General features: G+C 51.6%; 47 protein-coding genes, 1 other RNA gene and 2 pseudogenes. 21 read left to right on the top strand and 29 right to left on the bottom strand.

Translation table 11 applies throughout. The annotated features are described in order from the left end of the window. Window positions 1-730 precede the first annotated feature (730 nt). Entirely contained in the window at window positions 731-904 is a 174-nt protein-coding gene (locus ACCI49_RS14135; RefSeq protein ID WP_371839672.1) for a transposase domain-containing protein, read from the bottom strand. Window positions 905-1,097: 193 nt separating this feature from the next. On the opposite strand from ACCI49_RS14135, the pseudogene ACCI49_RS14140 reads away from it, so the two are divergent. Then, window positions 1,098-1,313, top strand: a pseudogene (locus ACCI49_RS14140) (IS256 family transposase); the annotation flags it as partial. A 253-nt stretch (window positions 1,314-1,566) separates the two neighbouring features. On the opposite strand, the gene ACCI49_RS14145 reads toward ACCI49_RS14140, so the two are convergent. Further along, complete coding sequence (locus tag ACCI49_RS14145) at window positions 1,567-2,820, bottom strand: phosphoinositide-specific phospholipase C-related protein (protein WP_371839673.1); 1,254 nt, start codon at window positions 2,818-2,820, stop codon at window positions 1,567-1,569. A 1,157-nt stretch (window positions 2,821-3,977) separates the two neighbouring features. Here ACCI49_RS14145 and ACCI49_RS14150 point away from each other — a divergent pair. Beyond that, window positions 3,978-4,145, top strand: coding sequence for a hypothetical protein (locus ACCI49_RS14150; protein ID WP_371839674.1), 168 nt, complete (start codon window positions 3,978-3,980; stop codon window positions 4,143-4,145). A gap of 99 nt (window positions 4,146-4,244) precedes the next feature. Beyond that, window positions 4,245-4,595: a hypothetical protein gene (locus ACCI49_RS14155; protein WP_371839675.1), complete on the top strand. Its 351-nt coding sequence runs from the start codon at window positions 4,245-4,247 to the stop codon at window positions 4,593-4,595. Between the two features lie 55 nt (window positions 4,596-4,650). On the opposite strand, the gene ACCI49_RS14160 is transcribed toward ACCI49_RS14155, so the two are convergent. Continuing rightward, window positions 4,651-4,785 carry a hypothetical protein gene (locus ACCI49_RS14160; protein WP_371839676.1) on the bottom strand — a complete coding sequence of 45 codons (135 nt, stop codon included), beginning with the start codon at window positions 4,783-4,785 and terminating at the stop codon, window positions 4,651-4,653. 895 nt (window positions 4,786-5,680) lie between these two features. Here ACCI49_RS14160 and csrA point away from each other — a divergent pair. Further along, on the top strand, window positions 5,681-5,869 hold the full coding sequence (csrA, locus tag ACCI49_RS14165; protein ID WP_371839677.1) for a carbon storage regulator CsrA: 189 nt from the start codon (window positions 5,681-5,683) through the stop codon (window positions 5,867-5,869). 156 nt (window positions 5,870-6,025) lie between these two features. Here the strand turns inward: csrA and ACCI49_RS14170 are convergent, their stop codons facing one another. Then, complete coding sequence (locus ACCI49_RS14170; RefSeq protein WP_371839678.1) at window positions 6,026-6,676, bottom strand: hypothetical protein; 651 nt, start codon at window positions 6,674-6,676, stop codon at window positions 6,026-6,028. 320 nt (window positions 6,677-6,996) lie between these two features. On the opposite strand from ACCI49_RS14170, the gene ACCI49_RS14175 reads away from it, so the two are divergent. The 3 genes and pseudogenes from ACCI49_RS14175 to ACCI49_RS14185 form a co-directional block, all read left to right on the top strand. Further along, complete coding sequence (locus ACCI49_RS14175) at window positions 6,997-7,179, top strand: hypothetical protein (protein WP_371839679.1); 183 nt, start codon at window positions 6,997-6,999, stop codon at window positions 7,177-7,179. 169 nt (window positions 7,180-7,348) lie between these two features. Further along, window positions 7,349-7,762 carry a metallophosphoesterase gene (locus ACCI49_RS14180; RefSeq protein ID WP_371839680.1) on the top strand — a complete coding sequence of 138 codons (414 nt, stop codon included), beginning with the start codon at window positions 7,349-7,351 and terminating at the stop codon, window positions 7,760-7,762. 364 nt (window positions 7,763-8,126) lie between these two features. Then, window positions 8,127-8,356, top strand: a pseudogene (locus tag ACCI49_RS14185) (transposase); the annotation flags it as partial. 83 nt (window positions 8,357-8,439) lie between these two features. Here ACCI49_RS14185 and ACCI49_RS14190 read toward each other — a convergent pair. After that, the gene (locus ACCI49_RS14190; protein ID WP_371839682.1) at window positions 8,440-9,648 is read right to left on the bottom strand and encodes a BaiN/RdsA family NAD(P)/FAD-dependent oxidoreductase; all 1,209 of its coding nucleotides are present in this window, start codon (window positions 9,646-9,648) and stop codon (window positions 8,440-8,442) included. A 39-nt stretch (window positions 9,649-9,687) separates the two neighbouring features. After that, complete coding sequence (gene dcd / locus ACCI49_RS14195) at window positions 9,688-10,257, bottom strand: dCTP deaminase (RefSeq protein WP_371839683.1); 570 nt, start codon at window positions 10,255-10,257, stop codon at window positions 9,688-9,690. A 207-nt stretch (window positions 10,258-10,464) separates the two neighbouring features. Between dcd and imuA the strand changes: the two genes are divergently transcribed. The 4 genes from imuA (at window position 10,465) to ACCI49_RS14215 (ending at window position 17,234) form a co-directional block, all read left to right on the top strand. Next, window positions 10,465-11,172 (top strand): translesion DNA synthesis-associated protein ImuA, encoded by a 708-nt coding sequence (imuA, locus tag ACCI49_RS14200; RefSeq protein ID WP_371839685.1) that lies wholly within the window; start codon window positions 10,465-10,467, stop codon window positions 11,170-11,172. A gap of 23 nt (window positions 11,173-11,195) precedes the next feature. Then, on the top strand, window positions 11,196-12,707 hold the full coding sequence (locus ACCI49_RS14205; protein ID WP_371839686.1) for a Y-family DNA polymerase: 1,512 nt from the start codon (window positions 11,196-11,198) through the stop codon (window positions 12,705-12,707). A 118-nt stretch (window positions 12,708-12,825) separates the two neighbouring features. Continuing rightward, window positions 12,826-15,933 (top strand): error-prone DNA polymerase, encoded by a 3,108-nt coding sequence (locus ACCI49_RS14210; RefSeq protein WP_371839687.1) that lies wholly within the window; start codon window positions 12,826-12,828, stop codon window positions 15,931-15,933. 929 nt (window positions 15,934-16,862) lie between these two features. Further along, complete coding sequence (locus tag ACCI49_RS14215) at window positions 16,863-17,234, top strand: hypothetical protein (protein ID WP_371839688.1); 372 nt, start codon at window positions 16,863-16,865, stop codon at window positions 17,232-17,234. Between the two features lie 187 nt (window positions 17,235-17,421). On the opposite strand, the gene ACCI49_RS14220 is transcribed toward ACCI49_RS14215, so the two are convergent. Then, window positions 17,422-17,880 (bottom strand): pilin, encoded by a 459-nt coding sequence (locus tag ACCI49_RS14220; RefSeq protein ID WP_371839689.1) that lies wholly within the window; start codon window positions 17,878-17,880, stop codon window positions 17,422-17,424. A gap of 389 nt (window positions 17,881-18,269) precedes the next feature. Here ACCI49_RS14220 and pilB point away from each other — a divergent pair, with 389 nt between their 5' ends. The 5 genes from pilB to yacG all read left to right on the top strand — a co-directional run bounded on the left by pilB (window position 18,270) and on the right by yacG (window position 23,217). Continuing rightward, window positions 18,270-19,982, top strand: a complete 1,713-nt coding sequence (gene pilB, locus ACCI49_RS14225; protein WP_371839690.1) for a type IV-A pilus assembly ATPase PilB — start codon at window positions 18,270-18,272, stop codon at window positions 19,980-19,982. Between the two features lie 107 nt (window positions 19,983-20,089). Beyond that, complete coding sequence (locus tag ACCI49_RS14230) at window positions 20,090-21,304, top strand: type II secretion system F family protein (protein ID WP_371839691.1); 1,215 nt, start codon at window positions 20,090-20,092, stop codon at window positions 21,302-21,304. Between the two features lie 12 nt (window positions 21,305-21,316). Next, window positions 21,317-22,201: a prepilin peptidase gene (locus ACCI49_RS14235; protein WP_371839692.1), complete on the top strand. Its 885-nt coding sequence runs from the start codon at window positions 21,317-21,319 to the stop codon at window positions 22,199-22,201. Window positions 22,202-22,314: 113 nt separating this feature from the next. Continuing rightward, a complete protein-coding gene (coaE, locus tag ACCI49_RS14240; protein ID WP_371839693.1) occupies window positions 22,315-22,935 on the top strand; it encodes a dephospho-CoA kinase in 621 nt (206 codons plus the stop codon). 63 nt (window positions 22,936-22,998) lie between these two features. After that, window positions 22,999-23,217: a DNA gyrase inhibitor YacG gene (gene yacG / locus ACCI49_RS14245; RefSeq protein WP_371839694.1), complete on the top strand. Its 219-nt coding sequence runs from the start codon at window positions 22,999-23,001 to the stop codon at window positions 23,215-23,217. A gap of 2 nt (window positions 23,218-23,219) precedes the next feature. Here the strand turns inward: yacG and mutT are convergent, their stop codons facing one another. The 21 genes from mutT to rsmI form a co-directional block, all read right to left on the bottom strand. Next, window positions 23,220-23,624, bottom strand: coding sequence for an 8-oxo-dGTP diphosphatase MutT (gene mutT / locus ACCI49_RS14250; RefSeq protein WP_371839695.1), 405 nt, complete (start codon window positions 23,622-23,624; stop codon window positions 23,220-23,222). Window positions 23,625-23,633: 9 nt separating this feature from the next. Next, on the bottom strand, window positions 23,634-24,836 hold the full coding sequence (argJ, locus tag ACCI49_RS14255) for a bifunctional glutamate N-acetyltransferase/amino-acid acetyltransferase ArgJ (RefSeq protein ID WP_371839697.1): 1,203 nt from the start codon (window positions 24,834-24,836) through the stop codon (window positions 23,634-23,636). Window positions 24,837-25,076: 240 nt separating this feature from the next. Then, window positions 25,077-27,821 (bottom strand): preprotein translocase subunit SecA, encoded by a 2,745-nt coding sequence (secA, locus tag ACCI49_RS14260; protein WP_371839698.1) that lies wholly within the window; start codon window positions 27,819-27,821, stop codon window positions 25,077-25,079. A 163-nt stretch (window positions 27,822-27,984) separates the two neighbouring features. After that, complete coding sequence (locus ACCI49_RS14265; RefSeq protein WP_371839699.1) at window positions 27,985-28,920, bottom strand: M23 family metallopeptidase; 936 nt, start codon at window positions 28,918-28,920, stop codon at window positions 27,985-27,987. A 191-nt stretch (window positions 28,921-29,111) separates the two neighbouring features. After that, on the bottom strand, window positions 29,112-30,023 hold the full coding sequence (gene lpxC, locus ACCI49_RS14270) for a UDP-3-O-acyl-N-acetylglucosamine deacetylase (protein WP_371839700.1): 912 nt from the start codon (window positions 30,021-30,023) through the stop codon (window positions 29,112-29,114). A gap of 397 nt (window positions 30,024-30,420) precedes the next feature. Continuing rightward, window positions 30,421-31,650: a cell division protein FtsZ gene (gene ftsZ / locus ACCI49_RS14275; protein ID WP_371839701.1), complete on the bottom strand. Its 1,230-nt coding sequence runs from the start codon at window positions 31,648-31,650 to the stop codon at window positions 30,421-30,423. An 88-nt stretch (window positions 31,651-31,738) separates the two neighbouring features. Next, window positions 31,739-32,974, bottom strand: a complete 1,236-nt coding sequence (gene ftsA, locus ACCI49_RS14280; protein WP_371839702.1) for a cell division protein FtsA — start codon at window positions 32,972-32,974, stop codon at window positions 31,739-31,741. Between the two features lie 112 nt (window positions 32,975-33,086). After that, the gene (locus ACCI49_RS14285) at window positions 33,087-33,896 is read right to left on the bottom strand and encodes a cell division protein FtsQ/DivIB (protein ID WP_371839704.1); all 810 of its coding nucleotides are present in this window, start codon (window positions 33,894-33,896) and stop codon (window positions 33,087-33,089) included. A gap of 6 nt (window positions 33,897-33,902) precedes the next feature. Beyond that, window positions 33,903-35,366 (bottom strand): UDP-N-acetylmuramate--L-alanine ligase, encoded by a 1,464-nt coding sequence (murC, locus tag ACCI49_RS14290; RefSeq protein WP_371839705.1) that lies wholly within the window; start codon window positions 35,364-35,366, stop codon window positions 33,903-33,905. A gap of 29 nt (window positions 35,367-35,395) precedes the next feature. Then, a complete protein-coding gene (gene murG, locus ACCI49_RS14295; RefSeq protein WP_371839706.1) occupies window positions 35,396-36,493 on the bottom strand; it encodes an undecaprenyldiphospho-muramoylpentapeptide beta-N-acetylglucosaminyltransferase in 1,098 nt (365 codons plus the stop codon). Next, a complete protein-coding gene (gene ftsW, locus ACCI49_RS14300) occupies window positions 36,493-37,716 on the bottom strand; it encodes a putative lipid II flippase FtsW (RefSeq protein ID WP_371839707.1) in 1,224 nt (407 codons plus the stop codon). Before ftsW ends, murG begins: the two co-directional genes overlap by 1 nt. Beyond that, window positions 37,713-39,095, bottom strand: coding sequence for a UDP-N-acetylmuramoyl-L-alanine--D-glutamate ligase (gene murD / locus ACCI49_RS14305; RefSeq protein WP_371839708.1), 1,383 nt, complete (start codon window positions 39,093-39,095; stop codon window positions 37,713-37,715). Before murD ends, ftsW begins: the two co-directional genes overlap by 4 nt. 3 nt (window positions 39,096-39,098) lie before the next feature. Beyond that, window positions 39,099-40,184, bottom strand: coding sequence for a phospho-N-acetylmuramoyl-pentapeptide-transferase (mraY, locus tag ACCI49_RS14310; RefSeq protein WP_371839709.1), 1,086 nt, complete (start codon window positions 40,182-40,184; stop codon window positions 39,099-39,101). Next, window positions 40,184-41,563, bottom strand: coding sequence for a UDP-N-acetylmuramoyl-tripeptide--D-alanyl-D-alanine ligase (locus tag ACCI49_RS14315; protein ID WP_371839710.1), 1,380 nt, complete (start codon window positions 41,561-41,563; stop codon window positions 40,184-40,186). Before ACCI49_RS14315 ends, mraY begins: the two co-directional genes overlap by 1 nt. Continuing rightward, window positions 41,560-43,089 (bottom strand): UDP-N-acetylmuramoyl-L-alanyl-D-glutamate--2,6-diaminopimelate ligase, encoded by a 1,530-nt coding sequence (locus tag ACCI49_RS14320; protein WP_371839711.1) that lies wholly within the window; start codon window positions 43,087-43,089, stop codon window positions 41,560-41,562. The genes ACCI49_RS14315 and ACCI49_RS14320 overlap by 4 nt, the downstream gene beginning before the upstream one ends. Beyond that, on the bottom strand, window positions 43,086-44,846 hold the full coding sequence (locus ACCI49_RS14325) for a peptidoglycan D,D-transpeptidase FtsI family protein (protein WP_371839712.1): 1,761 nt from the start codon (window positions 44,844-44,846) through the stop codon (window positions 43,086-43,088). The genes ACCI49_RS14320 and ACCI49_RS14325 overlap by 4 nt, the downstream gene beginning before the upstream one ends. A gap of 173 nt (window positions 44,847-45,019) precedes the next feature. Further along, entirely contained in the window at window positions 45,020-45,295 is a 276-nt protein-coding gene (gene ftsL, locus ACCI49_RS14330; protein ID WP_371839714.1) for a cell division protein FtsL, read from the bottom strand. A gap of 3 nt (window positions 45,296-45,298) precedes the next feature. Continuing rightward, window positions 45,299-46,231 (bottom strand): 16S rRNA (cytosine(1402)-N(4))-methyltransferase RsmH, encoded by a 933-nt coding sequence (rsmH, locus tag ACCI49_RS14335; RefSeq protein WP_371839715.1) that lies wholly within the window; start codon window positions 46,229-46,231, stop codon window positions 45,299-45,301. A gap of 12 nt (window positions 46,232-46,243) precedes the next feature. Then, the gene (gene mraZ, locus ACCI49_RS14340) at window positions 46,244-46,687 is read right to left on the bottom strand and encodes a division/cell wall cluster transcriptional repressor MraZ (protein ID WP_371839725.1); all 444 of its coding nucleotides are present in this window, start codon (window positions 46,685-46,687) and stop codon (window positions 46,244-46,246) included. A 468-nt stretch (window positions 46,688-47,155) separates the two neighbouring features. After that, window positions 47,156-47,509, bottom strand: an RNA gene (gene rnpB / locus ACCI49_RS14345) — RNase P RNA component class A. Between the two features lie 70 nt (window positions 47,510-47,579). Next, a complete protein-coding gene (rsmI, locus tag ACCI49_RS14350; RefSeq protein ID WP_371839716.1) occupies window positions 47,580-48,422 on the bottom strand; it encodes a 16S rRNA (cytidine(1402)-2'-O)-methyltransferase in 843 nt (280 codons plus the stop codon). Between the two features lie 39 nt (window positions 48,423-48,461). On the opposite strand from rsmI, the gene ACCI49_RS14355 reads away from it, so the two are divergent. The 4 genes from ACCI49_RS14355 to ACCI49_RS14370 all read left to right on the top strand — a co-directional run bounded on the left by ACCI49_RS14355 (window position 48,462) and on the right by ACCI49_RS14370 (window position 51,973). Next, complete coding sequence (locus ACCI49_RS14355; protein WP_371839717.1) at window positions 48,462-50,369, top strand: penicillin-binding protein activator; 1,908 nt, start codon at window positions 48,462-48,464, stop codon at window positions 50,367-50,369. Continuing rightward, entirely contained in the window at window positions 50,356-50,718 is a 363-nt protein-coding gene (locus tag ACCI49_RS14360; protein WP_371839718.1) for a YraN family protein, read from the top strand. Before ACCI49_RS14355 ends, ACCI49_RS14360 begins: the two co-directional genes overlap by 14 nt. Window positions 50,719-50,782: 64 nt before the next feature. Continuing rightward, entirely contained in the window at window positions 50,783-51,373 is a 591-nt protein-coding gene (locus ACCI49_RS14365; protein ID WP_371839719.1) for an SIS domain-containing protein, read from the top strand. A gap of 3 nt (window positions 51,374-51,376) precedes the next feature. After that, window positions 51,377-51,973 (top strand): BON domain-containing protein, encoded by a 597-nt coding sequence (locus ACCI49_RS14370; protein ID WP_371839721.1) that lies wholly within the window; start codon window positions 51,377-51,379, stop codon window positions 51,971-51,973. A 105-nt stretch (window positions 51,974-52,078) separates the two neighbouring features. Here ACCI49_RS14370 and ACCI49_RS14375 read toward each other — a convergent pair whose 3' ends face one another. Beyond that, on the bottom strand, window positions 52,079-53,269 hold the full coding sequence (locus ACCI49_RS14375; protein WP_371839722.1) for an acetyl-CoA C-acyltransferase: 1,191 nt from the start codon (window positions 53,267-53,269) through the stop codon (window positions 52,079-52,081). A gap of 136 nt (window positions 53,270-53,405) precedes the next feature. Here ACCI49_RS14375 and ACCI49_RS14380 point away from each other — a divergent pair, with 136 nt between their 5' ends. Continuing rightward, complete coding sequence (locus tag ACCI49_RS14380) at window positions 53,406-53,891, top strand: LemA family protein (protein ID WP_371839723.1); 486 nt, start codon at window positions 53,406-53,408, stop codon at window positions 53,889-53,891. Window positions 53,892-54,303: the final 412 nt, after the last annotated feature.

Genomic DNA, 54,303 nt, shown 5'->3' on the forward strand with positions numbered 1-54,303 from the left:
GGTGGCTTTGTTGTTGAAGTTCATGTAGATAGCCATGGGGATTCCCTCTTGTTTGGCTTTTGAAGTTGGTGGTCAGTCCTTTACCACGGCGATGAAGCTAGCTCAGGTAACGTCGCAGTGGCAACTGGGGCGATTTAAACAGAGAGAGAAGTAAAAAAAAACACTAATTTTCTGTTATTTAATCGACTCTGACACCAATTTAATACCTAGGTGATTGTCGGAAAAGTTCCTTCACGGCAAATCAAAGTGGATAATTTCGCAGCGACTTTGGTGTGCCTCACTCAAATAGAACACGTTGACTGTACTAATGCTGCTAAATTGGATATTTTTCCGCCCGAGTTCTCCCTAGGTCATGAGCTATCCATCACTGTTCATCGCTCAAAAGACTACTGCAACCACCATCAATAAACACTTACTATCGGAATTAATTCCACCAAATGGCTCACCCAAAAAATAAAGGGTAAGTCATCACTGGGAGCTTATAGCGGATTAAATTCGATTAATGAGAGAGCTGGCACCTCAAAAAATAAGGTACATATAATTTCGAAAAGTGTATCAATCTACACAAATAATTCGCCCAATATAAATTACGAAGTTTTACTCTAATCTATTCAATCGTGCATTAGATTCAATGAAAAGAAAAATATGAAATCACAAATTGGCAGTCACAAAATTAAAACTTAACAATGAAAAAAATAATATACATAAAGGCTAGTATAGCATTAAAACGTCACATCAATAATTCGTGCCTTTTTGTTTGAAAAAGCTGGATATTCCAGGGTAGAAGTGCCTCATAATCCTCAACTGGTTGGCAGTAAGAAATTGCTTCAAGTACCTTTACGTAGTACCTGTAGGGGTAAGGCCGTGAAGATTGGCAGTGCGAATCAAACTGAAGTGCAGCCACAATGCTTTAGCGTCATTGACCGAAGATGCAAACATTAAGTACTTACTTTCTATGAATACTGTGGTTCATGTATCACTTATGTTTCTAGAACATCAAGGATTGTTATTACCAATTATCATTAAAATCGGAAAATACCCGGTAGTGTTCAGGACTATGTGTCAATTCTTTATCATTAACAAAAAAGAGATGACCCATGACCAAACCCACTTTCGATATGGATGCCGCCATCAAGGCCTTGCGTGAAGGCAAAGACCTCAGTGGCAAAGATGGCATTCTAACTCCTTTGATCAAGCAACTCACCGAAGCCGCCATGAAGGCGGAGCTGGAAGAGCATCTCGTCAGCGAGGACAAGCCCAACCGCAAGAATGGCACTACCTCAAAAACCATGAAAAGCCCCGCTGGCAGTTTCTAGCTGCAGACGCCGCGGGACCGTGCCGGGACCTTTGAACCTCAAGTGGTCATGAAGGGTGCTTATAGCTTTTTTATCTCATTAGGAAATTTTATATTGTAGAGTTTTCAAGCTTTAATAATGGATCTACTTAGCCATTCTTTTAGTCGTAATTCGAGTAATAATCTCAGTGGTTTTTAGACGGCTGGATGGTCAAAACTATCCAGCCGGGCTCTCAGATCAGCTCTCAATATCTAGTAATAGGTTCTTTGGGTTATGGGTGACTTGCCTCCCACTTTCCTTCCTCAGCAATATCAGAGTAATGCAACCAGACTTGATCCACTGATACAGCTTCCTTTGCTTGCATTAACTTTGCATTTTTATAAGGGCTGGTGGGTACAGAGAATTGATATACGCCATTGGTTTCTGCGTGACAGATGGTCATACCTTCACTCCAGACTCCCTGCGAGCTAGTGATATACCAGTCACCTTCGGCATTTTCACAAGCAAAGGATTTTATGTGAGTGCAATTCAAATCGTTGAAGCGGCCGCTGGCTCTGGATAGTGCGCAGTCTTCATTGCTTGTACTGCCAGCATTGTTCGGCTCATTGACATCCCAGCTCCATACAGCCGCTGCAATTCTGTCCGAATTTGTATAGCCCAACATATCCAGTCCAGTAGAATTTAGGCCACACTCCATGAGTATCAGTAATTCGCTGGCATTAGTGGTCTTCTCATCACTGCCCCCGGATAAATTTGTCCGATCCTCTGAAACTGACATTATGCCACTCTCTGGGTTTTCCGGGCAGACACCATTGAGCACCTCATTGCGATCGTAAGAAAGCCCACCTTCGTGGTTCTTAAACACCAGGCTTTGATAATTATCATCACTACAGGCGGAATTCCCAGTAAAATAAACTTGTTTGCCTGCATTTAAAATATCTCTATCGGTAAGGTCTGCTGGCACCTTACTGCAGCCCCCGCTTGGGCGATAGACCAGCTGTCCCATGGACTCCTCCACTCGTGTTATAAATTCATTGTGCTCTCCATCCATTTCATCTTGAATTTTTATCTCAATGACTTGATCTGGGTTTTTGTCAAGCCAACTTTTCACTTCATTGAGCCCTTGAATTAACCGGCGATCAAATGAACTGCATCCCCAATGATTGGATGTGCCATGGCAAAGCAGGAGCTCAGTTTTCCAGGTGCTGAAGCTAAAAAATTCATGCACATCGAAGTTGATTCTGCGAACGCCCGCTTCTAGCTGATCGTTCAAGGACAGCTTTTGATTTGGATCTACATAGCGGAATGCATTGGCATACTCCGCAGCGTTAAAGGAGTTGTGTGTTCCCAGTCTGAAACCTTCTCTTAGCGGTACATCAAGATCTATATCGTTTTGAATCTTAAGCGCACGGATACGCCAATCGTTAGAATCAAGCGTGAACTCTCCCGCGGAAACAGATAGAGAAACAATAATGTTAGTCAACAATAAGGTAGAAAAGGTGATTTTTTTGAATAACTTATTCATCGATTAATCCAAATTTATTCTAATAATTGGTGGGTGTGTGAGTTGAAAGGTGTGGAAAGATATTTAGAATATTCAGCAGGTTTTCTATATTTCAAATTGAAAATAGCCTAGCTGATTTATCCATTTTCCGAGAAAACATCCACAACTGTTAATGTAAGTTTTTTATGATTTCGTTATTTTTAAAGTTGATCGATGTCGTAATAAATCTACAGATCCATTTTTGATGTCAAGTTCAAGTAAACATCTTTGGCAGTATAAAATGTTTCTTGATTTTATGTTATTGGCTTTAAGGGTTGCTGTATCCTTTATTGAAAGAATTATTCATTTTTGTGGGCTTGTTGGCGTTATGAAAATACAGTAGGCGACAATTAACTTTAAGAATCTAGCATGTCTTTATTTAACGCAATTGAGCAGGCTTTTAAGGCCTTTACTGACTTTGTTTGAGGGCCTCCATTACTTGTCTTATTGGTTGATGGAGGGCTGGCTCTGTTGTGTTATTCCCGTGCCCGCCCTTATCGTCATCTGGGGCACAGTATCGGATTGTTGAGTGGTCGTTATGATGATCCCAATGATCCGAGCAGGTGAACCACAATCAAGCATTGTCTACGGCTCTTTCGAGTATATTGGGGTTGAGCAATGTTGCCAGTGTGGCTATTGCCATTACTGGTAAGCGATCTTACTAATTTGTAGGTGAGGGTTGTATTTAGAGTGCAGGGATAGCGCCGCTGAACGCCAAGTCATAGAAGGCTTAAAGGGTTGTCTCATCAACAGACAAATAAGGCTGCATTCAACAGACATCCGCCTTCTTGCGGGCAGTACCGTATATCATGCAACTTCGGCCATCCCAACTCTCTCAATCAGGATATTTCAGCACCGATTTTGTGATTTTGTGGATGTGTGATTTTGTGGAAACCCAATGATTAGAAGAAGCGTAAAGCGCTACCCCTATTGACGCAATGCTATAACTCTGCGCAACACTGGTTATTCATCCAGTTAAACCGATAGACAAATGAGACTACCGCGCAGCTCTCAAATATCTCTTGATACAACTCTCTATTACCACTGTATGTCCCGTTGTGTGCGTCGAGCTTTCTGTGCGGCAGAGATCAATCAGCTGGCAAGGACTATGAACACCGACGTCAGTGGATTGAAAGCAAATGCAAGAATTGGCCGAAGTGTTTGCATTGGATGTCGCGACTTATGCAGTGATGAGTAATCACTACCATATCGTGCTTTATATCGATGCAGAGACAGAAAGCGTCAGGTCTACTGCCGAGTTCATTGTATGCTGGCAGCGGCTTTTTAAGGGCTCTGCACTGGCCTAGCGTTATCTTCAGGACAACGAGCTTGATGCAGCCGAAACAGAAAAACTCGAAGAGCTGATTGCCCTTTGGCGAGCGCATTTATCCGATATCAGCTGGTTTATGCGCTGCCTGAACGAGTCTATCGCTCGTCAGGCCAATAAAGAAGATGGCTGTACAGGCCGCTTCTGGGAGGGGCGGTTTAAGTCCCAAGCTTTACTCGATGAAAAAGCCCTGGCGGCCTGCTTGGTTTATGTAGATCTCAATCCGGTTCGCGCAAATATCGCCAATACCCCGGAAGTGTCAGATCACACCTCGATTCAACAGTGCATTCGTACCGCAGTTTTCGGCAGGCAGCCCAATAATCTGTTGCCATTTGTGGGAGGGGAGCAAAAGAATAGGCCGCTTGCCTTTCCAGCTGGAGCACTATCTGGAACTGGTAGATTGGAGCGGCCGACACCTACATCCCAATAAACGGGGAGCCATTGCGGAGGATACGCCTCCGATTTTGCAGCGATTGGGCATCTCATCAAAACACTGGCTCTACCTCAACTGCAATTTCGAAAGCCGCTTTAAACGCCTGCTCGGTGCGACAGAGGCCGTTCGAGAGATCTGCGCCCAACAAAACAAACGCTGGGCGCACGGACTGCGCGATTGCAAACATTTCCTCTCGCCGGCCACCTAAGCCTATTCCCCGTGAAACTTATCATTGATACCGGCCATTCTATGCTTAATCCATACCCACCCAATTAACTTAGCGTCAGACTAGTCAAAATTTTTATCTATTTAACCTCGAAACCCAGAGTATGATCACTTGTTGGGGTTATTGCCGTTCCATTTCCTTTTAATGGCTGTCCAGAATTGTCGCCCCCTTCACATTCCAACCAGCCAAACCTTAGAAATTAACTTCTCAGAAGAAAGAAATTAAACACTACTGGACACCCACCAAACTAACCTCAAGCCCTGAAATGTAAAACAATGTTACTTACTCTGAGGCTTTTAATCGGCAATTGAATTTTTTTGAAGCGAGCACCCACAAAAATATAGGCACAAAAATGATCTTAATAGATTTTATTAAGTTTATTTTAGTGTCAAATCTGCGTAAAATTGGTAGATATTTATCGAGGTTTAAGGCCTATTTGAGCGAAACTCTATAGGCCAATAACCCAGAAATTTAAGAAAGGCTCAAGAGAGACAAAAGTCTCAAGAGTTCTGCAAAAGACTCACCCCTTCAAAGGAGAACGCTAGAGCAATATAAGAATAAGTAAAAGGCGCTGACCCAAGGTGCTACCAACACCAGGGGCCAGCTAACCAAATTGATAATGACAGTATCAAAGTGGCTACATGCATAGTACGCTAGAACCCCTCTTGTCTTCAATAAAGTGGAGTACATTCAGCAGCTTGGAGTGCGCCCTCAAGCTCTGGAAGCGTTGCGCCCGCCTTTTCTTCTTCTATGCCTATCGTTCTCGCGCCCCACCTCTCACTGTCTTCACCCATTACTTTTTAAGCTCTCCTTCCAAGAAGGCCTACCCATGGTTTGAATTCAGCCGGAAATCAATATGTTAATTTTAAATCGCCGCATTGGTGAAAACCTCAGAATTGGAACAAAAGTCTCTGTCACAGTACTGGAAATTAAGGGGGATCAGGTAAAGGTAGGAGTGGACGCCCCAAAATCCTTATCCGTTCACCGTGAAGAAGTTTATCTGCGCATCAAGAAGGATCAGATCATGAAAACCAAAAATCGCTGAGTAGTAACTGGTTTTTGCAGCGCCTAAATAAGGCTATCGCTCGCCAAGCTATTGCCTGACGATAAGTGCATTTGACGTTATACTAATTTTTACATTGTGCAATTAATTGCAAACCAAAAAGGAGGCCCGAAGGCCCCCTCGCTATCGCAACCTAACTTATTCCGGCGCTACCCGAGTAATGTACTCGCCAGTATTGTAGTGTCCGTAGTTAAACTTGATACTCCTATTGACTAACCAAGAGCCAGTCATATCGCTAAAGTTAGCCGTTTTAACTGTGCCATCAGGGAACACCCCGGTCACTTGTACAGACTGCAAGTACCTCGTGTTGTCATGATCAGCGTATTGATTAGCGTTAAAGCCGGTTATATTCAGCTTGTAGTACACATGTTTGGCAAACCGAAGGTAGGTTTGCCCCCAGGAATTTGTGTACTTGTCAAAGAGCACAGAATCAAAACTGCAATCTTTGGAAAGCTGTATATCATCAACATCTTCAAATGTAACCCTAAACTCCGTTCGACTCACTGGGTCTATGTATTTGGATTCAGCCCAAGTGCTCCCCCCTCCCGAGCCAATGTTATCGTACTGGATAACCGTATTATTAATGTTCCCGTTTTTGCTGTAGTAGATACTCGCACGAGTTTCAAATTGGCAATTTTCATCAACCAGCGCCGGGAACTCCTGGGCACGCATGGATAGCAATGTCAGCTCCATATCTAAGAATTGATTTTCGGCAACGGCAGCGGTAACAGTTAAAGGAGAGAGAAATCCAACTGAGGCCAGTAGCAGGCCAGATAAACAACTTTTCATAAAATCCAACTTCCTGAAAGTTATAGTCCATTATTAAAAGCGGAAAGACATTTGTGTGTAGGTAGCACCTCCTTGGCTATTTATCCTTATTTTTGAGGGGAAACTTCAGATTTATATGTCAGCTTCCAACGCTTTTCTGGCGCGATCCAGCTAGTTAGTTTATACACCATCTAAAAGATATTATCACTCATCAAAACAATAACAAAGATAAATACTGTGGCCGCTGTTTGGAAGGGCGTTTCAAATCTCAGGCTTTACTGGATGAAAAAGTCCTTCCAGCCTGTAGGGTCTATATAGTTCTCAATCCTATCCGAGCCAATATGACCACGACGCCGGAGATGTCTGACTTTACTTCTATCCAACAGCGCATTAATGCCGCAGCCAGCGGCCGGCCGCCAAAAGGTTTACTGCCGATGGTGGGTGGAGAACGACTGGACATGCCTAAGAGGCTGCCTTTTCGGTTGGAGCATTATTTGCAACTGGTAGACTGGAGCGGCCGTTAATTTAATCCACAAAAGCGCGGGGCGATTGATGAAAATATACCTTCGATCCTCGAACGGTTGGGTATCTCGACCAAGCACTTATAGACAAGATCCTCGGCCGGCTGCCAAACAATCCTTGGGAACTGCTTCGCTTGGCTGTTAATAGAAAAGGGTTCACTGATGAGCAATAATGAGTACGTTTTGGAAGCTTGATCGCAACATCAAAGGGCGAGACTTCATCGTCGGAGACGCTCACGGCAGACTACGCCAGTTACAAGTTCAGCTGGAAATACTTAGGTTTGAAGCTGGTACTGATCGCTTATTCTTTCTTGGAGATATTATTGATCGTGGCCCGGATAGCACCAAGCTGATTGAGATGGTCAATCAACGCACCTACATTAGCATCCTTGGTAACCATGAAGCGATGATGATTGCAGGGTTCGAAGATCTCACCTCTATCCAACTACATCGTACAAATGGTGAATCTTGGCTTTTTGAGCTACCCCCCCCAAGAACAGCAAAAGGTTATTACATAGGCCAGAAGTTGGCCTTGGGATATACAATTAGGCGGGGGCAATACCCAGACTGGACTTATTCATGCTGATACTCCTCAAAGCAGCTGGAAGCAGCTGGCAGCTTGTAAAAAAACTACTTGAAAGTATCAGTGGCGCTTAGTCGCAAGGAGCCTCATTAGCAGAAGCTGAGATCACAGAGGCAGCTCAGCTCCTGTTGTGCAAAGGTCGCTAGCTACTCGCCCATACCAGGACGTATTGGAGCTTGGGGATAGAAAAAGAACAATCTCGAAATACAAAAGTGCTTTTCTAGATCGGATAGCAAAACTAAAGAATGTGGAACCCTCATTGACTTGCTTGTTCATAATTAAGGGCATCGATTCTGAGGCTGTAATTTAAATTGTGTAACTGCACATGCCCCCATACTCTACACCGGAGCAATCCATGAGTAGAGCAATGCACGATAAAGACCTCAAACAGCAACTCAATGCCCACGTCACAGAACTCGCGAAGAGCGTTAAAGCTGAAGCAGACCTCAACAGTTTCACAGAAGCTTATCAAGATGACGGTCGAAGCAGCCCTGGGACTTAGCTGGGCGAGGTTCTGGCAACAGCCGCAACGGTACTAGTTCCAAGCGTCTTAAGGGCCAGCACGGAGAAGTCGAGATCCGCGTTCCCCGCGATCGAATGTGCAGACTTTATTATTCCAAGCTTAGCTAGTGTGTAAACTTTTTCTACAGTGTGCGAACTTTATTGCTCCAAAACAATAATCAGGCAACTTCCCCTGCAGCATGTCCTGAAGCCCAAGCCCATTGAAAATTAAAACCACCCAGCCAGCCGGTGACATCGAGCACCTCTCCTACAAAGTAGAGCCCTGCTTGGGTTTTACACTCCATAGTGCGCGAAGAAATCTGTTCGGTATCCACGCCACCCAAGGTTACCTCGGCGGTGCGATAGCCCTCGGTTCCAGAGGGAACCAATTTCCAGTTCTGTAAGCGGCCACCCATATCTCGCAGCTCGCTATTATCAAATTGTTTGAGGGGGCGACTATCGATTTTTTCCCGCAGTAAAAAAAACTGTACTAGTTTTTTACTCCAAAGCTCCGCTAATACACTGTGCAAATGGCTATCCGGATTCTGCTGGCGCCGCTGCAGCAACCAATCGGCTAGGTCGCGGCCGGGGGATAGATCAAAGGTGACCTCCTCACCCTCACGCCAGTGACTGGAAACCTGTAAAACCGCCGGGCCACTCAGGCCACGGTGAGTAAACAGCATTTGCTCGTGGAAACTACCCTTGCCGCAGGTGGCAGTAACCTCAAGGGAGGCCCCCGGTAAGCTACTTTGCCTTTCCAACTGGCGCTTGTGCTGGGTAAACGGCACCAGGGCCGCGCGAGTAGGCACTATGTCCAGACCGAACTGACTGGCAATCTCATAACCGAAACCGGTAGCGCCCATAGTGGGAATTGATAAACCACCGGTCGCCACTACCAGAGATTCACAGGAGACCGCCCCCATACTGGTTTCCACCCGGTAACCACCGCCCGCTGCCTTTACTCTGGAAATAGTACAGCGGGTACGAACCTGAGCTTTGGCAGTACGGCATTCCGCCAACAGTAAATCAACAATATCCTTGGATTTATTGTTGCAAAATAGTTGCCCGAGAGTTTTCTCGTTGTAGGGAATCCCGTGCTTTTCTACCAGCGCAATAAAATCCCATTGGCTATAACGTGCCAGGGCCGATTTGCAGAAATGTGGGTTGCGACTGTAGAAATTTTCTGCACTGGTATAGAGGTTGGTGAAATTGCAGCGGCCGCCGCCAGACATCAGTATTTTTTTACCGACTTTATTGGCATGGTCCAGCACCAGCACACTACGGCCGCGTTGACCAGCAGTAGCCGCACACATCAATCCCGCCGCCCCAGCGCCGATAATTAAGACATCGACGCGCTCAGGCAGCTGGCTTTTGGATACTTCGTTCATGGAGAATAGATAGCTGCGCAGCTCAACCGCCGCTGGCGATCACGTGCGCGGCAGGGTCACGCCACGCTGGCCCTGGTACTTGCCACCGCGATCAGCGTAGGACACATCGCAAACCTCGTCCGACTCGAAGAACAGCATCTGCGCTACCCCTTCGTTGGCGTAGATCTTCGCCGGCAGATTGGTGGTGTTTGAGAACTCAAGAGTCACATGCCCTTCCCACTCCGGCTCCAGCGGCGTCACATTAACGATAATACCGCAACGGGCATAAGTGGATTTGCCCAGGCAAACGGTTAAAACAGAGCGCGGAATCCGGAAATACTCCACAGTGCGTGCCAGGGCAAAAGAGTTCGGCGGGATAATACAGTGGTCACCTTCCACATCCACAAAGCTGTTTTCATCGAAGGTCTTCGGGTCAACAGTGGCTGAGTGCACATTGGTAAAAATCTTAAACTCTCGGGCGCAGCGCACATCGTAGCCATAGCTGGAGGTGCCATAGGAGATGAGTCGATCGCCATCATCGTTATGACGCACCTGGCCTGCCTCAAAAGGCTCAATCATGCCGTGCTGCTCGGCCATCCGGCGGATCCACTTGTCGGACTTGATACTCACTCCGTCCCCCTAAAAAAGAATTATCAGTGCTCGAATTAAGAGGCGGAATCATAGCGGGTTTGCGCTGTGCAAAAAAGTGCCAATACGCCCTTCTCTCTCTTGTTGCCTACAGATGATTACTGTATAAATTAACAGTATCACTGTACAAGCATACAGCCCACCTTCAGTACTGCACTGGGGACAGGGGCCCAATCGATTGGTGAAGTCGTGAGCAGCGCAGAAAACTTCTTTGAAAACAACCAGTTAGAGACTCAATCCAAACACCGCAAGCTGGAACACCTGCTTGCCAGAGCGGACATATGGCAAGCGGCCAACGAGCAACGGCGCTCGGGTACAGGTATCGCAAGTGGCTTTAGGAGCCTGGATGCCCTACTCAGTGGTCACGGCTGGCCCCGAGGAGCCACCACTGAGTTACTTATGGATCAAACCGGTGTTGGCGAACTGGCCCTATTGCTACCCAGCCTCGCCCGGCTTACCCAGGCGGAGCAAATGGTAATACTGGTCACCCCCCCCTTCATACCCTATGCGCCGGCCCTGGCCAGCAGTGGCGTGCACCTGGAGAAATTACTGCTGTTACACCCTCGTGGACAAAAGGATACTCTTTGGTCCCTGGAGCAATCCCTGCAATCCGGGAGCTGTGGCGCCCTATTGAGCTGGCAAGGGCAGCACTCCCTAGAAGACAAAGACCTGCGCCGCCTGCAGCTGGCAGCCCGCAACGGAGAGTGCCTGCACTTTCACTTCCGCCCGCTGGCAGAATCCGCCAACCCCTCCCCCGCCAGCCTGCGCCTACAGCTGGGCAGTGATGGTGCGCAACTAGCGGTAAAACTACTTAAACAGCTAGGTGGCCCCAGCGGCCAGTGTTTACACTTGGCTCGTCCAGCCAATCTGGTCCGCCGTGACCAGCCATTACACTGACTGCAATCAGCAGGCCCACTCCTATGCTTTGGCTCTGTATCCAATTTCCCAAACTCCCCCTGGAAGTTCTCACCCGCGCCCTGGATAAAAACGCGCAGACAGGGGCCCTTGCCGTGGTGGAGAAGCAACATATTGTCGAGTGTAATGAATCTGCCGGCGATCGCGGTGTGGAGCCCGGCCTCAGTATTGCCACCGCCTGCGCACTGAGCGCTGACCTTCAACTCCTGGAACGGGATTCGGAGCGGGAGCAACAGCAACTGGAACAGCTGGCACAGTGGGGCTACAGCTTTACTCCGGTAGTCTCCCCGGAGACAGCGAGCAGTATTGACAATGGCGATAGCCGCCCAGCTTGCCTGAACCTGGAATTAAGCGGCTGCCTAAAGGCCAATGGCGGTCTCAGGCCACTTTTGGAGCAACTCCAGGAAGAACTGAAGCTGATGGGTATTGGCAGTATTATGGGGCTAGGACACAGCCCCAGTGCTGCCCGTATGCTCAGCCAGCTAGCAGAACATCGACAGTGGCTGGCTCGAACCCATTCAGCACCTAGCCCACAGCAGTGGAAACAGTGGATCAGCTTTTCCCCAAGCAAGCTGCTCGATTGTGACAACAAAACCATTGCCAAGCTCTACGCCTGCGGCATCAAGCGGGTGAGCCAATTACTGGCCATTCCCCTGTCTGAGGTGGGCTCCCGCTTTGGCCGTTCATTCGTAGATTATTTAGCGCGCCTTAATGGCAGCCGCCAGGACCCGATACCCAGCTATCAACCTCCCGCCCAGTTCGAGAGCGAGCTATTTTTCCCCAGCCCCCTGGATAATAGCGAGCAGCTGCTTTTCCCCATCGGCCGCCTGCTCAGGGAGCTTTGCCAACAGTTGCAGCGACGCCAACTTTATACCCAGCAACTGCACTGGCAGCTGGACTTTGGACAGAATCAAAGGAAAGCGTTCACTGTGGAAATTTCCCGCCCGCAGCTGGAACCCCAACGCCTGATCGCATTGACAAAACTGCAACTCGAAAGGCACTCCCTGCAACACCCCGCACAAGCGCTACGCCTGAGCTGCAAAAAGCTCCACCCCTTGGTGCAAGAGGAGATGGGTGAAGATCTTTTTGATGAGGGTAAGCGCGATGAATGCAGCCACCAGCTTCTGGATAAACTCAAGGCCCGCCTGGGACATCAAGCTCTCTCAGGTATTGCCCTAAAGGAAAGTTACCTTCCAGAGCAAGCCTGGCAGAGCGCCGACACTTTACTATTGAAAACCAACCCCAAAAAAAAGGGCCACCAGCTTACCCCGGTTAAAGCGGCACGCCCCAGCTGGTTACTCCCCCGCCCCAGCAAGCTACAGGGCCGCGGTCATAAGCTGTTTTATCAGGGTGAATTACAATTGCTGCAGGGTCCGGAGCGCATTGATGGCTACTGGTGGCAACACGGTCGCCACGGGCGGGATTACTACATCGCCAAAAGCGAAGACGGCTGCCTTTATTGGATTTTTCAGGATCTTACCTCCGAGGAGTGGTTTCTTCACGGAATATTTTCATAGGCGCTGTTGATTTCATTATTACTAAAATACTTGAGGAAGTCAGGATTTACACTTCCCTAAAAATCCCAAGGAGCCGACAGCCTTTTTATTTAATCAGAGAACCGCCAAGAGAATCAGCATGAGGTACGCAGAACTCTTTTGCCAAAGCAATTTTTCCTTTTTACAGGGTGCTTCCCATCCTCAGGAGTTAATCCGCACCGCTTACAACCTGGGCTACGCAGCACTGGCCATCACCGATGAGTGCTCCCTATCCGGAATCGTTCGCGCCTTTAAAGAATTGGAAAATATTAAACACTCTCAAGAGAACAAAGGGGCAGAAATTAGCTTCAAACTAATCTGCGGGAGTTTTTTTCGCCTGCAAGATGGTGGACATGTCGTTTTGCTCGCCCCCAACAAAAGCGCCTACAGTGAGCTCTGCCAGCTTATCTCCACCTCTCGACTAAGAGCAGAAAAAGGGCAGTATCAAACCTTTCAGAAAGACCTGTTAAAACTTTGCAAGCAAACTATAGCGATATGGCTTCCTGAAACTGATTCCGGAAGCATTCCCCAAAAAATTAAAACGCACTTTCACGGCCGGCTCTATATCGCACTTAACAATCATCTTGGTGTCGGCAGCAATCAGCAGGCGCAGAACCTTGTACAGCGCTCAAGGCAAGAAAAACTCCCCCTAATCGCTACCAATGCCGTCTTAATGCATTGCCGCAGCAGGAAGCCTCTGCAAGATGTACTTAATGCCAATTTCCATCACTCCGTTCTGGATCAACTCGGATATCGCTTACAACAAAATGCCGAACGCTACCTGCGCAATCTAAGGGATATTGAAGCCCTCTACCCAAAAGAAACTATCAATAATACCCTGGCTATTGCCGCAGAGTGCACTTTCAGCCTTAGTGAGCTGCGCTACCAATACCCCTCAGAAGTTATCCCCACTAACAAAACTGCCGGTGGTTATTTACGTGAACTTGTCCAGATTGGTAGAAAGTACCGCTGGCCGAAAGGGCCGGAAAAGCGCATCGACATTCTAATTGAAAAAGAACTCTCACTAATATCTGAGCTGGAGTATGAACACTACTTTCTTACTATTTACGATATTGTCCAGTTCGCTCGCAAACAACATATTCTCTACCAAGGGCGTGGCTCCGCTGCCAATTCTGTCGTTTGTTATTGTCTATTGATTACTGAAATTGACCCACACAAAATTGGTCTTTTATTTGAACGTTTTATTTCCCGTGAGCGCAACGAGCCACCGGATATTGATGTGGATTTCGAGCACGAGAGACGCGAAGAAGTCATTCAGTATATCTACCAAAAATACGGTAGGGACAGAGCCGGCCTCGCTGCCAGCAAAATCACCTACCGGTTTAAAAGCGCCTTGAGGGATATTGGCAAAGCACTGGGCATAGGTTCAGCTACCATTGAGCAACTCGTTGCCGAACGAGCCTGGTGGGACACCTTGGATGAATTTCCCAAGCAAATGCAAAAGGTCGGTATAGATCCAAACAGCTCCTCGGGTAAGAACTTACCCAAGCTATTGCAACAAATATACGGTTTTCCCCGACACCTCTCCCAGCACGTGGGCGGCTTCGTTATAACCGAACAACCGCTACACCAGTTGGTTCCCATAGAAAACGCCGCAATGGAAGACCGCACCCTGGTGCAATGGGATAAAGAGGATATTGAAGACCTAAAGCTGATGAAGGTGGATGTACTCGCGTTGGGTATGCTGACCGCCCTGCGCAAGTCCCTGAGTTACATCGCTCTCTATGGCCCAAAACTCCGCCTGCAGGATATTCCAACGGAAGATCCACGGGTATACGAGATGATGTGCCGCGCCGATACGGTCGGGGTTTTCCAAATCGAATCCCGCGCCCAAATGAGTATGCTGCCCAGGCTACAACCCCGCAGCTTCTACGAACTCACCATAGAAATCGCCATTGTGCGCCCAGGCCCTATCCAGGGCGGCATGGTGCACCCCTATCTGAAACGCAAGCAGGGGCTGGAGGCCGTAGGCTACCCCCATAAAAATTTACGCCCAGTACTGGAACGTACCCTTGGGGTGCCTATTTTCCAGGAACAGGTCATTCAGCTCTCTATGGTCGCTGCCGGTTTTAGTGGTGGTGAAGCGGATGAATTGCGCCGCGCCATGGCCAGCTGGGGCAAAAATGGCAATCTGTATACATTCAAAGAAAAGCTGGTAAAGGGTATGCAGGAAAATGGCTACAGAGCCGATTTCGCCGAGCAACTGTTTAACCAGATGAAAGGCTTCGGCTCTTACGGATTCCCCGAATCCCACTCCGCCAGCTTTGCCCTCTTGGCCTACTTCTCTGCCTGGATCAAATGCCACCATCCCGCTGCTTTTTATTGCGGCCTGCTTAACAGCCAGCCTATGGGATTTTATGCCCCGGCACAGCTGGTTTACGATGCGCAGCAGCATGGGGTGAAGATACTGCCTATTGATGTACGTTACAGCCACTGGGATCACCAGTTGGAGCTGCAAGAACAATCAATACCACGCAACAAGCCAAACGTTTTTCGCCCCTCCCTTCGCCTGGGCATGCGCCTAATCAAGGGATTAAAAGAAACAACCGCGAATACTGTTATTGAGCTTAGGAAAAAGCAAAAGCTGAGCTCGCTGACACAACTGAAATATTGCTCCGAACTAGATAATGAACAACTCACCTGTTTGGCCAGAGCCAACACCTTCCGAAATTTCACACAAAATCGATTTCAGGATGGCTGGCTAACTCTGGGAAATACACAAGGTGCTCGCCGGGGCCATTACCAGCCAAACAATACAATAAAAGATACCACCGATAGTGATTATGCCAGCACTGGGCTAAGTTTAAATGAACATCCGATTGCCCTATTGCGCCGAAAGAAGCACTTGCAGCATTGCATACGTGCAAAAGACCTTATTCACTGCAACAACGAACAACCTATTACGCTCATTGGCATGGTTACCTGCCGTCAGCGGCCAGGTAGTGCTGCGGGTATTATTTTTTTAACCCTAGAAGATGAGACGGGGAGCGCAAATATAATTATTCACAAGCAACAGCAGGAACTATATAAAGTAGAGGTTACGCGCGGAAATATTTTAATGGTGAGCGGAAAACTACAATTGACCAAAGACCCCAAAAATTTGAATTACAGAACCATTCATTTAATCGGCTATAGAATAAACTGCCTTAGCTATAAAGCCAGCCAGAAATCAAGAAACTTTTATTAAAAATCCCATTATAACTGGATTCCCAGGAGAATTGACACACTCTTACGTATCAAAAACTTCAGCGAGCTCCAATAATTTAACACCCTGCATTCAACACGTCGCACAGCTTTAGGTGCCGAAAAAGGTAGGACTAACGGGTAGATTACAAGGAAACAAGGCTCTCAAATTAAATCAGCATTCTATTCATGAAAAAAATAATTAAAACAGTTTTATCACAAAGATCTAATATTAAGAAAGCACAATGAAATTCATGATCACGCTATTTAGCGTGTTGGTGGTTTTTAAAGGAAAAGCAACATTCCTGAACATGGAGCGTTACAGTAGGCCTAGCGAAAGACATTTTCGCCGCTAGTCGCACCGCTAATTCAACTTTGTATAGCTCAATATCAAATTACTGCTACATCGATTTGAAGGTGGGTATGAACATATTGCCGCAATCAATGACAGCTTTATGGAAAAAATCGGGCAGAAAGACCACAGGAATTGGTTGGCATTTCAATGACAGCGCAGATGAACTCCAGTTAGGCCTGGAGATACCCATGATTTATGTGACAGACAATCGATTAGAAAGACCGGTCACAGACTGATTTATGTGTCGAGCATTCAGCCAGACTTACGTCTAAACTACGTCAGCTAAAAATTCGTTACCATGCTACTGGTGCCAACTATAACAAAGTTAAGTTCTTTTTTTTGTTACAGGGGCCGGACGGGGGAATTGCTGGCAAATTGCGTATTGATGCCGATCTTCTATGGCTGTACGAAGGCGAATACAGCGGTTTAGAACGTCCCTACAACTATGCTGGCAAAACGAACTACGATCAGGATTTGCTGTATTTAACCTTATCGGGTCATTGGATGACGGGACCGGCATTCACACTACAGCGGTTCACTCATAACAGCTGAATCGTAGTATCCGTGTAGCGATGTCGATGTTGCGACGGGAGAAAAATAGCGAAGTTGGTCGAACGCTGTTGTATTCCACTGACACCCAATTAGATGTCATGATACTAGTAAGGTATTACAAGGCAAGATTCCAGATTGAATTTCTTTTTCGAGATGCCATGCAGTATATCGGGCTGACGCACTCCCAGTCACCCCGAAAAGAAGCGATAGTTATGCACACCAACGCTTCGCTGACAGCTTTGAACTTGTTAAAAATTGAAGGCTGGCAGGAAAAACAGACTGACGATTCAACACATATATCTATTGCCAACTGGAAACGCCGGAAACTCGATCAACAATTGATGAGTAGGCTTTTTGACGAGTTAGGTTTGGATCTGAAATGCCAGAAAGTTTCATGAGTGTATGAGCGAGACACCAAATAAGGGGCCTATAGTTGCATGAAAGTAAAGTGTCTGAAGTATTGTAATGCAACAAAAATATTGCAATTAAAGAGGCCTCACACTCTGGGGTGCAAGACCTCTTAGAAAGAAAGGTGGGATAAAATCAACACGCTATAAGAATGCAACCCCACCAACTGCCACTTTATTAGTTAGTCTTACAGACATTAGTAGCGATACATCCAGATGCTGTAGCGCCATTATTAGTCCAAGAAAGCTGCCCACTAGCAAGAGTTGGCGTTAAAATATAAGTATCATCCTCTACAATTCCATCCTTTGCGTTGGGAGTAATAGTGATTACAGCTGTGGTTGCAGCTACAGCAACAGATTTAACATCAGGGTGTCCTGCCGCAGCTGTAGCTGCAGCATTAACACCACTCTCAGAGTTTGTACCGGTACCGCTGGCGCAATTCGCTAGATCGCCGCCAGCTTCCTGCACACACAATTCTACCGCAGTTTTCACTGCACCAGACATATTAATGATTTCGGTATAGCGGGCGCGCTTAGTGTAATCCTGGTAAGCAGGCAGCGCTACCGCCGCCAAAATACCGATAATCGCTACCACGATCATCAATTCAATAAGAGTAAAACCCTGTTGCTTTTTCATTGTAACCGTCTCCATACAGACTTTTAAATAAAGGTGAATCCCGTGAGGAAGTCCCGGAACAAGATACAAGGACTGTGCCAAGTTTGGCAAGCGGTAAGAAAAGTTAAGCATCGTCAGTGTGTGCTCTATCACTTCCCAATAGCGAGTAAATACTGACAAACAACTCACACTGACACCGGCAGGCAAGTTGTGACAAATTTCGTCAGCTTTTGTGCGCACATGCACCTACTAAGGCTTGGAATATTACTGGTAGGGATATTTGGCTCGCGCCCGGTAATTCGCTATATTTTACCTTTCTTTTTTGTACGCCTGAGTTTGCACGGGGCGGGCAATAGACAGGCCCATTCTCAATACTTGGCGCAAGGTAATAATTAGCGGCAGCGTAATCAATGACAACGTCCCCCCTTAGCGGCCTGGCCAAACGCCTGGTGGCAGATCAGGTTCTCGATGAAGCAACGGCAGCTTCTGCCATAAAAGCCGCGCGCAGAGAAAACCAGACCTTTGTCCAGCACGCTGTGGAGGCCAAACTGGTCAAAAGCCGCGAGCTGGCCAATATCGCCTCCCAGGCCTTTGGCAGCCCCTTATTTGATCTGGGTGGCTATAACTTCGACCTGATCCCCAAGGATATTGTCGATGAGAAATTAATCAGCAAGCACTTCGCACTGCCACTGTACAAACGTGGCAACCGACTGTTTGTGGCCGTGGCGGACCCCACCAATCTGGCCGGTCTGGATGAGATTAATTTTAATACCGGCTTGAGCACCGATGCGGTATTGGTTGAAGCAGATAAACTGGCCAAGGCCATCGAGAACTATCTTTCCGACAATGGAAATATGGGTGCCGGCCTGGAGGGGATGGATGATGAAGAACTGGACGGCCTGGATGTAGGAGGGGATGAGCAGGACCGAGGCGACGAAGATGAACCCGGTGGGGATGAGGCCCCGGTGGTGCGCTTTGTCAACAAAGTACTGCTCGATGCAATCCGCACAGGGGCGTCGGATATTCACTTCGAACCCTATGAAAAATCTTACCGAGTACGGTTTCGTACCGATGGCGTACTGCATGAAATTGCCAAACCGCCAATACAACTGGCAACACGCCTCTCCGCTCGCCTGAAGGTAATGTCCAAGATGGACATCTCGGAAAAACGTGTACCTCAGGACGGACGCATCAAAATGAAGCTGTCCAAAACCAAGGCAATCGACTTTAGGGTGAACAGCCTGCCTACACTCTGGGGGGAAAAAATCGTACTGCGGATTCTGGACCCCTCATCGGCAAAGCTTGGGATCGACGCGCTGGGTTATGAAGATGAGCAAAAGCAAATCTATATGGATGCCCTGGCCCAGCCCCAGGGAATGATTCTGGTTACCGGGCCTACCGGCTCGGGCAAAACCGTTTCACTCTACACGGGCCTCAATATCCTTAACACTCCCGAACGCAATATATCTACCGCGGAAGACCCCGTGGAAATCAACTTAGAGGGTATCAACCAGGTTAACGTACACCCCAAAGTAGGGCTTAACTTTGCCGAGGCACTGCGCTCTTTCCTGAGGCAAGACCCGGATATTGTGATGGTGGGGGAGATCCGGGATTTAGAGACTGCTGAAATTGCCATTAAGGCCGCGCAAACTGGCCACTTGGTGCTCTCCACACTACACACCAACTCAGCGCCGGAAACCCTGACACGCCTAATGAATATGGGGGTTCCCACATTCAATATCGCCACTTCGGTGAGTGTGATTATTGCGCAGCGCCTGGCGCGACGCCTGTGTAATGAGTGCAAGAAACCCGTAACATTACCTAGAGAGGTATTGCAGGCGGAAGGCTTCGCAACGGTAACCATTCCCCAAAGTGATTGGTCAATTTTTCAGCCCGTCGGCTGCGAGCATTGCTCCAATGGCTACAAAGGGCGAGTGGGTGTGTATGAAGTGGTTCGCATCACCGATGGCATCTCCAGAATTATAATGGAAGGCGGCAATTCGATTCAGATTGCCGACCAGGCTCGCGAAGAGGGCTTTAATAACTTGAGGGTATCCGCCCTGCGCAAAGTGGTAATGGGTGTTACCAGCCTGGAAGAGGCAAATAGGGTTACCAAGGATTAGCGCCTTACCGCCAACGATTGCCTATTTGCTATTCCAAGCATAATTGTGAAAGGCAAGGCATCTCGAGCGGCTTTAGAAATAAGAGATAAAAAGCGGGAAAAGCATTTATGGCCAACGCCACAGCGGTCGCATATATCTACAAAGGAGTAGATAGTAAAGGGGCCAAGGTCCAGGGGGAAATCAATGGTAGCAGCCCTGCACTGGTAAAAGCGCAACTGCGCAAACAGGGCATTATCGCCAACCGGGTACAGAAAAAGCCAAAACCCCTGTTTGGCAGTGGCAAAAAGAAAGTCAAACCCGCCGATATCGCCCTATTTACCCGGCAAATGGCCACCATGATGAAGGCCGGGGTTCCCTTGGTACAAAGCTTTGAAATCGTTGCCGACGGCCTGGATAACCAGGGGGTTAAGGAGCTTATTTTCAAGGTTAGAGATGACGTGGCTTCGGGTACTGCATTTGCAGATGCCTTGCGCAAACATCCGCTCTACTTTGATGATCTTTTTTGCAACCTGGTGGCCTCCGGTGAGCAGTCCGGTGCACTGGAAACCATGCTGGATAGGATTGCCACCTACAAAGAGAAAACGGAATCACTAAAAGCAAAAATCAAGAAGGCGATGACCTATCCCATTGCGGTTATCGTGGTGGCTATTGTAGTCACCTCGATTTTGCTGATCAAAGTAGTACCTCAATTTGCGGAGACCTTTTCCAGTTTTGGGGCAGACCTCCCCGCATTTACCCAACTGGTGGTGGGCATGTCGGAGTGGATGCAGGCCAATTGGTTCTTTGCACTGCTTGCCGTTGTTATTGGAGTTGGCGGTACGATTGAGGCTAAGAAGCGCAACAAGAAGGTGGCAGAGTTCTTTGATCGCCTGATACTAAAGTTACCCATATTGGGAATGATCACCTACAATTCCATTTCTGCGCGGTTTGCACGCACCCTATCCACCACCTTCGCTGCCGGTGTTCCACTGATTGATGCGCTCAAATCTGTGGCCGGTGCCACCGGCAATAGCCTGTACGAAGAAGCGACTCTTAAGATTCGAGACTCAGTAGCTACCGGTATCCCCCTCAATGCCGCATTGCGCTCCTCCGGCCTTTACCCAACCATGCTGGTGCAGATGGCGGCCATCGGTGAGGAATCCGGTGCTCTGGATGAGATGCTGGGAAAGGCCGCCGACTTTTACGAGGAGGCCGTCGACAATATGGTGGATAACCTCACAACCCTGTTGGAGCCGATGATTATGGCGGTATTGGGTATTCTGGTTGGCGGTTTGATGATTGCCATGTATCTTCCCATCTTCCAGTTGGGTCAAGTTGTATAAGAACGAACCAAAATGCTCGAAACCCTATCCTTATACCCTGCGCTGCTTATAAGCAGCGCTTTTATTTTAGGCCTCCTGATAGGCAGCTTTCTGAATGTCGTAATCCTGCGCCTGCCAGTGATGATGGAGCGGGAATACAAGCGGGATTTTTACAGTTACTTCGGTACAAAGCCTGGCAGTGCGGAGCGAGTGGAGCTAGATAAACCTTTCAACCTGGTATTGCCCCACTCCCACTGCCCCGAGTGCCAAACCGAAATCAAACCCTGGCAGAATATTCCGGTAATCAGCTACCTGCTGTTGCGCGGTAAATGCGGCACCTGCGGCACTGCTATTTCCAAGCGCTACCCACTGGTGGAGTTAGTTACAGGTATTCTCACTGCCGTAGTCGTATGGCAGCTGGGCCTTAGCTGGCAAGCCCTGGCGGGCTGTGTATTTACCTGGGTTTTAATCGCCCTTACCGGTATCGATTTTGACAAGCAGCTTCTTCCAGACAACCTTACTCTGCCCCTGCTCTGGGCTGGGCTATTTATCAATTTGTGGGGCATTTTTGCTCCGTTACAGGATGCAGTCATCGGCGCAATAGGCGGTTACCTGTCGCTGTGGTTGGTATTCCATATTTTCAAACTGGTCACCGGCAAAGATGGCATGGGGGCTGGAGATTTTAAGATCCTCGCAGCCATCGGGGCCTGGTTTGGCTGGCAGATGCTGCCGCTGGTAATTCTCCTGTCAGCTGCTGTGGGCGCCATTGCCGGAATCAGCTGGAGCCTGCTGGCAGGGCGCGATCGCCGCCTGCCGATTGCCTTTGGCCCCTACCTGGCCGGAGCTGGCTGGATCGCCATGTTATGGGGGGAAAAAATTGTGCACTGGTATCTTACCTTCTCGGGACTCACCAGCTGACAATATCCACTAAGTTAGCTCTTGCATTGCAAGTGAATTAATATAAACCCGACCCGCGATGGCCGGGTTTCTTTTTTTTTGCCTCCAAGTTTTCAGCTCAGGGAGATCACACATTGTTCCGAGTAGGCTTAACCGGTGGCATTGGCAGTGGCAAGTCGGCCGCCGCAGAGTGCTTTCGCAAGCTGGGCATCCATGTGGTAGATGCGGATTGGGCGGCCCGGGTGGTAGTACAGCCAGGTAAGCCGGCGCTAGAGCAAATTGCCCAACATTTTGGTGCAGGGGTGCTACTGGAAAATGGTGAGTTGGACAGGGCTAAATTACGCGTCCTGGTCTTTGACGACCCCGTGGAGCGAGCCTGGCTGGAGACTTTGCTGCACCCATTGATACGCGAGGAAATTCTTGCTGCCCTGGAACAGAGTTCCGGCCCCTATGCGATACTGGAGTCGCCACTGCTGATCGAATCCGGCCAGTACCAGCTGGTGGATCGGATTTGTGTGGTAGATCTGCCAGAACAGCTGCAGTTAGAGCGGGCCTGCGCCAGGGATGAGAACCACAAAGCGCAGATTCGCAAAATTATGGCGGCACAACTCAAGCGGCAGGCACGGCTGGAAAAGGCCGACGATGTGCTGGACAATTCAGCCGGTTTGCCGGAGTTGCGCGCTCAAGTGGAAACACTTCACCAGCAGTATTTGCAACTGGTGGAGTCTGCCCGCCATTCACGCCTTCAGCATTGATTCACTGCCTCTGCGAGGCCAGCACACAAACTTTTTATCGAATTAGCGAAACCTTAAATCTCTATGTCCAAGAGCAAAGAAGCCCCAACCTTAAACTGTCCCACTTGTAAAAAGCCGATCGAGTGGAGCGACAAGTTTCCCTTCAAGCCCTTCTGCAGTGAGCGCTGCAAGCTGATTGATCTGGGGGAGTGGGCCAGTGAGGGACACAAGATTCCGGGCGAGTCTGCGTATGATGATCTGCTGAGTGATGACCTGGACCCAACTAAGCATCGCCGCCACTGACACTAATCTGAAAATTCAGCGGCTTTGATCGCCTCAATAATCGCCTGGTTGGCATCGGGAAACTGGTAATGATCCAGCTCATCAACGGCCACCCAGGCAGTCTCCTGACCTTCCCGGCCTTCGGCCTCGCCTGAAAAGGCTGTGACCTGCCAAGTGTCCAGTAACACTGTCTTTTCCGGATATTCATGGCGAATTTCTACGAGGGGTTTCAAATCTGTGGCCTCAATGGCCACCTCCTCCAGCAGCTCGCGGGACAGCGCCTGTTGAACGCTTTCCCCCGATTCCACTTTTCCACCGGGAAACTCCCAGCGCCCCCCCATATGTAGGTGGTCCGGTCGGCGGGCGATCAGGATTTTGCCATCATCCCGACACACAACACCCACGGCAACATGTACAACACTGGCCACTACAGTTCCTCAAGTACGATATTCGGCGTTGATGGTGACATACTCATGGGAGAAGTCACAGGTCCAGATATGTTCACAGCAGTCACCACGGCCAAGCGCTATGCGGATGGTAAATTCAGGCTGAGTGAATACTTGCTCGCCCTGCTCTTCCCTATAGTCCGCGGCACGGCCTCCGGCCTCCACCACTTTCACCCGATCCAGGTAAATATCGACTTTTTCGGTATCCAGGTTTTCCGGTATCGCATTGCCAATGGCCATCACCAGGCGACCCCAGTTTGGATCTGAGGCGTAGAGTGCGGTTTTTACCAGTGGCGATTCCCCCACTTCGAAAGCAACTCTCAGTGCCTCTTCACTGCTCAGGGCTCCCTCGACCTGCACGGTTACAAACTTGGTTGCACCCTCCCCATCTTTGACAACCGCCTGGGCGAGCTCGATATGGAGCTGGGTAATTGCCGCCATTAACTCTGCATAACCCTGGTCACTGCGACTTTTTATCTCACAATCCGCTGTGCCCGTAGCTATCAGCACACAGGCATCATTGGTTGAGGTATCTCCGTCCACACTCACCCGGTTAAAAGAGGCACTGACAGCTTCCTTCACCATGGCATTAAGCAGAGGCTGAGCCACAGTCGCATCGGTAGCGACATAGGCGAGCATGGTCGCCATATTCGGCTGAATCATGCCGGAACCTTTGGCAATGCCGACAATAGTGATCTCTTCCCCGGCAATTTGTAGAGTGCGGCTCGCCGTTTTAGCCCGGGTGTCCGTGGTCATAATGGCCTTGGCCGCCTGATCCCAACCATCGTCGGATAACTGTCTGGCAGCCTTTGGAATACCATCCAGTAAACGCTGCAGCGGCAGGTGCTCACCAATCACGCCAGTACTAAAGGGCAGTACCTGCTCAGAGCGAATCTGCATGACCTGGGCTACCGCCTCACAACATGCCCTGGTGTCGCTGAGCCCCCTGGCCCCGGTGGCGGCATTGGCATTGCCGGCATTTACCAACAGTGCCCGAATCTCCCCGCTGTGGATATGTTCGCGGGCCACCACCACTGGCGCCGCACAAAAAGTGTTTTGCGTAAAGGTGGCGGACACAGATGCCCCCTCGGCAATCTCCACCAAAAGTAAATCGTCGCGCTGCCAATCCTTAATTCTGGCGGGCACACTGGCAAGGCGAACCCCTTTTACCGGGGGAAGTTGTGATTCAGGCATATCTAAAACGCTTTCGGGCGACTCTTTTTCGGGTTTTGGGCGAATATGGAACTTGTAGCAACCATGTTCGGTTATGGGAGAAAAGGCGTCATTATTAAAGCCTATTGAGAATGAGGCAAGAAGAATCCGCACTTAATGCGGCCTGAAACCCTCTATCCGCATAATATTTTGAAATATGCATAAAAAAATACCCCACGCAGGGTGGGGTATTTGCACACAATGTAAAGCAATTACGGCTTGTTAGCTCTGGGGCGAGGACGCGAGCTTGCCGTGGCACTGCTTGTACTTCTTACCGGAACCACAGGGACAGGGGTCGTTGCGGCCTACTTTTGGTCCGCGGCGCTCGGGTACTGGAGCCGCCTGCTGCTGTGGCTCACCCGCAGGCAGGGCTGAAGCCTCCGCGTGCTGCAGATCCAGCTGCTGCTTGCGTTGCTCCTCCAGGCGGCGCTCCTCTAACTCATCCATTTGCTCACGGGTCATCGGCTCCACGTGAGCAAGGATACGTATCACCTCATGCTTGAGGTTTTCCAGCATACTTTGGAACAAGTGGAAAGATTCGCGCTTGAACTCCTGCTTGGGGTTCTTATTCGCGTATGCGCGCAGGCCGATGCCGGCTCTCAGGTGGTCCATGCTGGAAAGGTGCTCCTTCCACAGCTGATCCAATACCTGCAGCATAATCTGGCGCTCAACGGTCGGCATCAGGTTGGCATCCCCAGAGGACTCGCTGATACGTGCCACCTTGCCCGCATAGGCTTCCTGCGCCTCGGTAACAACCTTCTCTCGCAGGCTCTCTTCATGCAGGGTGCGGTCTTCATCCAGCCACTTTTGCACTGGCAGCTCGATACCCAGCTCACCGGCTATCTGCTGCTCCAGCGCAGGGATATCCCACTGCTCTTCCACACTCTGCGGCGGTACTGAAGCGGAGATAATTTCATTGACCACATCTTCGCGAATTGCGGTAATGGTATCGCTGATCTTGTCCGCTTCCAGCAACTCGTTGCGCTGACTGTAGATCACCTGGCGCTGGTCATTGGCTACATCATCATACTCCAGCAACTGTTTGCGAATATCGAAGTTACGCCCTTCTACACGGCGCTGGGCTTTCTCGATGGCATTGGAAACCATACGGTGCTCAATGGCCTCACCGCGCTCCATACCCAACATTTGCATAAAGTTTTTCACCCGGTCAGAGGCAAAAATACGCATTAGGTTGTCTTCAAGGGACAGGTAAAAGCGGGTCATGCCAGGGTCACCCTGGCGACCTGCGCGCCCGCGCAGCTGGTTGTCGATACGGCGGGATTCGTGACGCTCTGTACCGATAATATGCAGACCGCCGGCATTGATCACCTGATCGTGGCGCTTCTGCCAATCTTCTTTCACCTTGGCGAGCTCAGCCTCTGCAAGCTCGCGGCCCTTCTCCTGACTGAGTTCTGTGGCTTCCGCCTCCCAGTTACCACCAAGAACAATATCCGTACCACGGCCAGCCATATTGGTAGCAATCGTAACCGCACCGGGGCGCCCCGCCTGGGCAATAATCTGCGCTTCGCGCTCATGGTATTTGGCGTTCAGTACCTGGTGTTGGATGCCGGCCTTTTGCAGCATGCGGGACATCTCTTCAGAGGTCTCAATGGAGGCGGTACCCACAAGGATTGGCGCCTGCTTCTCTCGGCAGTGCCTCACATCCTCAATAATGGCTTCCATCTTCTCTTCTTTACTCAGGTAGACCAGGTCGTTGAGGTCTTCTCGCTGAATACTCTGATTGGTCGGAATTACCACGACATCCAGGCCATAAATTTGCTGGAATTCGAAGGCTTCTGTATCGGCAGTTCCAGTCATACCGGAAAGCTTCGGATAAAAGCGGAACAGATTCTGGAAAGTTGTGGAGGCCAGAGTCTGACTTTCACTCTGGATCTGAACATTCTCTTTGGCTTCCAGGGCCTGATGCAGCCCCTCGGAGAGGCGGCGGCCCGGCATGGTGCGGCCGGTGTGTTCATCAATCAACACAACCTGGCCATTCTGTACGATGTAATCCACATCTTTATTGAACAACACGTGAGCGCGCAGAGCGGCGTGTACGTGGTGCAACAGGCCCAGGTTACCCGGCGCATATAAAGATTGATCGCCCTTCATCAGGCCGCTACGGGACAGCAACTCTTCAATCAGCTGGTGTCCCTGCTCGGTCAGCTCTACCTGACGGGTTTTCTCGTCTACAGTGTAGTGACCCTCACCACCCTCTTCGGCGCGCTCCAGCTGAGGCACCAGCTTGTTCATTGCCAGGTACAGGTGTGAGGAGTCCTCGGCAGCACCAGAAATAATCAGCGGCGTGCGCGCTTCATCGATCAGGATGGAATCCACCTCATCGACAATGGCGAAATTCTGTGGGCGCTGGGTACGGTCTTCCTTACGTAACACCATATTGTCGCGCAAGTAATCGAAGCCAAATTCGTTATTGGTGCCGTAAGTAATATCAGCTTGATAGGCTGCCTTCTTGTCATCAGGGTGCTGCTGGGAAACAATAACCCCCACACTCAACCCGAGAAATTCATAGACCGGGCGCATCCAGTTAGCATCCCGGGATGCCAGATAATCGTTTACTGTAACAATATGTACACCCTTACTTTCCAGGGCGTTTAAGTAGGCAGGCAGGGTCGCCACCAGAGTTTTACCTTCACCGGTGCGCATTTCTGCAATTCGGCCTTCATGCAGTGTCATACCACCGATCAACTGAACATCAAAGTGACGCATCCCTAAAGCGCGGCGGCCAGCCTCGCGCACTGCGGCGAAAGCTTCCGGCAGTAGCTGATCCAGTGTTTCCCCATCCGCTATACGCTTTTTAAACTCATCTGTTTTGGCGCGAAGACCTGCGTCATCCAGCTTCTGGAAATCCTCCTCCAGAGCATTGACCTTCTCCACGACGCGTCGCATGCGCTTCAGCTCGCGGTCATTTTTTGAACCAAAGACCGATTTAATCAGTTTGCCAATCATTATCTAGAAACCACTTATCTTATTTGCGCTGTCGGCGCCAATACTGGGCAGATTGCTGCACCGACACTCCTTTATGCGAGGGGTGCAAGTAAACAGGAAGGCGCAACTGCTGGCAACTCTTATGCAAAGCTACCGGCAATTACGCGTAAAGGAAGAATAGTTGTTATCTGCCTGTGCGGCGGATATAGGTGGCCGGGTCGACCGTGCGATTATTTTTGAAGATTTCGAAGTGAACATGGGGCCCTGTGGAGCGGCCACTGGAGCCCATCTCGGCAATGACCTGCCCCTTTTTAACGACATCACCAAGGCCAACTTTAAGTTCGCTGTTGTGTCCGTAGCGGGTGGAATAACCGTTGCCATGATTGATTTCTACCAACTGGCCATAACCGTGGCGCTCATCGGCCCAGGTCACCACGCCTGCGGCGACGGAAACCACATCAGAGCCCATTTTTCCCGCAAAATCGACACCCTTGTGCCAGGTACGGCGCCCAGTGAATGGGTCGGTACGATATCCATACCGAGATGACATCCACCCCTTGGTAATCGGGCGCCCGGCGATAAACTGTTCGTCTTCAAGCTTGAGGTTCGCCATTAGAGACTCAAGTGTGCTGAGCTGCATCTGGCGGTCGTCTATCTGATGGGACAAATTGCCAATTACATCGAGAAATTCAGGAGGGGTGTACGGCAGCTCAGTGGCGCCAGCAATTCCCGGATCTTCGGGCCCACCTATTGCGGGAGCGGTATTGAACTCAAACTCTCCCTCATCGAGATTTGCTGCAGCTGTAAGCCGCTCACCAAGGGCGTCGAGACGGGTAAGGCGGGCCTGCAGCTCAGCCAGTTTCACTGTCAGGGCTGCCAACTGTTCGCGGGCTTCCTGGTCGGCGCCTTCAATCTCCTCCTGCTGCTTGCGCAGGGCACGCTCCCACGCCTTGGCAGTACGCGCATCGAACAGGTCAGTTTTGGCTACTGGCAAATTGGCGCCGAGCAAAAATGCACCCACTGGAAGGCCGAGCAGGCACAGGCTCAACAGCGCCTTACTCAGGCCGCCAAAATTGAAGCTGCGGGTTGCACCGCGCTCATTGACCAGGATTATTTTCATAACAAGTGGGAGAGGTTCGACATATTGTAATTTTAATTGCCACTGATATGAGACGTTACTTCAACGTTAGACCTCACACGAATTACCTGGCAAACCCGATTACCCTAAGGGTACCAGAATTATCGCTGACTTCTCTGTGAATTAGACACACAAAAAAGCCGGCAATATGATGCCGGCTTCTTGCGAGAGGATCAAACTGCCAGTATCGGCTTAATATAGGAGATCGGTGCCTCCTGCTCGCCTTCAAAGGTCACCATTTCCCAAGCGTCTTTCTGCTTCATCAGGTGACGCAGGGATTTATTGTTCAATGCATGGCCAGATTTAAAAGCTTTGAATTCACCAATCAGGCTGGTACCCAGCAGATAAAGATCACCGATAGCGTCAAGAATTTTGTGCTTCACAAATTCGTCTTCGTATCGTAATCCACCTTCGTTCAAAATACGGTACTGGTCGATCACTATGGCATTATCCACTGATCCGCCCTGCACCAAACCTTTGGAACGCAGATATTCAATCTCATGCATAAAGCCAAAGGTGCGTGCCCGGCTTACCTCTTTAACGAAAGAGGTACTGGAAAAGTCCACAGAGGAGGTCAGGTTCCGCCCCTGAAATACCGGATGATCAAAATCGATCGTGAAAGATACCTTGAAGCCATTGAATGGCAGGAAACTGGCAACCTTGTCGCCCTCCTCTACCGTTATCGGCTTCTTAATACGCAAGAATTTCTTGGGAGCAGACTGCTCCTGGATGCCTGCGGATTGAATCAGGAATACAAATGGGCCTGCGCTGCCGTCCATAATCGGCACTTCCTGGGCAGACAGCTCGACGATTGCATTGTCAATGCCGAGTCCGGCCATAGCCGAGAGCAGGTGCTCTACGGTAGCGATACGTACATCACCCTTGACCAAGGTAGTGGAAAGCAGGGTATCCCCTACATTTTCTGCACGGGCCTCAATTTCAACCACCGGGTCCAAGTCGGTTCTCCGGAACACGATGCCGGTGTCTACGGGCGCCGGCTTAAGGGTCAGAACGACCTTTTTGCCAGTGTGCAGACCTACGCCAGTGGCGCGAATAGCATTTTTAAGCGTGCGCTGTTTGATCATGAAACTATCTTTTCCCAGTCGGTGGCCTACGCATAATGCGCAGCAAGCCGGCGATACTAACACAATTGCGACGCCAATACCAATTATGGGCGAGTGGTCACCTCAACACACCGCCACCTACCTTTGAGGATAGTTCAAGCAAAGATTGGAGCGCCACACCTCAGTCGCTAAGACAGCATTCTAAGATCTCGGACTCCGGGAGCACTGTAAAAAATTGTTAATTATCTAATTTTGTTCGACCAGAGGGTCTGGAAGCTCGCCAGAAGAGCTCCTGCCTTCAGAAAAACTTTCACGTAGCGATCAGGCAATCGCCCAAAATAAGCCGCACCACAGAGGCGACACCCGATCCTGGAATCGGGCGGACATGAGCGGTGTACTGCCTCTGCGGTGTCGATGCTTAATCCGCCTGACGGCGAAGGAATGCCGGGATATCCAGATATTCCATATCCGCATCGGCCGGGTTTAATGCCGGCGCGGGGCGCTTCGGACGTTCAACATCCGCACGTGGGTGTGTCTCGGCGGGCTCGCGGGACGCCAAGCCTGCTGCGCCGCGACTTTCACGCATATCACGGGTTTCACGGGGCTCGCGTACCTCACGGGTATCCACGCGACGGGTATTATCCACCACCTTGGCCGGGCGAGCCGATGAAACGCCTTCCCCCAAACCTGCCGCCACTACAGTCACGCGCATCTCGTCACCAAGCTTATCATCCACCGCAGTGCCGATTACCACAGTAGCTTCATCAGAGGCGATCTCCTGAACGATCTCACCAACTTCTGAGTATTCACCCAGGGTCAGCTCCTGGCAGCCGGCCTCTTCACTGCCGGTAATAATGTTCACCAGGATACCGCGAGCACCGGACAGGTTGACATTATCCAGCAGAGGGCTGCGTACTGCTTTCTCTGCTGCCTCACGTGCGCGGTTCTCACCAACAGCAGAACCGGAGCCCATCATTGCCATGCCCATTTCAGACATAACAGTGCGCACATCGGCAAAGTCCACATTCATAATGCCGGGGCGAATCATCAGATCAGCAATACCCTGGACCGCACCCAGCAGCACATTGTCAGCCTCTTTGTAGGCGGACTTCATTGTGATCTTGCTGCCGAGCACTTCCAACAGGCGATCATTAGGGATAGTAATCAGTGAGTCGACTTTATCGCGCAGCTCAAGGATACCCTCTTCGGCCACCACGGTACGTTTACGCCCTTCGATCTTAAATGGACGGGTAACAACTGCGACGGTGAGAATTCCAAGTTCCTTGGCAATTTCAGCAACAATCGGTGCACCGCCAGTACCAGTACCGCCGCCCATACCCGCGGTGATAAATACCATATCAGCACCTGTTAGTACCTCGGCGATGCGATCGCGATCTTCCAGTGCTGACTGACGGCCAATATCGGGATTGGCTCCGGCACCCAGGCCACGAGTAATGGTGTTACCAAGCTGCAGGATGGTTTGTGCCTGAATATCTTTCAGTGCCTGAGCGTCGGTGTTTGCGCAGATAAAGTCTACGCCCTCCACGTCGTTGGCCATCATATGCTTTACAGCATTGCCGCCGCCGCCGCCGACCCCTATTACCTTGATGACAGGTTTATCCTGTACGCTATCAACTAGCTCGAACATCGCTGTTCCCCTTTCTTGCTCATGTCGAATTTTACAGCCACGCCTAAAAAAAATCCTTTATAGGACGGCTCATTCTGGTTGCACGCTATTACAAATTTCCGCGAAACCAGTGCTTTACTTTATCCCACCACGGATTATCGTTACGCGTGGGCTGCATATTGCCCTCACCAGCTTCTTCCTGCTGCATCGCATACATCAATAATCCAACTCCGGTGGAGTAAATCGGATTGCTCACAATATCGGTCAATCCGGCAATTCCTTGCGGTACCGCGAGTCGTACCGGCATATGGAAAATTTCCTCAGCCAGTTCAACCGCACCTTCCATTTTTGACGAGCCCCCGGTTAAAACCACACCCGCTGCGCACAAGTCTTCAAAACCGCTGCGACGCAGTTCCGCTTGAACCAGAGTAAAAAGTTCGTCATAGCGCGGCTCTACCACTTCCGCCAGTGCTTGTCGGGACAGATCTCGCGGTGCCCGGTCTCCCACACTCGGCACCTTAATGGTTTCGCCTTCCCGCGCAAGCTTTGCCAGCGCACAGGCATACTTTATTTTCAGGTCTTCCGCGTGGGGAGTGGGTGTACGCAGCGCCATAGCGATATCATTCGTCACCTGATCTCCTGCAATAGGAATCACACCAGTATGACGAATCGAACCGCCGGTAAATACGGCAATATCAGTGGTGCCCCCACCAATATCTACCATGCACACCCCCAACTCTTTTTCATCCTCCGTCAGCACCGCATAACTGGAGGCCAGTTGCTCAAGAATGACATCCTCAACCTCCAGGCCGCAGCGACGAATACATTTTTCAATATTCTGCGCTGCATTGACCGCACCACTGACCAGGTGCACCTTTGCCTCCAGCCGCACACCGGACATTCCCATCGGCTCTTTCACGCCCTCCTGATTATCAATCAGGTACTCCTGCGGCAAGGTGTGTAAAATCTTTTGGTCCGCCGGAATAGCAACCGCACGTGCCGCATCTATTACCCGATCAAGATCCTGCTTGGTTACTTCCCGATCTTTAATGGCAACGATGCCATGTGAGTTGAGGCTGCGAATATGGCTGCCCGCAATCCCGGCATATACTGAGTGAATCTCACAACCGGCCATCAGCTCTGCTTCTTCCACCGCGCGCTGAATGGATTGCACTGTAGACTCAATATTAACTACCACACCTTTTTTCATACCTGTAGAGCGGTGAGAGCCTATCCCGACAATATTGAGTTCTCCATCGCCAGATGTTTCGCCAACAATGGCGACCACCTTGGAGGTACCAATATCCAGTCCTACAATCATCCGCTGATCGGATACTTGTGTCATTTTTGTTCCAACCTCGCTTGGTCTTGCCCCAGACCTTTTTCAGTAATCTAATCGGGGCACAACCTTCGCTTTTAAACTTTATTTTCTACAGCAGCTCTCGCTGCCTCCCTGTTTACTCTTGTTCGTTCTTCCACTGAACCGCTATCGCATTACCGTAGCGGGTATCCACTCCTGCCACCTTCTCTAAGTGCGGTGCAAGCAACCCGCGACTCAGGAACAGAAAGCGATTGACACGCTCCAGCAATGCATCATGTCCGAGTTTTAATTCAATACCCGACACCAACTCCAGACGCCAGCCGCCAAGGTCATCAAATGACAAGCGCTTTACTTCCATATCCCGTGTGGTCAACAGCCCCGCAAGCGCCTGGTACTGTGAAATAATCTGCCCCACCAGTTCTTCGTCTCCGGCAAGCTCGGGCAATGCATCCACTCGCATATGTGTCGGTCGTGGTAACAGTGCGCCACTGGTTACCAACAAACGGTCTGCACCCCAGACAGCAAGGGGCTGAGCTTCCACCACCTCTACCACAACACCTCTGGGCCAACGCCGGCTGATCGACACCGAGGTAATCCATGGATTAGCCATCAGCGCCGAGCGCATCGTGCGAATATCCGCAGAAAAAAAACCAGCCTGTAAATAGGGCAGCAGTATTTCTTTTAGCTGTTGCTCGGTCACCGCGTTAAAAGTACCGCGGACCTGCACCTGCTCCAGAGCGTCCACTTTACTTAGCTGAATGGCCGGAAGGCGCTGCCACAACCAATAACCACCGCTCATTAACCCGACAGACAAGCCTGTAAACATTAACAGCAACAGCCAGGGCCGCCAGTTAATGGTGCGCACATTATTCTCAGCCCCTCGGGGCCTGGCTCCGCGAACCTGCTTGCCTTTGTTACGCGCTGGCTTCTTTCCCGAGGACTTCACTTTTCATCATGCCTCGGAAGTTTTCTCACCCAGACGCCATTGAGCCAGCTGCAGGGAAAGGGCGCCTACATTTCCGGCACCCTGGGTTAAAACCACATCGCCCGGCTCGAGTAAATCAGCCAACACCGGCGGCACCTGCTCGATAGTTTCTACAAAGATCGGGTCAACCTGGCCGCGATTGCGCAGACTGCGCGCCAAAGTCCGACCATCGGCACCGGCAATGGGTGATTCACCCGCGCTATATACATCCAACAAAATTAATTTATCCACCTCGGATAGAACCTGAACAAAATCTTCAAACAGGTCCCGGGTACGTGTATAGCGATGCGGCTGGTAAATCATAACCAGCCGCCGATCGGGCCAGCCATCCCGCACAGTTTTAACTGTTGCGGCTACTTCCCGTGGATGGTGGCCATAATCGTCCACCAGCATCACTTTTTCTGCGCTACCGTCGTCACTAATTGAGAAATTTCCATAAATCTGGAAGCGGCGGCCTACTCCCTGGAAGCCTTCCAAGCCTTTGCGAATCGCCTCATCACTAACTCCCTCATCTGTAGCCACGGCAATCGCTGCCGTAGCATTAAGGACATTGTGGATGCCGGGAGTATTTACCGAGACTCTCAGCAGATCACCAGCAGGGCGCTGTACGGTAAAGTGGCTGCGCAATGGTTCCTGATTTACTTCGACGATGCGGAAGTCATTGCCCTCAGTAAATCCATAAGTCAGAACCGGCCGGGAAAACTTCGGAATCACTTCCTGCACGTTGGCATCATCACCACAAGCCACAGCAAGACCATAAAATGGCAGGTTATGGACAAAATCGATAAAGATCTGCTTCACCTTCTCGAAGTCGCCGCCGTAAGTTTCCATATGGTCTGCATCGATATTGGTAATCACTGTCACCATCGGTTGCAGGTGAATAAACGAAGCATCGCTCTCATCCGCCTCAGCGATCAGGTAGCGACTCTCACCAAGCGCCGCATTGGCACCGGTGGCATTAACCAGGCCTCCAATCACAAACGTCGGGTCCTTTTTATCTGCCGCAAAAATGGAGGCGATTAAACTCGTCGTGGTGGTCTTACCATGGGTACCCGCCACGGCGATGCCATAGCGATAGCGCATCAGTTCACCAAGCATCTCTGCACGACGCACAACCGGAATACGCTTGGCGTGGGCAGCAATCAATTCAGGGTTATCATCGTGTACCGCTGAGGAATTCACCACAACGTCCACACCCTGGATATTATCTTCACTGTGCCCTATCTGAACTTTTACACCGAGCTTGCGCAGCCTGTCTGTCACGGATGATTCACGTAGATCGGACCCAGATACCTCATAGCCCTGGTTCTGCAATACCTCTGCGATACCACTCATACCAGCACCGCCAACACCAATAAAGTGGATGCGACGAATACGGCGCATAGCCGGTACAGCGTAATTTTTATCCGCGTTTGTACGCTCAAAAGACATTCTTTTAACCTTCGCCCACTTATTATCTGTTACCTGGCCAACGCCAGTTCTTCACCACAGGCGGAAACCACCTGCTCAGTCGCATCAATTTTTGCCACTCGCCGTGCGGCCTCAGCCATCTGCAATAATTGCTGTGGATCAGAAAACAATTGCTGCAGCAGCGCAGACAATTTTTCTGCATCAATGGCATTCTGTTGAATCACAACAGCACCGCCCGCACTTTGCAGCCATTCCCCATTGCGAGTCTGGTGATCATCAATCGCAAACGGGTATGGCACCATAATCGCACCGACACCAGCAGCAGCAATTTCAGAAACCGTCAAGGCCCCTGCGCGGCAAATAATTAAATCCGCAGAACGGTAAGCCTCCGCCATATCTTTAATAAAAGGCACAACCTCTGCTTTCACGCCTGCCGAAAGATAGGCCTCTTTAGCAAGTTCCAAGTGACGTTCACCCGCCTGGTGCACCACCTGCGGATGCAGGGAAGCGGGCAGTCGCGCAATAGCTTTTGGCACCAGCTCATTAATTGCCACGGCACCAAGACTGCCACCGAGGACCAGCAGGCGTAATTGCGATTCGACACCAATACGCAACTGAGGCTCAGGCAGCCGGGCAATTTCATTGCGCACCGGATTACCGACCTGCACAGCTCCCGGTAGCCCACTGGGAAATGCCTCGAGTACCTTGTTGGCAATTCGAGAAAGCAAGCGATTAGTAGTACCGGCAACGGCATTTTGCTCATGAATAATCAGTGGAATTCCATTGAGACGCGCCGCTACACCACCAGGACCCGTTGCAAAACCACCAAAACCAAGCACCGCATCCGGCTGTACCTTTTTGACAACCGTTCGCGCCTGAGCCACAGCACGCATAATCTGCAGAGGTGCCTTGAGCACGGCCAACTTGCCCTTACCACGCACTCCTTCCACCCGTATAAAGTGCAATGGGATATTAGCTGCGGGAATCAAGCGCGCTTCAATTCCACGTCGGGTACCCAACCACTCGACAGTGGCACCCCGCTCCTGTAAAGCCTGCGCTACCGCCAGCGCTGGGAAAACATGCCCTCCAGTGCCGCCAGCCATGACTAAAAATTTCTTGCCGGCAAATGCTTTTTTGCCATGGGACATTAAACTGCCTCCCCATTGGTCATTGGCCTGCTGGTGTGTCTCGAGCTAAATAGTGGTATATGACCAAACAGGCCTAGATTTTTATTATTGTCATGCTTTTGCTCACGCAACTCATTTCGAATCCTCAGTGCCAAGCCCAGCAAGGCGCAGCAGATGATCAAACTACTCCCTCCTGAGCTGACAAATGGCAGGGTCAGCCCTTTGGTTGGTAGCAAGCCTGAAGCCACGCCCATATTCACAAAAGCTTGCCCTGCCAACTGCACTGCCATACCAAATGCCAATAGCGCGGCAAAGAATTTCTGTTGCGCCAATGCTTCACGCACCAAGTTCAACAGTGAATAAGTCAGCGCGACAAATAAACCGACCACTGCCAAGCCGCCCAACATGCCCCACTCTTCAGCAAGAATGGCGAAAATAAAGTCCGTGTGTGCTTCAGGCAAATAAAATAACTTTTGCACACTATTACCCAGGCCCACACCAAACCACTCACCACGACCAAAAGCAATCAATGACTGAGTAAGCTGGTAGCCACTGGCAAACTGATCCCCCCAGGGGTCCAGAAATGTCAACAATCGTTGCAGCCGGTAGGGGCTCATCAGTGCTATCAATGCGAGTCCGCAGGCCGCCACCAAAACCAAAAGGAAAGTGTGAGGCAAGCGCGCACCACCCAGGAAGACCATCGCAAGTACTGTACCGGACAACACAACTACTGAACCAAAATCCGGCTGCAACAGCAGTAGCAATGCGACAATACCTAAAATGATCACCGGCACCATAAAGCTGCTCCAGTGGTGCAGCTGCTTATTACGGCGGGTTAAAAAGCTGGCAAAAAATACTAGCATGCAAAACTTGGCCACTTCTGCGGGCTGAATGGTAATTCCCGCAAATACCAGCCAACGACGACTACCATTTACCTCGCGTCCAACGCCCGGAACCAATACAACAACCAACAGCAAACAAGAAAACAGCAACAGCGGCCAGGACAAGCGCGACCAAATTGCCAGTGGAATCTGGCTGACTATCAATGCCGCCACACCACCAATGGCCAGGAATGCCAAGTGTCGTTTTAGGAAGTACCAGGGATCAGCATAAACATCGGTGGCAAAAGCGATTGAGGCGGAGGCCACCATCACCACACCAATACTGACCAGAGTCAGTACACTGAAAGGTAATAAACTATCAAGAAGATCCCGGCGGTGGGACAGCACAGGAAGTTCACTCACCCGACACCCCCACAGCGCTTGCAGAGTGCGGCTACTGCATCGCGGAAGTCATCGCCACGCGCTTCAAAATTTCGATACATATCAAAACTGGCACAGGCTGGCGATAACAAAACATAATCCCCACTATGTGCCAATTTACGCGCTTCGACTACGGCATCTGTCATTGACTCCGCCCGGCGGATTTCACACTTACCCAAAAAGACTTGTGCTATCCTGTCGCCATCAACACCGATAGAAACCACTGCACGCAACGTATGGGCACTACTTCCCAATTGCGAAAAGTCCGCACCCTTACCATCGCCTCCTGCGATCAGCACAATTTTGCGGGTATCTGTTGCCAACCCACCCAAGGCTGCCTGGGTTGCACCAACATTCGTGCCCTTGGAATCATTTACGTAAGTAACTCCATCGAGATCGGCAACCCGTTCACAGCGGTGGGGCAACCCCATAAAGGTGTGTAGCATTTCCAGCATCGCACCCATGGGCAACCCTACCGCATTGCCCAAAGCGAGTGCCGCCAGGGCATTGGCTACATTGTGCCGACCAACCATAGCCAGTTCACCAACTGGCATCAGGGCTTCTCCGCCCTGTGCCAGCCAGTTCTGCCCGTCGATGATGCGAATACCAAACTGCTTAAGGTCAGGTTGGTCCAGGCCAAAGCTCCACTCGCGCCTCTCCCTTGACAAGGGGCCCTGAGTCAAGGGGTCTGCGCGGTTGATCACAAACTGTTCCGCACCACGATATACCCGCTGCTTAGCCCGATGATATTCCACCATGCTCGCATAGCGGTCCATATGGTCCGCGCTCATATTCAAAATGGTCGCCACAGTCGGAGCTAATGAATAAGTCGTCTCAAGCTGAAAGCTGGAAAGCTCCAGGACAAACAATTGTGGTAACGGTTCCTGTAACAAGTCCAGCACGGGCACACCGATGTTGCCGCCGACACGAACATCCACTCCCGCTTTCTCGGCCATTTTCCCCAGCAGGGTGGTCACCGTGCTTTTACCATTAGAGCCGGTTATCGCCACCAATTTTGCGGTAGCGCCTTCTCTGCTAAGTGCCTGAGCGAACAGTTCAATATCCCCAATTATTGGAATACCCTGAGCAGAGGCCTGCTGCAAAACAGGTTCCGCCAAGGCGACCCCTGGGCTGGCAATAATTAAACTTGCCGCGAGGAGGGTATCCGGGCGCAGTGCACCGGTTTCCACCGACACCTGTGGAAACTCCTGGCGAAAGGTATCGAGTCCAGGTGGATGATCACGACTGTCAACCACGATTGGCGTGTGACCAAGACGCAGCAGATAGCGCACCACCGATTTACCGGTAGTGCCCAGTCCAATGACTACTTTCTGCTGCGAAGAGGTCGCGATCAGGCTCATTTTTTATCGAAGTTTCAGCGTTGCCAACCCGGCCAGTACCAGGATTACAGTTATAATCCAGAAACGAACAATCACTCTTGGCTCCGGCCAGCCTTTTAATTCAAAGTGGTGGTGTAGTGGTGCCATACGAAAAATACGTTTGCCGGTCAGCTTGTATGAAGCCACTTGCAGGATGACGGAAACAGTTTCCATTACAAAAACACCACCCATAATAAACAGCACTATTTCGTGCCGGGTGATCACTGCAATAATTCCCAGTGCTGCGCCCAAAGCGAGAGCGCCTACATCCCCCATAAACACTTGGGCCGGGTAAGTGTTGAACCACAAAAAACCAAGCCCGGCACCGCACAGGGCTGCACAGAACACTGCAAGTTCACCAGCTCCGGCAATCGCGGGGATATGCAGGTAATTGGCAAACTCTACATGCCCTGACAAGTAGGCAATAATTCCCAAGGCACCACCCACCATCACAGTGGGCATAATGGCGAGGCCATCCAGGCCGTCGGTCAAGTTGACCGCATTGCTCGACCCCACCACGACGAAATAGGTCAGCAAAATAAAAGTTATCGGCCCCAAGTTGATTGCAACATCTTTGAAAAAAGGCACAAAAAACTGGGTTTCCGCCGGGCTTACCGCACTCATATACAGGTAAATAGCCGCACCCAGCCCAGCAATCGACTGCCAGAAATATTTCCAGCGCGCAATCAAACCTCGTGGGTTTTTGTGTACAACTTTTTTATAGTCATCCACAAAACCGACTGCACCAAATACAAAGGTCACCAACAGTGTCACCCAAACGTAGCGGTTACCCAGATCTGACCACAGTAGCGCTGAGGCAAAAATCGAAGCGAGAATCAATGTTCCGCCCATGGTGGGCGTACCAGATTTGCTCAAATGGCTTTGAGGACCATCATCACGAATGGCCTGCCCTACCTGCAAGTGATTCAGCCAGTTGATCATACGCGGCCCCACAATCAGGGAAATGCCCAACGCAGTCAGTGCTGCCAGAATTGCACGCACCGTTAAGTAATTGAACACCGCGAAGGTGCTCACATGTTGTTGTAATAATTCCGCCAGCCAAAGCAGCATTACGTCTCCCCTCTGCTATTGCCAAGCAGTGCCTGCGCTACCAGTTCCATACGGGCGCTGCGAGAACCCTTCACCAATACGGTGGTGTTGTTATCCAATTCATGGGTCAAAGCCGCGATCAACGCCTCTCTCTCCCGATAATTGCGCAGAGACTCGTGTCTACCGTCGCTAAAGGCCATACTGGCGGCAGTACCCAGTGGCCCAAAAGTAAACAGCGCATCAAGCCCTCGCTCGCGCGCTAGGGCACCGACTCCGCGATGCATTTCCTCAGCATCGGGGCCCAACTCCCCCATATCACCGAGTACTAAAATTTTCTTGCCTCGCCTCTGTGCCAACAATTCTATGGCTGCACCCACAGAGCCCGGATTAGCGTTGTAGCTATCATCAATAACTGTCGCCCCGGCAATCCCAAGCTGCTCGTGCAAGCGTCCGGATACCCCACTGAGATTGGTCAACCCTCTAACGATTTCCCCAGCTGGGATAGCGGTGGCAAAGGCGCAACCGGCGGCAACCAGGGCATTGTGTACATTGTGCTCACCAAGCAGTCGTAACTTAAGCCGGTGTGTTACTCCCTCAATAACCAAATCGAAAGCCGCACAACCGGTTTTATCCAGAACAATATTTTCCGCATAAAGCGCACATTGATTGGATAGCCCCACTTCCAAGGTGTGCACACCTTCTGGCATACGTCCACGCCAGTAATCCGCAAAATGGTCATCAGCATTGATAATCGCAGTACCGCCAATATCCAAACCGGTGTAAATCTGCCCTTTCGCCTTGGCAATGGCATCCACCGAGCCAAACCCTTCCACATGGGCAGGCATCACATTGTTGACAGCACTAACCGAAGGCTTGCCAATACTACACAGGTAACCAATATCGTCAGGCCCACTGGCACCCATCTCCAAAATCAACACATCGTGCTGTTTGGAAAGACCGAAAAGCGTTATCGGCAGGCCGAACTGATTATTCAAATTGCCCTTGGTCACACAGGGTGTATGGCGCTGAGAAAAAATGGCCGACAGCATTTCCTTAACGGTAGTCTTGCCGCAGGAGCCAGTGATAGCGATAACGGGTCCCTCAAACTGCTCGCGACATAACAGGCCGATTTGTCCAAGCGCTACCGTGGTATCGTCCACTCGCCACTGGGGCAGAGTGCAACTAGGTACTTCGCGATCGACCACCAGTCCCAATACTTGACCATCAAGCTCACCGACAAAGTCGTGTGCATCGAAGTTTTCGCCCACCAGCGCGACAAATAGAGCTTGAGAGTCAAGTTTTCGGGTGTCGGTACACACCTGTGAGAAATCAACTGAACCGTTAATCAACTCGCCGCCAAAACGACCCTGTAATTCCTTCAGAGACAGAGGCCTAATCACTGAGCTTCCCCTTCCATACCCTCAGCCTGGGCAGATTTGCCCGCACGCAAACTGAGTGCCGCTGCAGCATGCTCACGATCACAGAAGTGATTTTTTTCAGTGCCAATAATCTGGTAATTTTCATGGCCCTTGCCGGCAATCAGGACGATATCTCCCGGCTGCGCCGCAGCGACTGCCTGGGCGATCGCTTTCGCTCGATCAATTTCTACTTCGATATTACTGGCAGCACCTTCAAGAATATCGTCAATAATTCTTTGCGGCTCCTCACTGCGGGGGTTGTCACTGGTCACAATTGCACGATCGGCCATCTCCGAGGCAATACGCCCCATGGAAGCCCGTTTACCTGTATCACGATCTCCACCACAACCAAATACACACCAGAGGTTGCCGCGGCAATAGGGCCGGGCCGCAGCCAATGCTGCACGCAAGGCATCTGGTGTGTGTGCGTAATCGACCAGTACTCCCACGTCTTCAGCCCCTTCAACCTGCACCCGCTCCATACGACCAGGAACAGCTTTAATTGAGGGGAAGGCTGCGAGGATTTCTTCAAAAGACATACCCGCAGAAGCGGCTGCCGCTACCACTGCCAGCGCATTGTAAATATTGAAATCACCGATCAAGGGAGCCTGTAACTCCCCCCTTCCCCAGGGGGAGTTAAGCTCTACAGAAAACCCTTTTTCATGGCGGCGCAGGTCTGTCACATGTAAATCGCCCGCTTGCAGGCCATAAGTCAGCACGCGCAGGCCACGCACTTTACAGCGCTCAGCTAACTGAGCACCAAAGGGATCATCCAAATTAATAATTCCACGCTTTAACAGGGGCAGACCAAAGAGCTTTTCCTTGGCGGCACCGTAAGCAGCCATATTGCCGTGATAATCCAGGTGATCGCGGGACAAATTGGTGAATATCGCAGTATCGAAAATCAGTCCATGTACTCGCCCCTGGGATAGGGAGTGAGACGAAACTTCCATTGCCGCTGCCCGCACACCGCGATCGCGGTAATTTGCGAAATCCGCTTGAAGACGCACAGGGTCCGGAGTGGTAAGCCCGGTCTCCTGTAATTCAATCACGCCATCATTCCAGATGCCGCTGCCGATAGTACCGATCATGGCGGCACTACCAAATTGGCGAGCTAACAACTGGGAAGTCAGGTAGGCACAGGTAGTTTTGCCGTTGGTACCCGTCACGCCCACCAAGTGCATCTCACCACTGGGATTGCCAAAAAAGCGTGCGGCAATTTCCCCAACACGCTTGGCCAAACCGGGCACACTCACCACTTGAATATCGCCGCGACTTTTACACTCCAGCTTGTCTCCATCAGCCAGCACTGCTGCAGCACCCGCGGCTATCGCAGCATCAATATATTCGCGCCCATCCACCACAGAGCCACGCAATGCCATAAATACATCGCCAGCCTGCACCTTACGACTATCCAGGGCGACGCCACTGACAGGGACATTTGGAATACCCGCATAGCCGGGTACCAACTCCTGCAATGAAATAAACTGTTTTTCGCGCTGAGTCACGATTTTGAACCTCTCTCGCTTAACTGCGCTGCCAGCTGTCGTTTCGCCGACCTTACTCGTTCTGGCGGCACCTGCAGCAGGCGCATGGCCCCAGCCATCACCGAACCAAATACCGGCGCAGCGACTTCACCGCCGGAATACTTGTCATGGCTGAGATCGTCAATGACAACAACCGCGGCAAGGCGCGGCCTGTCGGCGGGAATAAAACCCGCAAATACCGATCGGTAACGGCTATCTTCGTAACCACTGCGGCCAACTTTGTGCACCGTGCCGGTCTTGCCTGCCACACGGTAGCCTTCCACCTTTGCGCGGCGGCCAGTACCACTAGCGCCTATAACAGTTTCCAGCATCGCGCTCACTTGCTTGGCTAACGGCCCTTCAATGACCCGCTCTGGCTCAGCACTATCTTTGTCGCCAGACAAAACCAGCGAGACCGGGCGCTTGAGCCCGGAATTGGCCAGCACACTATATGCTTGGGCCAATTGCACCGCATTCACTGTTAAACCGTAGCCGAAGGCAAAGTTGGCCCGCTCTATTGGGTGCCAGCGACTGCGACTGGGCAAAACGCCCGGTATCTCTCCGGGGAACCCACTGCCAACAGCCTCCCCCAGTCCCAGGCGATAAAAGAGTTCCCGTAGAGTATTTGGTTCCAGGTCTAAAGCAATTTTTGTGATCCCCACCTGACTCGACTTTGTGATGATGCTGGTCAAGTCCAGCTTGCCGTAGTTCACCGGATCCACTAGGGTTTTTCCTGGCACGCGGATATAACCGGGACTGGTATCAATCTGAGTGTGGGGTTTATAACGACCACTTTCCAAAGCCGCCAGGACGGTTAGTGGCTTCACAGTGGAACCCGGCTCAAACTGATCAATCAAGGCCCGATTGCGCATCGCCGCAGCTTTTACCCCCTGGCGATTATTGGGGTTAAATGAGGGCTGGTTGGCCATGGCCAGGACATCGCCGCTGTGGGTGTCAAGAATCACCATAAAACCCGATGCAGCACCGTTTTCTGCCACCGCGTGCTTTAACTCACGATACGCCAAATACTGCAGACGCATATCAATGGACAAGCGTAAATCCTGTCCCGGTTGGGCCTCGCGCTGGATCGCCAGCTCCTGCACTGTGCGACCTTTCAAATCCTTAACCACCTGCTGGGCGCCGGGCTGACCAGAGAGCCATTCGTCATAGGCAAGCTCGAGCCCCTCCTGACCACGGTCATCAATATTGGTAAAGCCCAAAAGCTGTGCAACCACTTCACCCGCGGGATAGAAACGCCGGTATTCCTTTTTGCTGTAAACCCCAAAAAGGTCCAGCTCCAACACCTTCCCAGCCTGCTCCGGCGTGAGATGGCGGCGCAGATACATAAATTCCTTGTTGCGATATTTTTCCAGGCGCACAGACAGCCTGGCTGGTTTGATTTCCAGTACTCCAGCCAGTTTTTTCAATTGCTCGGCGCTGCTCTCTCTCAAGAGTTTGGGGTTGGCCCAGAGACTGTGAACGGGCGTGCTGACCGCCAGGAGTTCGCCGTTGCGATCGACAATGGTGCCTCTGTAAGCAGCGATTTCCTCGGTGCGTATAGTGCGCGCTCGCCCCTGGTCCTGAAGGAACTGGTAACCACGCTCTGTGGCGGGAACCACTTGTAGGCGCGCCAGGTGCAACACCAGCGCCAGGGCAAACAGGCACAACAAGGTCGCCACCAGCATAAAACGCCAGCGGGCAATACCCGGTTGAAGTTGCTCTTTCTTAACTGCGCCCATATTTTCTCAGTTGGCGTTATATTTTCATTCTGAGATTAAATATCTCTGCGGAAACTGCCTGAACACGGCCCCCCAAAATCGCTATTGCACTCATAAATTTTTAGTTTTTCGCCGGTGTTAGGGACACAGGCTCCACAAGTGTTGCCCTGTGTAAACCTCACCGGCCTTTAGAATCACTCTTCTGTTACCAGCACTTGGTCAGAGGGCGCTGGCACATGCATTTTTAATTTCTCTCTCGCCACTTTTTCTACTCGGCTATAGGCAGACCAAGCTCCTTTTTCCAGCAGCAAACGCTCCTGCTCATAGCGCAACTCATCATTGGCCTTTTGCGCTTTACCAAGCTCGGCGGTTAGCTCCCTACTCAGCTGGGTTGAATAGACAACAGCGAGAGCCGAAGCCAGCACGGCCAGCCATAAAAAAACCAAGGCAATCAGCTTCTTGCCACGCATCAGTCAGTTCTCGGACAGCTTTTCCGCAACCCGCATCACCGCGCTACGCGAGCGCAGGTTCTCATCCACCTCAACGTCATCAGCCTTCACCGCCTTGCCCACAGAGCGCAGAGTTTTGGTAATCTGGCTATCCATAACTGGAAGGCCCCTAGGCAGCTGTGGACCACGTTCTTTCTCGCGGATAAATCGCTTGACCATGCGATCTTCCAGAGAGTGGAAGCTGATAGCGACCAACCTGCCCCCCGGGGCCAGCAATTGCAGCGATTTTTCCAGCGCATTGCGCAGATCATCCAGCTCCCCATTTATATGGATGCGAATTGCCTGGAATACCCGAGTGGATGGGTGCTTGCCTTTCTCCCATGCAGGGTTGGCTTCCTTGACCACTTCGGCCAGATCCAATGTCCGTTCAAAGGTCTTCTGCGCGCGGCGACGTACAATAGCAGCGGCCATACGACGGGCGAAGCGCTCCTCTCCATACTCTTTAAATACCCGAGCCATCTCGGCCTCGCCTTCGGTATTTATCCACTGGGCGGCGCTGATTCCTCTACTGGTATCCATGCGCATATCCAGCGGACCGTCCTGCATAAAACTGAAACCGCGCTCAGCTTGATCCAACTGGGGAGAGGAAACGCCCAGGTCCAGCAATATGCCATTGACCCGCCCCGCCTGCTCAGCCGCAGCTCTATCCATATCGGCAAAGGAACCGTGCCAGATCGAAAAACGCGATTCACCTGCAAAACGATCGCGCGCATAGTCAATCGCCTGCGGATCCTTATCCACAGCTAACAGCTTCCCACTGGGACTGAGCTGTTCTAGGATGGCGGCACTGTGACCACCGCGTCCAAAGGTCCCATCTATATAAAAACCGTCCGGATCGGTAACCAGAGCGTCTACGGCCTCGCGCAATAACACACTGCGATGCAATTCTTGAGACACCTGGTGTACTCCTTATAAAGAGAGGGAGGCCATTTCCTCAGGCATTCCCTCCTCATCTTCACTGTCGTCGAGCCAGGACATCCAGCGTTCCTCGCTCCAAATTTCTAATTTCTTACCCTGCCCCACCAGCATTAGTTTTTTCTCCAACCCCGCGTATTCGCGAAGGGTAGGCGGAATCAACACACGGCCATTGCCATCCACCTGCAACTCACAGGCGTAGCCAATCAGCAGGCGCTGGGCGCGGCGCGCTACTTTGTTAAAGCTGGGTAGAGCTTCAATCTTCGGCAAAATCTGCTGCCATTGTGGCGCAGGGTATACCAGCAGACAGCGCTCTTCGGTATGGGCAGTCACCACCAAGCAACCGGCGCACTCATCCAGCAGCCGGTCGCGGACCCGCGCAGGTATCGCCAGACGCCCCTTGGCGTCCATATTGATTGCATGGCTGCCCAGATACACTTTGTGAATTTCGCTCACTGACTGTTAGTTACGCTTGTCGCAGCAGGCTCCGCATTGGCGGATCACTAGCGGGAAAATCTCAAGCTTTACTCGCGCAATGTAAACACCCACTCACAGGCCGCGAATAAACCACAAAGTTCCACGATTTTCCACTTTTTCCCACCTTTGACACTATAAAACTGGCCATCACAAAGTCAAGGAAATCGACTCCAAAGTCCCCATAAGCCCCAGTAATTTCGCGGCCTGCAGCAGAGACAGAGGAGGTGACACCAAAATTATCGCCGCAAACACCCGGAATGATGTGAGTGCTTACACGCAAAATAATCGATCATTTTAAGCTAATTGCGCATGACGCGCGAAATGCGACACCACCTCTCGGTGCATCTGACTCCATGAAAGGGGCGCCAGAAGCGGGAATTTTACGGTCACAGAAAAGCCAAAGCCCGGCAAATGCCGGGCTTTGTAAAATTGATGAGCTGGCCTGTAAGCCGGGTTCTGTCGAGGACAATCATTCATCTGGGATGCCTGTCGCCAAGCACCTCAAGCGACCTACCCGCCCTCAGTGCGGGTCACACCTATAGAGGGCCTATTTGGTCTTGCTCCGAACGGGGTTTACCATGCCGCGGACTGTTGCCAGCCGCGCGGTGCGCTCTTACCGCACCCTTTCACCCTTACCTGTGCTTCCGAAGAAGCCATCGGCGGTCTACTCTCTGCTGCACTTTCCGTAGGCTCACACCCCCCAGGCGTTACCTGGCGTTCCACCCTATGGAGCCCGGACTTTCCTCCATCACACAAGGTGACAGCGATTGCCCGGCCAGCTCGCGGCGAAGAGTAATGAGGCGACAGCGGGATTGCAACAGGCAAACTTCAATTACAGAAAAAAGCGCGCGCCTTATTTTTGTTGCAGACTCCAGTTGTACAGTACCTTCTTGTTGACACCGGTAATTTCTGCGGCGATAGCAGCGGCTTTCTTTGGTGGCAGCTCAGCCAAAAGGAGTGACATAACACGTTGCGCCTCGGTGCTGAGTTCACTATCGCGACGACGCTCAGCACCGCGCACGAGTAGTACAATCTCACCGCGCTGCTGATTGCTATCCGAACGCACCCAATTGGCCAGCTCACCCAATGGCATCAACTGAAAGGTTTCAAAAGCTTTGCTAAGCTCGCGAGCAATTACCGCCTCACGCTTAGCCCCAAACACATTAGCCATTGCTTCCAGGGTATCGGCAACCCGATGGGGCGCCTCATAAAAGATCAAAGTTCGGGTATCCTCAGCCAATTCCTGCAGCACCCGCTCACGCGGCCCCGCCTTAGCTGGCAGAAAGCCCTCAAAACTGAAACGATCACTGGGCAGACCGGCCGCACTCAAAGCCGTTACAAAAGCGCAAGCACCTGGAATCGGCACCACACGAATTCCCCGCTCACGCGCTTCGCGCACCAAGCGATAACCGGGATCCGAGATCAGCGGTGTACCCGCATCGGAAATTAAGGCCACTGTCTGGCCCTGCTCCAGTCGTTGCAAGATCTGGTCGGTGCGCTTGTTATCAGAGTGATCGTGGTAGGCCATTAACGGCGTATCGATATTGAAGTGGGAAAAGAGTCTCTGACTGTGACGTGTGTCCTCCGCCGCAACCAGGTCGGCACATTGTAGAACTTCAACAGCTCGCGGTACCATATCGGCCAAATTACCAATGGGCGTAGCGACAATATAAAGCAGCGCCTGATCCGACCCCATAGTTGTTCACTCCAAATATAAATATTGCGGGAGAAGAATATGTCCGCCTCTTCCCGGCGCACCTCTAGTGTGATCGCCAGCATGGCCGCTGCCACACTGGCTCTGGCCCTGGCCGCCTGCCAAACTCCGACCTCCCGGCCGGGGGGTAACCAGCCGGCCTACCCGGCGAGCCACAAAGCCAGCCGCGGCGACGCTGTGCGGCTTTTACGCAGCGCTGATTCCCTGCCGGCACCAGCCCGGGACCAGCAGCGCCTGCAGGCGGCCGCCATTCTATACGAGCTAGGGGAGAAAGAGACGGCTAAAGAAGCCATTGTGAAAATTATTCCAGAACAACTGGATAACACCCTTTACGCGAGCTATGCGCAGGTTTACGGCAGCCTCCTCGCCGACAGCGACGACTTTTTCGAGGCCCTGGATCTGGCGACCTCGCCTCGCCTGAAAAATGTCTGGGTGGAGCTTCCGCAAACGACTGCACTGCCGCTACGCAACCTGCGTGCCGACCTCTGGGGGCTCCTCGGCAATCTCGACAGCGCCATCACCGAGCGCCGTGAGATTTCCTACCTGGCCCAGTCCGACGAGGCCATCACCCAGAATAACGATGGTTTTTGGCAGCTACTGACTCAGCTGCCTTCTAGTGAGCTGCAAGAACGCGCCAACAGCAGCAGCGATACCCAGATGCGGGGTTGGTATCAGCTGGCACTTTTGGGCCGGGATACTCAAACCGATATCAGCTCACAGCTAACCGCCTTGAGTCGCTGGCGCGAGCGCTGGCCAGCACACAGCGCCAACACCCACCCACCGCAGGCACTGCAACTGCTCGAGCGCCTGGCAGCTCAGCGCGCCGACAGCATCGCCCTGCTATTGCCGCTTTCGGGCTCTCTCGGCAGTGCTGGCCGCGCAATCCGAGATGGTTTTATGGCGGCCCACTACACCGCCCTGAACGCTGGCGCTGCAACCCCTAGAGTCCTGATCTACAACACTGGCACTGAGCAGCCCTTTGAGGAGGTCTATCAAAGTGCCGTCGACGCCGGTGCCCAGGTAATCATCGGTCCCCTGGACAAAAGTAAGGTGGCCAACCTGCTGGCCACGGAAAAGCTGCCAGTCCCCACTCTGGCACTGAACTACAGCGACCGCGGCCGACTGACCGACGACCTGGTGCAATTTGGCCTGGCCGTTGAGGATGAAGCCCGTCAGATTGCCCAGCATGCCTTTCGCCAGGGCCACCGCCAAGCGATGATGCTCACTACCGACAGCAATTGGGGACAGCGCGGCGCCGAAGCCTTCCAGGAAGAGTGGCAGCGCCTCGGGGGCTCTGTCAGCATCAGCAAAACTGTTTCCAACAACAGCAAGTTTTCCAATCTGGTAAGCGATGCGCTACTGATCTCTGCCAGCAAGGCACGCAAGAAAGAGCTGCAAGGCCGTTTGGCCGCGCCGCTGGAATTTACCCCGCGCCGCCGCGACGATGTCGATATGATATTTGTCGCCGCGTTACCCCAGCAGGCCCGCCAGCTCAATCCTATGCTGACATACTACTATGCTGGTGACTTGCCGGTTTACGCCACCTCCCATGTTTTCGGTGGCAGTATCAACCCGAACCGCGATCGCGATCTCAATGGCGTACGCTTCACCGCCCTGCCCTGGCTATTCGAGAACAACCTAACCAAGCGAGAGATCGCGCAACAGGCTGACCCCGCTCCGGCGTTTGCCCGTCTCTACGCTTTGGGAGCCGACGCTTTCCGCCTCTACCCACGTCTCCCCATGCTGCGCCAGTTCCCCCAACAAAAGGTACACGGACTCACCGGCGCCCTCAGCCTGAGCCCGGATGGTCGTATCGTGCGAGAGCAGATGTGGGCACGGATTGAGAAGGGTGTGCCAGAACCAATCACTACAGTGGAGCCTCTGTCCATGCCGCGCCCCCAGGTGACTGGAAACAGTGAGGCTTTTTAAGCGCTCATCCGGTACCGTCGGCGCCCATATGGAGGGTGCCGCGGCACTTTACCTACAGCGTGCGGGGCTTTGCGTAATTGAACGCAACTACCGCAGCCGTCACGGAGAGATAGACCTTATCGCTCGCGAAGGCGATACTGTCGTGCTTGTGGAGGTGCGCTTCCGCCGCAGCAACCGTTTTGGTGGTGCTGGGGCCAGCGTGGATAGGCGCAAACAGCAAAAATTGCTGCACACCGCACAAAGCTATTTGCAGCAACACAAACTGGACTGTCCCTGCCGCTTCGATATCTTAGCTATAGACGGCGATGCGCAAAACATTCAGTGGATAAAGAACGCCTTCGAAGCCTAAGGCAAATTCGAGATTTACCTTGTCAAGTTATGGCGAACCACGGTTCGCCTGAATTAAGGACACAATGGAACAGCGAGTCGTAACCCTTTTTCACCACAGCCTGGAAGCCACCATGAACGCCGGTGAGATACTGGCGCCACTGATTGCGGAGGCCAGCGAGATGGTGGTGCACACACTGCTGGCAGAGAGTAAGGTGCTGCTCTGCGGCAATGGTGTCAGCGGTGCCCTGGCGCAAAGTTTCAGCTCGCAATTGACCGGTGGTTTCCAGCGTGAGCGCCCCGGCCTGCCGGCGATGGCGCTCAATAGCGACGGCGTCTCTATGGGCACAGTTGCTCAGAATCACGGCAGCGCTGACACCTTCGCCCACCCAGTGCGCGCCCTGGGGCAGCCCGGTGATCTACTGGTAATCATCAGTAGCGACGGCCGCGATTCCAATTTGGTGCAAGCGATGCGCGCTGCACGCGACCGTGATATGGGCATTCTCGCCCTGACCGGGGGCGACGGGGGCAATTGCGCAGCACTACTGGATAATCACGATATTGAACTGCGCGTGCCTTCTGATGTCGCAGCTGAAGTACACCAAGTACACCTTCTGACTATCTTCTGCCTGTGCGACCTGATCGACAGCAGCTTGTTCGGTGGCTACGAGGATTAAACTATGAAAAATAATCTCTTACCCCAGGGGAAACACTTTCTTATTGCATTTGCAGCAATGGCCCTGCTTGCCGGTACCGGCTGCAGCACCGTATTGGAGGCCACTCACGACGGGCCTATCCAACAGGACCCGGGCAGACGCTCGGTGGGAACTTATATTGATGATCAGAGAACCGAAACAATTGTCACGGTGAATATCAACAAGGCACACCCGGACCTGAAAGCTTCAAATATCGGCGTTACCTCTTTTAATGGGGTCGTATTACTCACCGGGCAAGTCCCCAGCCAGGAACTGCGCCTGCTCGCGGGGCGTACCGCAGAACAGGTGCAGAATGTACGCCAGGTTTACAATGAAACCCAGGTGCGCGGCAAAGTTACTCTTCTCGCCACCACCAGTGATGCCTGGCTAACCACCAAGGTAAAAACCAACCTGCTCGCCAACAAGGAAATCGATAGCGGGCGCATCAAAGTGGTCACTGAAAATGGGGTCGTTTACCTGATGGGGCTGCTTACCCAAGCTGAAGCTGAGCGCGCAGCAGACGTAACCCGCTCAATCGGCGGGGTGCAGAAAGTAGTGAAAGCCGTTGAGTACATCAACTGAAATTGTTAACACCGCTAGCCACCTAAAACCTGTCAACCGACTGAGAACTCAATAAAAAGCGGAGCTCCAACCTCCGCTTTTTATCTTTGCGACAGCCAGCGAAAATTACACTCTCTCGATAGCTACGGCAGTGGCCTCACCACCACCGATGCAAAGGCTCGCAACCCCTTTCTTGGCATCGCGCTTTTCCATTGCCGCCAATAGAGTGATCAGGATACGAGCGCCGCTGGCCCCCAAGGGGTGGCCCAGTGCACAAGCACCACCGTTCACATTGACCTTGTTCCAGGGCAGATCCAGTTCACGCATGGCCGCCATAGTCACCACTGCAAAGGCCTCGTTAATTTCAAACAGGTCCACATCCGCTGCCGACCAACCGGCACTTTCCAACAACTTGCGCATAGCACCCACCGGGGCGATGGTGAACCACTCGGGTTCGCGGGCATACTGAGCCTGCGCTTTGAGTACCGCTAGCACTTTGAGACCGCGCTTCTCCGCCGAACTCTTGCGCATCAGGACCAGTGCCGCAGCGCCATCAGAAATAGAGCTGGAATTGGCTGCAGTTACGGTGCCGTCCTTGCGGAAAGCGGGCTTCAATTGCGGGATTTTGTCCGGGCGGGCACCGCCTGGGGCCTCATCCACACTTACTTCCACTTCACTGCGGCGAGCGGTAACGGTCACCGGGGCAATCTCACGGGTAAAATCGCCGTTTTCAATTGCGGCCTGAGCTCGCGCCAGGGATTCCAGGGCAAAAGCATCCTGCTCCTCGCGGGTAAAGCCAAACTTATCTGCGGTACTCTCAGCAAAGGTACCCATCAACTTGCCATCTTCAGCATTTTCCAAACCATCCAGGAACATAGAGTCCTTTACCTCAGCATGCCCCAAACGCATGCCAGAGCGGGCTTTGGGCAACAGATAGGGTGCATTACTCATGCTCTCCATACCACCGGCGACGATGATCTCCCCCTCCCCCAGCAGCAGCGCATCTCGGGCCATCATCACAGTTTTCATGCCTGAGCCACACACCTTGTTGACAGTGGTGCAGGGGGTACTATCGGGTATGCCTGCATCTCGGGATGCCTGGCGTGCCGGAGCCTGGCCCACACCAGCGGGAAGCACACAACCCATCATGACTTCATCGACATCTGCCGGGGCTATCCCTGCATCTTGCAGCGCTGCACGAATTGCCGCTGCACCCAGCTGCGGGGCACTCAGTGCGGATAAGCTGCCCTGCATGGCACCCATCGGCGTACGTGCCATCCCGACGATCACTACGGGATCTGAAGTTACATCACTCATTCTGTCTGCTCCCAAATCTGCACTGCCGACCCAGTTGTGGCGGCAATTGTGTTTTATAGTCGCCGCATTATAGCCGAAGCACTACCCTGCTCCGCCAGGGCCAGTTTAACTACTAGCGTCGCCCGGCGGATGGGGCTTGTTACTATCGGCGCCAATCATAAGAAAAAGTGGCGAGAGGATTTATGGAGTTATCAAACATTATCCTGCCGGTGGTTTTGCCGCACTTTTGTTTTATGAAGTGGGGATTTATAACAAACTGGTTTCCCTAAAAAACCGCAATAAGAACGCCTTTGTACAGATAGAGGTAAAACTGAAACGGCGTCACGACCTGATCCCCAATCTGGTGGAAACTGCTCGAGGTTGCCTAAAGCACGAACAGGAAACCGTCGAGGCCGTAACCATTGCGCGCAATACCGCCATCAGCGATCTCAAGGCAGCCGCCTCTAACCCAATGAGTGCCAGAGCTAGGCAAACTTGGCCGTGCAGAAAGTGCCCTGAATGGAGCCCTGGGACACTTTACTGCAGTAATGGAGGCTTACCCGGACTCAAAGCTAACCAGAATGTTATGCAGCTCAACGAGGAGCTAAGCAGTACCGAGAGCAAAGTCGCCTTTGGCCGGTAAGCATTTTACGATTCGATGACAAGTTACAAAATATAGAAGCGCTCGCTGTTTAATCTCTTCGCTACACATCCGCCAAGGACAGATCGCATTGCCCACCTCTGATCCCCGCTGGAATTCAGCAGGCACTCCTGTTCAGCGGCACCTTTCCAATAATAAGGGGGCCAGCAAAGATGCCAGCCGCTTCCTTCTCGCCGCATTTACCCAATTCGGGTAATTGCGAATACCTGCCGGCAAAACGAGCCTATAAGCATGGCCTCAAGACCCTGGAGATGGAAGTAGCACCATTACCAAGTCACTAGTGGTCCATGCGGAAAGTAATGTAACTAATGGAGAATTGTCCGTATAATGTATCTTCTATGCGTACACCTAAACCTTTTCAAGTTTCTGATAATGAAGCGTCCATTCTGAACGA

The sequence above is a fragment of the Microbulbifer epialgicus genome (assembly GCF_041447265.1).
Classification (GTDB): domain Bacteria; phylum Pseudomonadota; class Gammaproteobacteria; order Pseudomonadales; family Cellvibrionaceae; genus Microbulbifer; species Microbulbifer epialgicus.

Bases quoted from the DNA above. Each gene is read 5' to 3' on its own strand.
- ACCI49_RS14145 (WP_371839673.1), bottom strand. From the start codon at position 2,820: ATGAATAAGTTATTCAAAAAAATCACCTTTTCTACCTTATTGTTGACT.
- ACCI49_RS14150 (WP_371839674.1), top strand. From the start codon at position 3,978: ATGCAAGAATTGGCCGAAGTGTTTGCATTGGATGTCGCGACTTATGCA.
- ACCI49_RS14155 (WP_371839675.1), top strand. From the start codon at position 4,245: ATGCGCTGCCTGAACGAGTCTATCGCTCGTCAGGCCAATAAAGAAGAT.
- ACCI49_RS14160 (WP_371839676.1), bottom strand. From the start codon at position 4,785: ATGTTTGCAATCGCGCAGTCCGTGCGCCCAGCGTTTGTTTTGTTGGGC.
- csrA (WP_371839677.1), top strand. From the start codon at position 5,681: ATGTTAATTTTAAATCGCCGCATTGGTGAAAACCTCAGAATTGGAACA.
- ACCI49_RS14170 (WP_371839678.1), bottom strand. From the start codon at position 6,676: ATGAAAAGTTGTTTATCTGGCCTGCTACTGGCCTCAGTTGGATTTCTC.
- ACCI49_RS14175 (WP_371839679.1), top strand. From the start codon at position 6,997: ATGACCACGACGCCGGAGATGTCTGACTTTACTTCTATCCAACAGCGC.
- ACCI49_RS14180 (WP_371839680.1), top strand. From the start codon at position 7,349: ATGAGTACGTTTTGGAAGCTTGATCGCAACATCAAAGGGCGAGACTTC.
- ACCI49_RS14190 (WP_371839682.1), bottom strand. From the start codon at position 9,648: ATGAACGAAGTATCCAAAAGCCAGCTGCCTGAGCGCGTCGATGTCTTA.
- ACCI49_RS14205 (WP_371839686.1), top strand. From the start codon at position 11,196: ATGCTTTGGCTCTGTATCCAATTTCCCAAACTCCCCCTGGAAGTTCTC.
- ACCI49_RS14210 (WP_371839687.1), top strand. From the start codon at position 12,826: ATGAGGTACGCAGAACTCTTTTGCCAAAGCAATTTTTCCTTTTTACAG.
- ACCI49_RS14215 (WP_371839688.1), top strand. From the start codon at position 16,863: ATGTTGCGACGGGAGAAAAATAGCGAAGTTGGTCGAACGCTGTTGTAT.
- ACCI49_RS14220 (WP_371839689.1), bottom strand. From the start codon at position 17,880: ATGAAAAAGCAACAGGGTTTTACTCTTATTGAATTGATGATCGTGGTA.
- pilB (WP_371839690.1), top strand. From the start codon at position 18,270: ATGACAACGTCCCCCCTTAGCGGCCTGGCCAAACGCCTGGTGGCAGAT.
- ACCI49_RS14230 (WP_371839691.1), top strand. From the start codon at position 20,090: ATGGCCAACGCCACAGCGGTCGCATATATCTACAAAGGAGTAGATAGT.
- ACCI49_RS14235 (WP_371839692.1), top strand. From the start codon at position 21,317: ATGCTCGAAACCCTATCCTTATACCCTGCGCTGCTTATAAGCAGCGCT.
- yacG (WP_371839694.1), top strand. From the start codon at position 22,999: ATGTCCAAGAGCAAAGAAGCCCCAACCTTAAACTGTCCCACTTGTAAA.
- argJ (WP_371839697.1), bottom strand. From the start codon at position 24,836: ATGCCTGAATCACAACTTCCCCCGGTAAAAGGGGTTCGCCTTGCCAGT.
- secA (WP_371839698.1), bottom strand. From the start codon at position 27,821: ATGATTGGCAAACTGATTAAATCGGTCTTTGGTTCAAAAAATGACCGC.
- ACCI49_RS14265 (WP_371839699.1), bottom strand. From the start codon at position 28,920: ATGAAAATAATCCTGGTCAATGAGCGCGGTGCAACCCGCAGCTTCAAT.
- lpxC (WP_371839700.1), bottom strand. From the start codon at position 30,023: ATGATCAAACAGCGCACGCTTAAAAATGCTATTCGCGCCACTGGCGTA.
- ftsZ (WP_371839701.1), bottom strand. From the start codon at position 31,650: ATGTTCGAGCTAGTTGATAGCGTACAGGATAAACCTGTCATCAAGGTA.
- ftsA (WP_371839702.1), bottom strand. From the start codon at position 32,974: ATGACACAAGTATCCGATCAGCGGATGATTGTAGGACTGGATATTGGT.
- murC (WP_371839705.1), bottom strand. From the start codon at position 35,366: ATGTCTTTTGAGCGTACAAACGCGGATAAAAATTACGCTGTACCGGCT.
- murG (WP_371839706.1), bottom strand. From the start codon at position 36,493: ATGTCCCATGGCAAAAAAGCATTTGCCGGCAAGAAATTTTTAGTCATG.
- murD (WP_371839708.1), bottom strand. From the start codon at position 39,095: ATGAGCCTGATCGCGACCTCTTCGCAGCAGAAAGTAGTCATTGGACTG.
- mraY (WP_371839709.1), bottom strand. From the start codon at position 40,184: ATGCTGCTTTGGCTGGCGGAATTATTACAACAACATGTGAGCACCTTC.
- ACCI49_RS14325 (WP_371839712.1), bottom strand. From the start codon at position 44,846: ATGGGCGCAGTTAAGAAAGAGCAACTTCAACCGGGTATTGCCCGCTGG.
- ftsL (WP_371839714.1), bottom strand. From the start codon at position 45,295: ATGCGTGGCAAGAAGCTGATTGCCTTGGTTTTTTTATGGCTGGCCGTG.
- rsmI (WP_371839716.1), bottom strand. From the start codon at position 48,422: ATGGGGTCGGATCAGGCGCTGCTTTATATTGTCGCTACGCCCATTGGT.
- ACCI49_RS14355 (WP_371839717.1), top strand. From the start codon at position 48,462: ATGTCCGCCTCTTCCCGGCGCACCTCTAGTGTGATCGCCAGCATGGCC.
- ACCI49_RS14365 (WP_371839719.1), top strand. From the start codon at position 50,783: ATGGAACAGCGAGTCGTAACCCTTTTTCACCACAGCCTGGAAGCCACC.
- ACCI49_RS14370 (WP_371839721.1), top strand. From the start codon at position 51,377: ATGAAAAATAATCTCTTACCCCAGGGGAAACACTTTCTTATTGCATTT.
- ACCI49_RS14375 (WP_371839722.1), bottom strand. From the start codon at position 53,269: ATGAGTGATGTAACTTCAGATCCCGTAGTGATCGTCGGGATGGCACGT.